The sequence below is a fragment of the Pseudoalteromonas sp. C8 genome, from assembly GCF_011378685.1.
Lineage (GTDB): Bacteria > Pseudomonadota > Gammaproteobacteria > Enterobacterales > Alteromonadaceae > Pseudoalteromonas > Pseudoalteromonas arctica.
In genome coordinates this window covers 1-57,671 of record NZ_WTKT01000001.1, presented here as the reverse complement: position 1 = coordinate 57,671, position 57,671 = coordinate 1, and the positions used below count along the sequence as shown (strand labels likewise).

Sequence of the window (57,671 nt, the reverse complement as noted above, 5' to 3'; positions counted from 1 at the left end):
CCATCTTTTAGTAGTTGCTCTTTTTCGCTTTGAAGGGCGTGTGCCGTTACAGCTATAATTGGTGTATCTTCATTAAGTGATGATTCTTGTATAAGCTTGCATGCGGTTATACCGTCCATAATTGGCATCTGAATATCCATAAAAATTATGTCGTATTTATGACTTTTACTTAAGCTGTATGCTTGTGAACCATTATGTGCCGTTTCTATTACTTCAATCTGTTCACTTAATAAAGTATGGAGAAGTTTTAAGTTGGCATCGTTATCATCAACAACTAATACTTTTAACGGCAGCAAAGCTTGATCGTTTTGTTCAATATTATGAGTAGGGTGGTCAAGCCTGTAAGGTGCAGCAAGTACTTCACATAACTTACGGTGATTAAGTGGTTTACTTAAACACGCATCAGCACCGCTGCCTATAAAGGCTTCTCGCATATTGTGCGATACAGTATTAAGCATTAAATATAAGTAATCAGTAGATTCACGCACGGCTTTCACATAGCTTTTTAGTTGCTGCATATCATCAACTGATGCCATATGGCCAATTAAGCAAACATCATATTTATGTTCAGTATTTTTTATAGCGTCTAAAAAGCTAGTCTCGTTAAAACATGCCGTTACGCTTGATTCCCATTGAGTCAATAACGAAAGTACAGCGTGATGTGTATGCTCGTGTGGCTCTAAATACAAAATACGCTTACCAATGAGCGATTTAGTCGGTAAGTCGTTAGTAAATACATGATTGGGCAAACTAAACACACTATTGAATGTAAAACAGGTACCGTTACCTGGTGCAGAGTTTAATGTTATGCGGCCATTCATCGCTTCAACAATATGCTTGGTAATAATGAGGCCAAGACCTGTACCACCAAACTTACGTGTAATGCTTGAGTCCGCTTGCCCAAATGGCGTAAATAAAGAGTCTTGCTTATCCACAGGTATACCCACGCCAGTATCTGTTACTGACACAAGTAAAGAAGTACGTTCGTCGTCGAGTAACCGATGGCTTATGTCGACCTTAATGGAGCCTTTTTCAGTAAACTTAATCGCATTACTTAATAGGTTTATCAGTACTTGTTTAAAGCGAGTGGGATCGCCCGTTAAGTCATCTGGTACTTGTTGGTTAATGTAAATGGATAGCTCTAATTGCTTATCGTGTGCGCTAGGAGCAAGTAGTGTCATTACTTCATTTACTGCATCACGAAGTTGAAACTGAATCGACTCAAGTTCCATTGCACCCGCTTCTAGTTTGGAGAAGTCTAGAATGTCGCTAATAATAGTCATTAAACTATTTGCTGATAGCATAATAGTATCGAGATAATCTTTTTGATGCTTGTTTAGTGGTGTTTTATAAAGCTGGCGTGTGAATCCAATAACACCATTTAACGGAGTACGAAGTTCGTGACTCATTTTAGCTAAAAAGTCTGATTTTACGCGGTTAGCATCTTGAGCTTCTTTTTTTGCAAATGAGAGCTCTATATTTGAAGTTTCGTATTGCTCTAGTGTTTCGCGGTAGTCGCTAGTTGCTTGGTCAATATTTTTTTGCATTTCATCTTTTTGCATCACCATAGTGTGAGCAATGGTATTTAAGCCTTCTCGCAATAGCTCAAATTCACCTATCATGTTGTCGTTAAGGCCAGTACTTCTTTTACCTTCCACTAACTTGTCGGTTGCAAGTACTAACTTATTAAGCGGCGTCATAAACATGCGGCTTAACCTTAAAGCTAAAATTGCTGCAAACACCAATGATAAAATAATTACAATACCGCTAATTAATAAAGCACGTTGCTGCCCTATAACCGCTTGGTCTTTGTTTAGCTGTATAATAACGGTGCCCAGAGATGACTGAAAAGCAGATGGATCCCATTTAGAGTCGTGACTTGTATGGTTAATAATGGGCGTGAAGAATGTAACAAGCTCATCTGACTTTTGCACGTGGGTCGTTTTTAAATTTATGAGCGTTTTTTGATTAATTAACTTTTCAAATGAGCGGTGATAATTACTCGTCATTAATAGCGCATTATTTTTATCAAAAATTGCAATTGACTTAATTGTAGGAGAGTGCTTGTTATGTGTGTAGCTTATAAGGCGATTCAATAGCTGTTTGTTTTTTTCGAGCATGGGTTGCTCAAGCGCAATAGCAAGTGGCTCAGAAATAGTAGTACCTTGCTGATATAAAATTTCATCAAGCTCAATGTAACGATTTATTGTAAAATAGCCACCAAGTAGTAATCCTATGATCACCGTTGGGATCAGGGTCAGTGTTAAAACAGAATCGCGTAAGCCTAATTTGGTCATAATGGGAGCGTTTTATCGTTATTAGTATGATTTGAGTATATACGGTTCAACACGCATTCTAAAGCATCTAAATATAGGTGCTTCATAAATAAACTGAAGGTAATGCCTAATGGCGCAAATTTTTAAAGCGAAAAAAAAACCGCTTAAGCAACAAACACTAGAATTAAATATAACGGGAATGGATCATCAAGGGCGTGGCATTGCGAAGCATAATAATAAAGTATGTTTTGTGAGCGGTGCATTACCAAATGAAACAGTTAAAGCAACGCTCGTCGAAGATAAAGCTAAATACAGCAGTGCAAAAGTAATTAAAATTATTAAAGCGAGTGAATCAAGAGTTGACGCTTTTTGTGAGCACTATAATCAGTGTGGTGGCTGCCAATTACAGCATTTAGAAGTAAGCCAACAAGTTGTAGAAAAACAAACTGCAGTTACTCAGTTATTTAGTAAGTTTGCTAAATTAAACAGCTTAAACTGGCAAGCTCCATTATTAAGAAAGTCTGTGCATTACAGGCGCAGCGCTCGCATAGCTGTTATGTTTGATAAAGCAGCTAAAAAAATGCGTGTGGGTTATAGAGCAAGCGGTTCAAAAAATATTGTGAGTATTAATAAATGTGCAGTACTTGATGAAGTATTTGCGGATGTTTTTACACTTTTTGATGGTTTAATTAATCAACACAAAGCGCTGCACAGTATAAGCCATTTACAGTTATGCCAAAGTGATGAGAAAAACTTTGTTGTTATTCGTCACACTAAAGCAATTAACGATGATACAAAGGCTTTGGTTGAGCACATAACAAAAAGCCAACAGTTTGAAGTTGTATGGCAAAGCGAGAGCGATGTAATTGATCATTCACACTTAGCCATGCCGTTTTATTATCTTAAAGAGTTTGATCTAAAATTTGAATTTGGTTTAGGTAATTTTATTCAGGTAAATGCGCAAGTTAACGAAGCTATGTTAAAGCAAGCCGCAAATTGGCTTGATTTAAAAGGTGATGAAAATTTATTGGATTTATTTTGTGGCATTGGTAATTTCTCATTAGTGTTGGCAAAACAAGCAAAATCTGTAATTGGCGTAGAAGGTGTGACTTCAGCGGTTGCAATGGCTGCTCAAAATGCGCAAACTAACTCTATTACCAATGCGCAGTTTCATTGCTTTGATTTAACGCAAAGCATACAGAGCGCCCCATGGTTTAGTAAAAACTTAGATGTGCTTGTACTCGATCCATCTAGGACTGGTGCAATGGCTGTATTAGAGCAATTATCTTTAAAGCAGTTTAAAACTATTTTATATGTCTCTTGTGACCCTGTTACTTTAGCCCGTGACAGCGCAATTATTTCACAAGCTGGCTTTGATCTTAATAAAATTGGGCTAATGAATATGTTCCCTCATACAGGGCATATTGAAACTATGGCGTTATTTCAACGGAGGTAGAACGCATTATGGTAGCTACACGACAATCACATCAACAAGATGAGACAACAGATTTTAGCACTCGGCTTTCATTTCTTGCCTTGTCTGAAGAAAAAACAGAGCTACTTACTAAAGCGCAAGCGCTCTGCGTAAAATGTGATAATGAAAGCAGGCAAACTACTGCAATCGAAATGGTTGAAATTTTAGCTGAGCTAAATCTCGACCCCGAATCGTTAGCTACTGCGTATTTAACCCCGTATTTTTTAAACGATTTAATATCACTAGAAACCATAGAAGAGCAGCTTGGTAGTAATATAGCCATGCTGTTAACTGGGGTTGCACAAATGGCCACTATTAGTACTTTATCGCATCAAGGTAAAGGAACTATGCAAGTTGATAATATTCGAAAAATGTTATTAACCATGGTTGAAGATGTGCGCGCCGTGGTCATTAAGCTTGCCGAGCAGGTATGTCATTTACGTAATGTAAAAAATGCGGATGAAGAAGACCGCGTCATTGCCGCTAAAGAAACGGCTGATATTTTTGCACCATTGGCAAACAGATTAGGAATAGGGCAATTAAAGTGGGAACTGGAAGATTTATCGTTTAGATATTTGCACCCAGGCACCTATAAAAGCATAGCCAAACAACTTGACGACAAACGTCTTACGCGCGAAGCCTATATGGAAGATATGGTTGAGCAAGTAAAAAACCGTTTAAGTGAAGCGGGCATAGAGGCCCAAGTTTATGGCCGCCCCAAGCACATTTACAGCATTTATAAAAAAATGCAGCAAAAAAACTACGAGTTTGATCAGCTTTTTGATATTCGTGCAATGCGTATCGTTGTTGAACGCCTACAAGATTGTTATGGAGCGCTGGGTATTGTGCACACCAATTGGCGTCATCTTAATAAAGAGTTTGACGACTATGTAGCAACCCCAAAACAAAACGGCTATCAGTCAATCCATACCGTAGTATTTGGGCCTGAAGGTAAAACAGTAGAAATACAAATTCGTACCAGCGATATGCATCAAGATGCTGAGTTGGGTGTGGCTGCACACTGGATGTACAAAGAAGGTGCATTACCGGGACGCGGCTCGGGTTATGAGCAAAAAATTAGCTGGTTGCGTAAGTTACTTCAATGGCAAGAAGAAGTGGTTGATGGTGGCGATTTAGCAGAAGAGCTTAAAAACCAAGTAGTAGAAGACCGCGTATACATATTTACCCCAAGCGGCGATATTATCGATTTACCACTTGGCGCTACACCACTTGATTTTGCTTACTACATTCACTCAAATGTAGGGCATCGTTGTATTGGCGCAAAAATTTTCGGCAAAATAGTGCCGTTCACGCATCAACTTACAACTGGGGATCAGGTAGAAATACTGACCCAAAAACAACCAAATCCAAGTCGTGATTGGTTAAACCCGTCATTAGGATACATTAAGTCATCGCGCGCTAGAGCCAAAATTCATCACTGGTTTAAACAGCTCGACCGCGACAAAAACTTAAGTGCGGGGAAAGAAATTCTCGACAGTGAATTACAAAAGCTTAATTTAACATACAAAGATTTAGAGCCAGCCATCAAGCGTTTTAATTTTAAAGAACTTGATGACTTAATGGTTGCAATTGGTGCGGGCGATGTACGCCTCAATCAAATGCTTAACTTTGTAAGTGATCGGACAGAAGATGAACCGGTTATTCGTATTAAAGCGCCTAGCAAAGTAACCGGTGACAAAAACGGCATAGTGGTTGATGGCGTTGGTAGCTTAATGAGCCATGTAGCAAAATGCTGTCGTCCTGTCCCTGGCGATGAAATAATAGGTTATATAACGCAAGGTCGAGGGATAGGTGTTCATAAGGAAGACTGTGATTCGTTTAATAACTTAAAAAATCAGCATCCAGAGCGTGTTATTTCGGTAAGTTGGTCTGATGATATCAACGGCTCGTACGCACTAAGTATTAAAATAGAAGCAACCGATCGTTCTGGGCTAATACGCGATATAAGCTCAGTACTTGCTAACGAAAAAGTAAATGTTTTAAATATGAACGTAAATACGGTTGAAGATAATCAGTTAGCTATATTTACGATGCAAATAGAAGTACATGACTTATCGGGTACTAACCGTGTTCTTTCTAAGTTACACCAAATTGAAGGTGTACACGATGCCAAGCGTGGTCATTAATCATGAATGATAATGCAGCGCTTACACAACTTCTTAGCATAATGAAAACACTGCGAGATCCCAAGGGCGGTTGCCCGTGGGATCTCAAACAAGATTTTAAATCTATTGTGCCGCATACACTAGAAGAAGCATACGAAGTTGCCGACTGTATTGAGTCAGGCAACTTAGATGAGCTTAAAGGTGAATTGGGTGATTTGTTATTTCAAATTATTTTTTATGCGCAGCTTGCACAAGAGCAAAATCTATTTGATTTTAATGATGTAGTAGAGCAATTAAACGATAAGCTTACCCGTCGTCACCCGCATGTTTTTGGTGAAAAAAAAGAGCTCACAGACGATCAATTATCGCAACAGTGGCAAGCAATCAAAGCACAAGAACGCAGTGCTAGAGCGCAAACAGAATCACCTTCTTTTTGGCAAGATATTCCTGCCAATATGCCAAGCTTAAGTAAAGCTAAAAAAATTCAACAACGCGTTGCCGCACTTGGTTTCGATTGGCCAACGTATCACGGTGCACTTGATAAAGTGAGCGAAGAAGTGCTTGAAGTAAAAGAAGCGATTGAGCAAGACCCGTTATCTGATCATACAGCGGAAGAGCTCGGCGACTTACTTTTTGCCACTGTTAATGTTGTACGCCATGTTAAACGAGATCCCGAACAACTGCTTCGTAGCGCTAATGATAAGTTTTCAGCGCGTTTTGAAAAGGTAAACGCCTATTTGCATGCGCAAGGTAAAAGCTTAGATACAGCAACCTTTGAAGAGATGGATAGTGCGTGGGATGCGATTAAAAAAGTAAAATAGGCTTAATGTTAAATAGTGCACATTTTTTGTGCGCGTATTAGCTAATTTTAGCTGGATTGATAAGCAGTGTTTTGGTACAATTTCGCCCCGTCTTGATGATATACCCTTAGGCTCTTCTTTGGGTGTTATATTCCTTTTAATTCCTGATATTCTAGGGTTCGCATGAGTACAAAATTTATCTTCGTTACTGGCGGAGTTGTTTCTTCGTTGGGTAAAGGTATTGCCGCAGCTTCACTGGCCGCTATTTTAGAAGCCCGTGGTTTAAATGTTACCATTTTAAAGCTGGATCCTTACATCAACGTTGACCCAGGCACAATGAGCCCAATTCAACACGGTGAAGTTTACGTTACAGAAGACGGCGCAGAAACTGACCTTGATTTAGGTCACTACGAGCGTTTTATTCGTACCAAAATGACTAGTCGTAATAACTTCACACAAGGCCGTGTATATGAAGACGTATTACGTCGTGAGCGCCGTGGTGAATACCTAGGCGCTACTATTCAGGTTATTCCACATATCACTAACGATATTAAGCAACGTGTATACGACGGTGCTGAAGGTTATGATATTGCTATTGTAGAAATTGGCGGCACTGTAGGTGATATAGAATCACAACCGTTTATTGAAGCAATTCGTCAGATGGGAACTGAAATTGGCCGCGAACGCGCGCTATTTATTCACTTAACGTTAGTGCCATTTTTAGGCCCTGCAGGTGAAGTTAAAACAAAACCAACTCAGCACTCTGTTAAAGAGTTACGCTCAGTAGGTATTCAGCCAGATATTCTTATTTGTCGTTCAGACCGTAAACTACCTAATAATGAGCGTGCAAAAATCTCATTATTCACAAACGTAGAAGAAAAAGCGGTTATTTCATTACCTGACGTAGACAGCATTTATAAAATTCCTGCGTTATTAAAAACGCAAGAATTAGATAACTTCGTATGTCGTCGTTTTCACTTAGATCCACCAGAAGCAGATTTAGCTGAGTGGGAACAAGTACTTTATCAAGAGTCTAACCCAACGGGTGAAGTGACAATTGGTATGGTTGGTAAATACACTGAATTACCAGATGCGTACAAATCGGTTAACGAAGCATTAAAGCATGCGGGCCTTAAAAACCGTTTAACAATTAATATTCAATACGTAGATTCACAAGATTTAGAAAACAAAGGTGTTGAATTACTTTCACACTTAGATGCTATTTTAGTACCGGGTGGATTTGGCGGACGTGGTGTTGAGGGTAAAATCTTAGCGGCTAAATACGCACGTGAAAATAAAGTACCATACCTAGGTATTTGTTTAGGTATGCAAGTAGCATTAATTGAATATGCACGTAATGTTGCAGGCTTAACGGATGCAAACTCTACAGAGTTTAATGCAAACTCAGAAGCGCCAGTAGTTGGCTTAATTACTGAATGGCTAGATGCTGAAGGTAATGTTGAAACACGTAGCGAAAAATCTGATTTAGGTGGCACTATGCGTTTAGGCGCACAAAAATGTCATTTAACACCAGGTTCTAAAGTACGCGAAGTATATGGCAGCGACGAAATTGTTGAACGTCATCGTCATCGCTACGAAGTAAATAATAACTTTGTAGAAATACTTGAAAAAGCAGGCTTAAGCTTTACTGGTTTATCAGAAGATAAAAAACTGGTAGAAATTATCGAAAATAAAGATCACCCATGGTTTATTGCCGCGCAGTTCCACCCGGAATTCACGTCAACTCCACGTGATGGTCATCCGTTGTTTGAAGGGTTTGTAGCAGCCGCGCATATCCACCAAAAAGCGAATTCGTAATTTTAAAAGCCGTGCATATTGCACGGCTTTTTTGTTTTAAGGGCTGACTAAGCTATATAAAACGTAGTAAAGTTAGCTGAACTCACCATTTTGGGAATATAGAGGAATCAAGATGTCAGAAATCGTAAAAGTAATCGGTCGCGAAATTATGGACTCGCGTGGTAACCCAACTGTTGAAGCAGACGTACATTTAGTAGATGGCTCTTGGGGTCGTGCAGCAGCACCTTCAGGCGCATCTACTGGTACTCGTGAAGCATTAGAGTTACGCGACGGTGATAAATCACGTTACTTAGGTAAAGGTGTATTAAAAGCAGTTGGTTATATCAATAACGAAATTGCTGATGCTTTAAAAGGCCAAAGTGCATTAGATCAAAGCGCTGTAGATAAAGTGATGCTAGATTTAGACGGTACCGAAAATAAAGAAAAATTAGGTGCAAACGCAATCTTAGCTGTATCACTAGCAACTGCAAAAGCAGCTGCACAGTCTAAAAAAGTTGAGCTTTATGAACATATCGCTGACTTAAACGGCACGCCAGGTGTTTACTCTATGCCACTTCCAATGATGAACATCATCAATGGTGGTGAACATGCAGATAACTCTGTAGATATTCAAGAATTCATGATCCAACCTGTTGGCGCTAAAAACTTCCGCGAAGGCCTACGTATGGGTGCTGAAGTATTCCATAGCCTTGCTAAAGTACTTAAAGCTGATGGTCATTCAACAGCGGTTGGCGATGAAGGTGGTTTTGCACCTAACCTTGCATCTAACGAAGCGGCTCTTGCTGCAATTAAAGTAGCTGTTGCAAACGCAGGTTACGAGCTAGGTAAAGATATTACTTTAGCGATGGATTGTGCTGCATCTGAGTTCTACGACAAAGAAGCAAATATCTACGACCTTAAGGGTGAAGGCAAAAAATTCACTTCTGAAGAATTTAACTTCTTCTTACAAGATCTTACTAATCAGTACCCAATCGTTTCTATTGAAGATGGTCTTGATGAGTCTGATTGGGATGGCTTTGCACATCAAACTAAACTAATGGGTGATAAAATCCAATTAGTAGGTGATGATTTATTTGTAACAAATACTAAGATTTTAAAACGTGGTATCGACAACGGTATTGCTAACTCAATCTTAATTAAGTTTAACCAAATCGGTTCTTTAACTGAAACTTTAGCTGCAATCAAAATGGCTAAAGACGCTGGTTTTACTGTTGTTATTTCTCACCGTTCTGGTGAAACTGAAGATTCAACAATTGCTGATTTAGCTGTTGGTACTGCTGCAGGTCAAATTAAAACAGGTTCATTGAGCCGTTCTGACCGTGTTGCAAAGTACAACCAATTGCTACGTATTGAAGAGCAATTAGGTGATAAAGCACCGTACAACGGTCTTAAAGAAGTTAAAGGTCAGTAATTCTATTTTATATAGAATCTAATTTTTAATTTTAGATGATAAAATCCTCGCATAAGCGGGGATTTTTTATGCCTGATACTTTTTCAAAGAGATGAGAATAAGTTGTAGGGTTAAGCTTGCTGGCGCGCGCACAGAGCGAAAGAGGGTGGCGGCAATAATATTAAAGGTTACTTAAGTTTTAATATTTTATAACACAGTTAAAGCTGAAACTGCTGCTTTAAAATATCACCTGTAAAACTGGTTTTTAAGTAAAAGCCACGGGGTAGGGTTTTAATTATTTGCCCATTTGGACCAATAGCATCAGTCACTATTTTGCTATGAGCTGCTTTAGGGCGTATTTGCATCGCATCGCCTAAATGGCCTGATATTTCGTCGACTCTACCTAGCGCAATTAGCTCCATTTGCTCTTCCCAGTCGCGCTGTAATAAAGCGTCCTGTTCAGGTGAGGGTTGCCACAAAAAGCCGCTGCCAATGGTTCTATCAAACGGGGCAATATCACGTTCGCTTAAAATTGGCAGCCATAAAACATGATTTAGTTTTTTACGTACAGAGCTGGTATGCCACGTCATTCCTGTAACGTTCATTAAAGGTGTAACCGATACAAACGTAGTTTCCAGTGGCCTACCTTTATAGGAAATAGGGAGTGTTTTTAGCTCAATTCCTAAATCTTCAAAATCCGGAAGTGGTTTTGAGCCCGCAGTAGCACCTAGTACGTATTCAATTAACTGACCAGTCCAACCTTTTTCGCGCAGTAAATCATCTGGCGTTTTAAAATTATACTTGTTAGCAAGCTGCCCTAGAGTTAATCCGGCAATATTATTAACGCGTTGCATTAAATCGTTAATTGAGTGTGGTTTTGTAGGTCGCATGTCATGCCAATTTTATTAAAATATGAATATTATAGAGGTTTAATAACTCACTAACTACGTTGAAATTACTTATGCGGAGAAACTGCATATGATAGTTTTTTGTTATTGAGCTACTTTTTATTGCGATTATAAGTATCAATTCAACGTAATCAGTATTCTTAATTTCGGTTGTATAAATATCATAGCCATGATAGCAAATAGGCTAAGCCGTGGATATCTCTAGAGTTGTGTGTTTTTTGCCCGCTTGTTGTTTGGGTTAATTTTGAGCATATTGAAATTAAGCTGCTTTACTTTAAGTTACTGACTCAGTTGGTTTTTTTAATGTTGTACATTCAGTTTTGATTAAGCAATTTAAAAGTTGTAAGGATAAATACAACTATATGAACATGTTTATCCACAGAATCTGTGGAGAAGCCAAGTTTTTGGATCTAATATTGTGGATTTGTTTGCAAAATGAGCGTGTTTTACAAAAGTTATGCACAAACTGTGAGTAACTAGAGGAAAACAAGAACCGCAATAGCCTTGTTAAGTTATTTTCCAAATATTTACCCACTCTCCATAATTTATCAATGTACTAAAAGCTCAAACTTAGCTTACTAATCGGGTTGGGTATAATAGTATTTGCCGTATTGCGGCTAATGTGGAACAATCATTAAAAATCGACTTACAAATGAGGCACTAAGGTGATTGATGCCGAAGGTTTTCGTGCCAATGTCGGAATTGTGATTTGCAATAATCAGGGACAGGTTTTTTGGGCCAGACGTTATGGTCAACACTCTTGGCAATTTCCCCAAGGTGGTGTTGATGATGGCGAAACTGCAGAACAAACCATGTACCGTGAATTACACGAAGAAGTAGGGTTGCGACCAGAAGATGTAGAAATAGTCGCAAGCTCAAAACATTGGTTACGCTATAAATTACCCAAACGATTAATCCGCCGAGACTCTAGTCCGGTGTGTATTGGGCAAAAACAAAAATGGTTTTTACTAAAATTACGCTGTAAAGACGAAGATGTAAATTTACTTAAAACCCATCATCCTGAATTTGATGATTGGCGCTGGGTAAGTTATTGGTATCCTGTAAGACAGGTTGTATCGTTTAAACGGGATGTTTATCGACGTGTAATGAAAGAGTTTGCTCCTTTCGCCATGCCTTTTAATAAGAGAGAACAACATAAAGATCATTGGCGAAGTAAAAGGTAGTTAATTCAGAATAAAATAAAGGAGCAGGACATGCTGGCTACACTGAGATCTATTGCGGAGTCTGTATCGCGACAAGCGAATTTAGACAGCGCATTAGTGTGCTTTGTGCAAATGGTTAAAGATGCCATGAAAACCCAGTGCTGCTCCATTTATTTTGCAGATTACAGCCAAGACAATTTTGTACTTATGGCAACCGAAGGGCTAAACCCCGATGCGGTAGGTAAGTTTAGAATTGGTTTTACCGAAGGTTTAGTTGGCCTAGTGGCGCAACGCGAAGAACCTATTAATATTGCATTTGCTAAATCGCATCCTCGTTTTAAGCTCTCCCCCGAAGTAAACGAAGAAGGCTACAACGCTTTTTTATCTGTACCCGTTGTTCATCAAAAAAAAGTACTGGGCGTTATTGTTGTCCAACAAAAAATGGCACGTGTATTTAGCCAAGACGAAGAGTCGTTTTTAATAACGCTTTCTGCTCAACTTGCGTCACAGTTAGCGCATGCTGAAATTAAAGAAATACTACGCCAAGATGAGTCATCTCATCAAACGTCTGTTTTAAAAGGTGTATCGAGTGCTCCAGGAATAGGTATAGGACAAGCATTTGTTGTATTACCAAAACTTGATTTTAAATCTATTGAGCTTTTAAAAGACAGTGACGTCACTGAGCAGCGCCGTTTATTTACTCAAGCTGTAGCTGCAACGCGCAAAGAATTTAATACCCTATCGATGACGCTAAGCGACTCGATTCCGCATGAAGCTCTTGCGGTATTTGATGTGTATCAACAACTGCTTGATGCTAAAAGTTTAGGGCATAATGTTGAAATGCAATTACAAGAAGGCTGGTGTGCTAAAAGCGCCCTAAAAATTGTAATAGAGCGTTTAATATCTCAATTTAATGCCATGCAAGACCCTTATATAAAAGAGCGTGCTGTTGACGTTAAAGACATTGGTCTTCGCGTATTACACCATCTTGTAAATACCGAGCACGCTGTTAAAAATTATCCGCCCAACACTATTTTAATTGCTAATACCTTAACACCCGCCATGCTTGCTGAAGTGCCAAAAGGTCACTTAACAGGCGTTGTAAGCGTAAATGGCTCTGCAAATAGCCATGCTTCTATATTAACGCGTGCGATGGGGATCCCTGCCATTTGGGGTATAGAAGATTTACCTCTACTACAGTTTAATGGCAAACCGATGATTTTAGATGCATTTGCTGGGCGTTTATATATATCGCCTTCACAAATGCTGATGGATGAATACACAGAGTTACAGCATCAAGATAACCTACTTAATAACCGCTTTTTAGCAGAGCAAGACTCAGAATCAATTACGCTTGACGGTGAACACGTTAGCTTATTATTAAATGCAGGCCTTGAGCTTAATACCGAGCAAAGTAGCGCGCATATTTGTGACGGTGTGGGGCTTTATCGGACCGAAGCGTGGTTTATGCAAAAGGGTCAGTTTCCTTCGCAATCAGAGCAAGAAAACTGGTACCGAGAAGTACTAACTAGCTATCATCCTAATCCTGTGGTTATGCGTACATTGGATATTGGGGGCGATAAGGTACTTGATTACTTTAATATTACCGAAGAAAACCCATTTTTAGGTTGGCGTGGTATTCGTATTAGCCTTGATCATCCCGAGTTATTTTTAGATCAACTAAAAGCGATGCTTAAAGCAAATATTGGTTTAGGTAATTTAAAAATAATGCTCCCTATGATCAGCGGCACTGAAGAAGTTGATGAGTCACTTGCGTTATTTGAACAGGCTTATTTTGAATTAAGTGAAAAATACCCAGAGCAAACCATAGAAAGACCCGACATAGGTATAATGCTGGAAGTACCTTCAAGTGTATTTATGCTTCCTGAGTGGTCAAAAAAAGTCGATTTTTGCTCAGTAGGCAGTAACGATTTAACACAGTATTTATTAGCAGTAGACAGAGCTAACGCACGTGTAGCCGAACTTTTTAACCCTTATCACCCAGGTGTACTAAGAGTACTAAATAAAGTGGCGCACGAATGTGAGCAATATGAACTGCCATTTAGTTTGTGTGGTGAACTAGGCGGCGATCCTGAAGGTGCTATTTTGCTTATTGCCATGGGTTACAGACGCCTTAGTATGAACTTATCATCGCTTAATAAAGTAAAGTGGGTACTTAGGCGTTTAAATGTCAGTGACATGGAACAACTATTAAGTGAATGTTTAGCGCAATCCACAGCCAAACAAGTACTACGTTTAACGCGAAGCTTTATGCTAGAGCATAAATTAGGTGATTTGTTTTACACCCCAAAATAAGCTCGTACGCCTAATTAATTGCAATACACAGATGCTATTAGTTTTATAATCCTTTAATATATAAACCTTAAAAAGGTATTTGAGATTACTATGTATGACTTAGGTTTGTTAGTCGCAAGCTGCGCACTACTAGGCTGTATTGTTGGGTTTTTAGCTGGATTACTAGGCATTGGCGGCGGTTTAATTATCGTTCCAGTACTAAGCACTCTGCTACTCTCATTTAATGTAACGTCGGCTGATCATGTATTAGTAATTGCTATTGCAACCTCACTCGCTTCTATTTTATTTACTTCAACGTCTTCAGCGCTGGCTCATCATAAAAATGATAACGTGCCTTGGGCAATTGCACCATGGGTTATGTCGGGTGTGGCTTTAGGCGCACTTGTTAGTGGCTTTGCAGCAAGTTTAATCCCTGAACAAATATTACGTACAGTGTTTGCTATAAGCGTTGTATTTATTGCAGCCAGAATGGTGCTCTCCGCGCGTAATAAATCGATGTCAGAAAAACCGTTGCCGGCAGGTCCTATTTTAGGGGGCGTTTCTGCAATAATGGGCGGGTTATCAGGGTTAATAGGAATTGGCGGTGGAGCTTTAATAGTACCGATGCTTAATTATTTTTCGGTTGATATAAAAAAAGCAATTGGCTGTGCGGCAGCGTGCGGAATTGTTATTGCATTATTTGGTTCTATTGGTTACATCAGCGCAGGCTGGCATGTTACCGATTTAGAGCATGGTTTTGCCGGGTTTGTTTACTTACCTGCATTATTTGGGATTGTTATTACCTCGTGGTTTGTTGCGCCCATTGGCGCTAAAGCAACTCACTATTTACCTGTTAATACAATTAAGAAAGTTTTCGCGGTGCTGCTTGTAGTTATCGCAATTAAAATGGTTTTTAGCTAAAGGTTTATTTTTTATGGCACTTGAGTTTCCTCAAATTGATCCAATTATTTTTTCTGTTGGACCACTAAGCGTACGTTGGTATGGCTTAATGTACTTAATAGGTTTTGCATTTGCGATGTGGTTTGCTAATCGTCAAGCGTCAAAGCCAAATTCGGGTTGGACTAAAGACCAAGTAAGCGATTTACTGTTTTACGGCATGTTAGGGGTAATACTAGGTGGGCGTATTGGCTACGTATTGTTTTACCAGTTTAGTTATTTTATAGAAAACCCACTGTATTTATTTAGAATAGATCAGGGCGGTATGTCGTTCCATGGTGGAACACTTGGTGTTATAACCGCCGTCGCAATTTTTTCGTGGACGCGTAAAAAGTCACTGCTTCAAGTAGGCGACTTTGTTGCACCACTTGTTCCTGTAGGGCTTTTAGCAGGGCGTATTGGTAACTTTATAAACGGTGAGTTATGGGGCCGAGTTACTGACGTGCCATGGGCAATGGTATTTCCAACGGGCGGTCCGCTTGCGCGTCACCCATCGCAATTATATGAAGCATTTTTTGAAGGCTTAGTACTGTTTTTAATCCTGCAATGGTTTATTAAAAAACCACGTCCAGCAGGCAGCGTAGCTGGTGTATTTTTATTAGGTTACGGCGTGTTTAGATTCTGTATTGAATATTTCCGCCAACCCGATGCACAACTAGGTTTATTTGCCGACTTTATTTCAATGGGACAAATATTGTCACTTCCTATGATAGTGGGTGGTTTAGGTTTATTAATTTGGGCATATAAGCAACCACAACACGTTAAAACAGCTAAGGCATAATAAGAAAAACATGAAACAATATTTAAAATTATGTCAGCGTATTGTTGACGAAGGTCAGTGGGTCGAAAACAAACGTACAGGTACGCGTTGTTTAACCGTTATTAATGCCGATTTAGAATACGATGTGGCTAATAATAAGTTTCCAATGATCACGACGCGCAAAAGTTACTACAAAGCAGCGATTGCTGAGTTACTAGGATATTTACGCGGTTACGACAGCGCTGAGCAGTTTCGTGAGATTGGCTGTAAAACATGGGATGCCAACGCTAACGATAACAACGCATGGCTCAATAACCCTAACCGTAAAGGTGAGGATGACATGGGGCGTGTTTATGGCGTACAAGGCCGTGGTTGGCAACGTCCAGATGGCTCAACGCTTGATCAGCTTTCCAAAGTTATTAATAACTTAAAAAATGGCATTGATGACCGTGGTGAAATAATCACGTTTTATAATCCAGGTGAGTTTGAGCTTGGTTGTTTGCGCCCGTGTATGCATACGCACACTTTCTCCTTACTTGGCGATACGCTATACTTAACGTCATACCAGCGAAGCTGTGATGTACCGCTCGGCCTTAATTTCAATCAAATTCAGTGTTTTGTGTTGCTTGCGTTAGTGGCTCAAATTACCGGCCACAAAGCGGGTAAGGCGTATCATAAAATTGCTAATGCACATATTTACGAAAACCAACTTGAACTGATGCGAGACGTGCAGTTAAGGCGTGAGCCATTTGAATCACCTCAGTTAAAAATTAATCCAAAAATTAAATCATTAGAAGACATAGAAACGTGGGTAACACGAGACGACTTTGAAGTAACAGGCTATCAATGCCATGAAGTGATTCAATATCCATTTTCAGTATAATAAAAGATTAAGGAAAACATAAAATGAAAGCAGTGATCCCAGTAGCGGGCCTTGGTACTCGTATGTTACCAGCCACTAAAGCAATTCCTAAAGAAATGCTTCCAGTGGTAGACCGTCCTTTAATTCAATATGTAGTAAACGAAGCCGTTGCTGCAGGAATTAAAGAAATAGTGTTAGTAACGCACTCAAGTAAAAATTCAATCGAAAATCACTTCGATACAAGTTTTGAACTAGAAGCTACTTTAGAAAAGCGTGTTAAGCGGCAACTACTTGCCGAAGTGCAAGCAATCTGCCCTAAAGACGTAACCATTATTCACGTACGCCAAGGTGAAGCAAAAGGCTTAGGCCATGCTATTAGTTGTGCAGCGCCTATTATTGGTAACGAACCGTTTGTAGTTATTTTGCCAGATGTAATTATTGATGATGTAGAGAGCGATCTTAAAAAAGATAACTTAGCAGAAATGATCGCTAATTTTGAGAAAACTAAGCACAGCCAAATTATGGTAGAACCAGTACCAATGGCACAAGTGAACCAGTTTGGTGTGGTTGATTTAGGTGATGTTGACTTAAAGCAAGGTGAAAGCTCGCCAATTCTTAATATGGTAGAAAAGCCGCCAGTAGATGAAGCTCCATCAAACTTAGCTGTAGTGGGTCGATACGTATTAAGCGAAAATATCTGGCCGTTACTTGCAAAAACTCCGCAAGGTGCAGGCGACGAAATTCAATTAACTGACGCAATTGCGATGTTAATGGAACACGAAAAAGTAGATGCATACGCTATAAAAGGCCGTAGCCACGATTGTGGAAGTAAAATTGGTTACTTAAAAGCAACGATTGAGTTTGCACTTCGTCGCGATGAATTTGCCGATGAATTAAAATCATTTATTAAAAAACTGATTTAACAGTTAACGTAAAACATGAAAGGCGCCTATATCGGCGCCTTTTTTATGAGTTTTATTAGGATCAAAATAAGAAAAGGAATAGCTCTAAAATAAAAGTTTTTAAGTCATTACAGACATATTGTTATTTATGTTGTAAAGTTTGTGTTAATTGGCATTGAATTTGTATTAAATAATGCTCTCAAGGAAGGGGTGGAGTATGCAGCGTTGTGTTTTACGAAATACTGACAAGCATGCGAAGAGCTAAGTTTTATAGCTCACAGCTTAAATAAAGTTAAACGCTTTCTTGTGAGAATGTTTAACTGAAATGTAGTGTAAAAACACTGCTTTCAGGACAACTAATACATGTTTATATATAAAAAAAATAACATTGGGCTTTTACTTAGCTTGCTAATGCTTTTATTTGGTACAGCATGCAGCGTCTCGCCTGAAATAAAAACCATTGATGAACAGCCTCAAAGCAACTCGCCTGACTACGTATCAATTACAGCCCTTGAACTTGCACAGCTAAAAGATGCCGCAATGCAGTGGCAACAAGCTCGTGAAGGTATAGAGCGAATTTTAAGATTAGAAAAAGAAATAACTTACCTCGTAAATCATATCGATATTATAAACAGCAAAGCTATTGCGCAGTCTAATCAAGGGTATAGCAGCAAGTCTGTACGCTCACCACGAAACACACGCAATGTTAAGTCACGCCAACAAGTTAAACAAAATTACAGTAATAAAAAACAAACTGTAAAATTAAATAAACCTAAACATGTATTTGCTTTACAGGTAGCTTCGGTTGACTCAGAGCAAGGTGTGGCTAAAGCATGGCAAGAGCTAAATACTAAAGCAGCACCGTTGTTTAGAGACAAAATATTGACTAACGTAGAAACCGCCAAAATAAACGACAAAATGTTTTACAGGCTAAAACTTGGCTCTTACCAAAACTTTAAAAATGCAAAAGCAGACTGTGACGTATTCAAGTTGTACAAACTCGATTGCATAGTAAGTAACTATACCGATAAGCCAGTAAGGCTGTAGTTAAAATAGAAACTTGCTTAAAATCTGTTTATCCATAAAATACACCCTTCATAATTAAATACGCTTAGGGAGTATATGACCCCATAAAACAACGTCATTTCAGGGAAGGAAAATGCTTTTAAAACGGAGCTTAGAATGCATGATGCTAATGGGTGTACTTGTTTTATCTGCATGTAACTCATCTCAACAAGTTAATATGGCTCAAGCAATACAGCAACCGATTCTTATTGAAAAGTCTGATTTGGAGCCGCTCAAAAGCTTTGCGGCACAATGGGAAAGCTCTCAACCAAAAGTAGAGCAGCTACTCAAGTTAGAAAATAAATTAACGCAGCTTGCTACTAATCTAAAACAACTAAATGATTCTGATGTTCTAAATACTCGTGTAAATGATGTAGTTAATAACCAAAGTATATTAAAAACTGACTCGGCATTGTTTGCTTTGCAAATTGCCGCTTTTAAAAATAAAGATGCATTGAAAAAGAAGCTCAGCGAATTCCAAGAAAAAACACCACAAAATATCATCTTATCTACTGAGATAAATGTAGAAACCGTAAGTGTTAATAACACAACTTTTTATCGATTGAAGTTAGGTGCTTATAGAAATTCAGCGGATGCGAAAAATGATTGTTTAGCTCTTATAAAGCAACAAGTAGCATGTTTTGTTAGCTCTTATGTTCAACAACCTTACAGAAGTACGATATAGGCATACAAATTGCTTCATCCTCAGTATGTTTTGAAGAGGATGGCAATTATGCGCCTTTTACTGCCTTTATTATTTTTAAATTTAGCTGCTTGTAACTTGGTGCCGCCGCCAGAACCAAGCGTGCCTACAGATGCACCTAAAGCAGCCATGGCTCCTTTTACGGTTAATGACTATGTAGTTAATTTAACGTCGCAACTTAACCACCTAAACGGAGCATTAAATGCTAATGCACGTGTTGGCGTTAGTAGCTTCTTTTATGCAGATGCACTAGATACAAAATTAGTGACAGGGCAGGCCTCAGGCTTAAGTCAGCAGATCCAAGAAAGTCTGCTTACACAATTTACTCAACTGGGTTATCACACCGTTGAGTACAGACTTGGGAATAACCTCTCTTTATCAGAAAACTCAGATAGTATTTTAAGTCGCGATTTAAGTAAATTACGTAATCGCCAAAATATTGACTTAGTTATCACAGGAACAGTGACTCGTCAGCAGCATGCATACATAGTTAATGCACGGCTTGTGAATATAGAAAATAAACAGGTGCTCTCTGCGGGAAGTACCGAGATCCCAATTAATGTAATGTGGGGCAATGAGAAAATTCAGCAGCGTGACGGACTTTTATACCGAAGCGAATACTAATTTGGAGCACAAAATGAAAAACCTATTAATTACATTATGCTTACCACTGGGCTTTGGTTGCTCTCAAATACTAGGCACAATGAATACAGACACCACAACACCACAAAGTGAGCAAAGCAACCAACTGGTGAGTAACCAACGCGACGTTGCAGCGCCTGTTTCTGACGATAACTTATTTCAGTCAGGAATGGCTCCACAAGATAACTACACAAAAGCAACACCGCCAATGCGCAAAAATATTAACCATTATGTGCGCGGCATAATGCAAGACATGGTTGAAAACTTACAGTATGTAAGTGAACAAACACCGTTAGCTGTTTCGAGTTTTATTTTTTTAGATGAAGACTACAACGATGGTAGCTTACTAGGAAACCAAATTGCAGAAAGCTTCATGCATGAATTACACAGCTTTGGTGTACCCGTTATTGATTTTAAAACAACTGATTATATGCGTGTTACCTCAACAGGCGACTTTGTATTTAGTCGCGACTATTTAGAGCTAAATCAAGATCAAAACTTTAAATATGTACTAGCCGGTACGCTTGTAAACCATCAAGGTGGTGTACTTGTTAATGCACGTATTGTTGGGCTAGAAAGTAAGGCCGTAGTAGGTTCTGCACAAGGGTTTATTCCACAGTCGGTTGTTGATGCGCTTAATAGTAGCTATCGCACTGATGGCATAATGTTAAAACAAGCAAGCAAGTGAGATAATTATGTATAGTAAATTATTTAACCGCTTTATCATTTTTTTTGCTTTAGTTAACTTAGCAGGTTGTGCCTTTACTCAAAATAGTGAAAGTGCTGAAATGAATGCATCTTCAACCACACAAGTAAATTATGACTTAGCAAGCATGCTTAAAACAGCCCAACAACAATCAACTCAAGATAATGTTAACGGCAATCAATTTACACCACTTAAGCACCATAAAACACTTGCTAACTATGTAGAGCAAATGGCGCTTGATTTGGTTGATACGCTTGAGTTTGAAAGTGATACCGACGCCAATATTAATATTGCTGTTACTACCTTGGTCGATCTTGATTCATCGCTTACTAAAAGTAATCAATTGGGTAATCAAATTTCTGAAACGTTAATTCATCAGTTACAAAAGTTTGGTTATGGCGTGGTTGATTTTAAAACAACCCAAACAATAGATGTAAATAGTCGTGGTGATTTTGCTTTTTCGCGTGATATTGAAAAGCTTAGCGAAGATCAAATGGCGAGTCATGTATTAGCGGGTACATTAATTTATCGCAGTGATGCTGTTGTTGTAAATACACGTGTAATTAACGCGCATACAAAAAAAATCGTCGCGAGTAGTCGAAAACTAATCCCAATTTATGTACTAAATAAAGAAGATATATACTTATCAAGCAATTAAGTTCAGTTGTTGCTTGATATAAAAAACCAGATGCCGTTATAATTCACATCTCTAAGCACACAGCTTATTTGTGGCCTCTTAGTTAAATGGATATAACGGCCCCCTCCTAAGGGGCAGTTGCAAGTTCGATTCTTGCAGGGGCTACCAAAAACACTATTCACGGTAATTCACCGCAATTCAAAAAAACCACTATGTACTATTTTTAAAGGCCTGTAGGCTTTCATGTTGTTTCATGGGGTATCGCCACAGCTCATTTTTTTAGTTACACTGGATGTTACACCGAACCAATTTTGAGTTCTTGATGTAACATAAATGTGTAACCAGATGAAAATTAAAGAAAGAAAAGAAATTTTAGGTTTTTCTTATTTTCTAAGAGCTGGTTGCCCGTTCGACAGTGGAGCGTTAAATGCCTAAATTAGTTACCCCATTAAATGACACGCAAATCAAAAAAGCTAAACCAAAAGATAAAGAATATCTTATGGCAGATGGCAAGGGCCTTGCTCTTCGAGTTAAGCCCAATGGATCAAAAATGTGGTTATTCACTTACTCTAAACCCTACACTAAAAAAAGAGCTCAAATTAGTTTTGGTATGTACCCAGATGTGACCTTATCTGATGCTCGCACAAGCAGAGCTGAGGGCAGAGCTTTATTAGCAAAGGACATTGATCCTAAAGAGCATAAAGAGGCATTTGCTAACGATAAAGCTGCTGAAGCTAAAAATACATTTGAAGCAGTTGTTAGAGAGTGGATAGCCTTAAAAGAGCCAAAAGTAAGCGCGCGATATGCTTTTAATTTGCGTCGCGGCTTTGAGCTTCATCTTTTCCCGTATTTAGGTAAGGTACCAGTAAGCAAGTTATCGGCACAGCTTACTATTGAAACCCTAAAGCCATTAGCGGCTGCTAACAAGTTAGATATTCTAGGCCGCATATGTCGTCGGATTAATGAGGTCATGGAGTTTGCTATCAACACTGGCCGAGTGCAATCTAATAACCTAAGCGGTATTAGTAAAGCGTTTGATACAGCTACTCATAAAAGTATGGCATGTGTTAAACCAGAGGAACTGCCAAAGCTCATTAGTATTGTAAATAATGCCAGTATCAAGTTAATGACCCGATGTTTATTTGAGTGGCAGCTACATACAATGGTTCGTCCTGGTGAAGCTGTCGGTACTGCGTGGCATGAAATAGACTTTGAAAATAAACAGTGGAATATACCTGCTAAGCGTATGAAAAAACGCAAAGCTCATTCAGTGCCACTAACACCCCAGGCTATAGTTTTACTTGAATATTTAAAACCAATAAGTGGCCATCGAGAATTTGTTTTTCCAGCAGATAAAGACCCTCGAAAGCACCTTAGCCGAGAAACACTAGGCGCGGCTCTAAGGCGTATGGGTTTAAAGGGCAAACAAACAGCTCACGGTTTAAGAGCATTAGCAAGTACAACATTAAATGAACTTGGCTTTGACGCAGATGTAATTGAAGCGGCACTGGCCCATGTAGATAAAAACAAAGTACGAGCTGCTTATAACCGAACCGACTACCTAAAACGCAGGCGAAAAATGATGTGCTGGTGGTCTGAACATATTGAAGAAGCGAGCAGGGGAAATTATTCTGTTACTGGTAATCAGCATTAAAAAGTAATTTAAGGAGATGGTTTTGAAACGAATAAAGTCAAGGAAAGATATACCTTGGTTCGATATCAACAATTATGATTACATTAGAAATATAGATGATATTGCTCTATTAGAAGAAGTAATTATGCGAACTTGCATATACGAACATGCGGGTGAAGAGCGAATCGATAAATCTGGTAATTCATTTATATGGAGTGAGATATTGAATGGCCAACCAGATACTGAGCAATCATTTAACAACGAACCTTTGGACCCCAAAGTATCTCAGCGCTCAGAGTTAAAACAGCAACAACTCAAAGTACTTAGCTCAAATGAAGCTGTTAACCCTGTTCCTTGTGCTATGTTGGATCACTACCACTCAAGACTTAAAGAAAAAGAAAATCAGCAAAAGTTATCAGCTAAGGATAATGAGCAAGAAATAATTAAATTTAGTTATTCAGATTTTATGGGTGACACTTCTATTATTTGTAATATTGGTTTAGATAATTATACCGATGATGAAATATTAATGGCGCTCAAACACCACCTGCCTTTGTGGAGGAAAGATTTAAATATTTCTGAACCTAAGAAACGCTTTATTAAGCCTGCTGAAATTGAAAAAATAAGAGATTACAGAATAATACCATTTTTAGATCTGATGATTTGGGAGAGGGATATGGATGTTACTATCACAAAGAGTGTTATGGCCACTTGTGTGTTTCCTGATGGTGAGATTGGTGAAGTAGACTTAGCAAACAGAAATGGCAAGGTTAATAACCTATTAGATATAATTTTGAGTGAAGACTTTTCAGTGCAAAAATCTACAAGAAATTTTGATTATTAATTTTATAGGGTATTTTAATAATTCCATTTTTTAGTTAAAAAAAATATTTTTATTTCACTCTCGTTCATTTTTTCTGAATCTCTAACATTCGCCTTGAACTAAAACGAAACAAGGCGAATCCCCATGAACAACAAAATATTACGTTTCCAAGAAGTAACAGAACTCACCGGTCTGAGTCGTTCTACTATTTGGCGCAAAGAGCGATTAGGTGTATTTCCAAAAAGAAAACAGCTAGGTTTAAACTCAGTTGGTTGGCTTGAAAGTGATATTCAACGCTGGGTCGAGAAACTACCATGTAGCAACATCTACAAAGGGGCAGCATAATGTGTGCTGTAAGCGGTAGTAACGCCGAAAGCCCTGCTCCTAAAAAGCCGCAGTCTAAAACAGAGCGAGCTAACTTATATATTCTTGCTCATCCTGAAGGTGCGACTGAATTAGATATTTTACGTAATGCCGGTTTATCCAGTGGCAGAAATTACTTTACAGATCTTGAACGTGAGTATGATTTTACATTTACACGCGAAAAAATACCAAACTCAGATGGTATCGGTGGTCATTTAAAATATAGTTTTAGCTCATTAGATATTGCTGAAACCATCATAAAAGTCATAAATAAAAGCCGTATTAAACGCAAATTAGCTGAGTTCACACCAGAGCAAACAGCTGAACTTTTAAAGCCAATAATGCACCTCCTGGGAAGCTAGGAGGTTATATGGTTAAGCTTAATGACTTAATTAACCGTGGTGATGTAATTAGTATCATAAACGGCAAATTAAATATTACCCCCAACAGTGGAAAGCCGGTTCCTAGTGACTGGCTCCACATCTATCAAAACACTTTACTAAGCCAGTTAAGCTGTGTGATCGCACAGCCTATATACCAATTTAGACAGTTTAAAGTTGGACGATATTTGAGTAAATACGATGGGCTAACAATGAGCTTTACTGATTTGAGTTCCCACGAAGATTACTACACAATTTTTAACGTATCATTGGATCGTAAAAAAAAGTCAGGGCGCTTAAATGGAAAACTTTTTAATCCACCAGCACAAGGAGCGTTACTCAAATTCTGGAGTTGCTCAAACTTACCAAAACCAAGAAGGCCAAGTGAACTTTATAAAAAAATAAATATTATGAAAAACTACCTTTGGCAAGCAGAGATAAGAAAAGGGAATAAACTCGACTCTAAAACACTTTGCTTAGCAAATATAACATATCAGCAAATTATAGAAGCGGTTAATCGTGGCGTTTTAGCGATAGGCGAAGGGCAAAACGGTGGCACTCTTGCGGCACTTAGCCGTGGCAATATAGCGGGGCATGTTTATGGGGCATTAAACAGTGGCAGCGAAAATGCTAATAGCCACATATACCAAGGCACAGAAAATGGTGAGACTACGAGTATGAGTAACTACGGATATTGTGAATCACGGACATTAAATAATACGGAGTTTCATAGCCACGGTATAAGTAAACAAGGTAGTGCGGTAAAAGGTAAAGCTATACCCCCTTCTATAGAGCAAGAAGAGGAAGTATATTTAAAACGAAAACCACAAGAGCAAACTGTAGCCGAGTGGCTAGATGATTACGATAATGCTTAGCAGTTGTTGTAAACTTTAATATTGCAAAAATATCACTCGTTTACCTGTTCTAAAAACGCTTTTTATAAACGGAACAACGCGGAACAAATAGCGGAACAATTATATTTATAAGTACATGATAGAATAATGATTTTTTATTTTATCGGAACATAAAAAGCGGTAAATAAACGATTTGTCCTCTTCTCTATTTTATATAGAAGTTACAATTTTATTTTTTAATATCTCATAATTTAGTTTACCTTTTATTTTTGCTTATTAACCGTATTTTATATAGCATCACTAAATAGCATGAAACGCGTTGAATCAACGAGTTGTGCGCACTCATAGCGTAGTATTTAGGGATGGTTTAAGTTATGGATAAAAGAAAGCTCAGCGAAACCGATATAATCAGTAAGTTTATTCTACCAGCAGTTAAAACCGCAGGATGGGACGACATAACTCAAATACGCCAAGAGGTTAAACTACGTGACGGTAAAGTAATCGTACGTGGGCAACTTGGTGTACGTAAAACGGTTAAATCGGCTGATATAGTGCTTTACCATAAACCTAGTATGCCGCTTGCTGTCATTGAAGCTAAAGCCAATAAGCACGAGGTAGGTAAAGGGCTACAACAAGGCTTAGATTACGCCAGGCTACTCGATGTGCCGTTTATATTCGCCTCTAATGGTGATGGCTTTATTTTCCACGATAAAACCAAGCTAGGCACGCCTGATGCGCATAACCTTGAAACCGAAATACGCTTAGAAGACTTCCCATCACCTCAAGAACTCTGGGCTAAGTATTGTGCCTATAAAGGCTATACCGAATCGCAACTCCCTATAATTAACCAAGCCTACTATGACGATGGTAGCGGTAAACACCCGCGTTACTATCAGCTCCAAGCGATTAATAAAACAGTAGAAGCTATATCGTCAGGTAAAGACCGCGTACTCCTTGTTATGGCAACAGGAACCGGTAAAACTTATACCGCGTTTCAAATCATTTGGCGCTTATGGAAGTCACGCGCTAAAAAACGCATATTATTTTTAGCCGACCGAAACATATTGGTCGATCAAACTCGTATAAATGACTTTCAGCCGTTTGGTACTTCAATGACCAAAATTACCGGCAGAACAATCGATCCTGCTTACGAAATACACCTAGCACTATACCAAGCGCTAACGGGGCCAGAAGAATCTCAAAAAGCGTTTAAGCAAGTAGACCCTGACTTTTTCGACCTCATTATTATTGACGAGTGCCACCGTGGTAGCGCAAGTGAAGATAGCGCTTGGCGCGAAATACTCACTTACTTTAAAGGTGCTGCCCAAGTTGGCTTAACCGCAACACCAAAAGAAACAGAGGAAGTATCAAACTCTGACTATTTTGGCGACCCCGCTTATACCTATTCCCTAAAAGAAGGTATTGAAGATGGCTTTTTAGCGCCATACAAAGTGGTACGTGTTGATCTTGATGTTGACCTACAAGGCTGGCGACCAACAAAAGGGCAGGTTGATAATAACGGTGAAGTAATACAAGACCGCATATACAACCAAAAAGACTTTGACCGCACAATGGTAATTGACGAGCGAACACAGCTGGTGGCAGAAACCATTACCAACTATTTAAAACGTACAGACCCTATGGCTAAAACCATAGTGTTTTGTAACGACATAGATCACGCAGAACGTATGCGCCGTGCCATTGCCAACTTAAACCCAGAGCAAATGGCAAAAAACGATAAATACGTGATGAAGATCACCGGCGACGACGAACTAGGTAAGGGCCAGCTCGACAACTTTATAAACCCTAAACGTCCATACCCAGTTATTGCTACCACCTCAGAGCTTATGACCACAGGGGTAGACGCTAAAACCTGTAAGCTAGTAGTGCTTGATCAAAACATACAATCAATGACCAAGTTTAAACAAATTATTGGACGTGGTACCCGTATTGACGATCGCTACGGCAAGCTTTGGTTTACCATACTCGACTTTAAAAAAGCCACCGAGTTATTTGCCGATGAACGCTTTGATGGCACGCCAGAAAAAATAATAAAAGTAACGCCCACTGATATTGAAGACGAAGACGTTGATCTTGAATCACAAGATGATACAACCAGCGCAGAAACACCAGACAACGTATTTGGCGACCAAACCACTGACGATACAACCGATGCCAATAACGACACAATTAACGACCCTAAAGGCGATGGCTCGCTTGATGGTGAGTGGGACGACGAAACTAACAAAATGGTTAAGTACCGAGTATCGGGTGTTACCGTTAATAAAGTGGCAGAGCGAGTCCAGTATTACGATACCGACGGTAAACTTGTTACCGAGTCATTTATAGATTACACCCGTAAAACCATGAACAAGCAGTTCAGTTCACTTGACGACTTTGTAAAGCGTTGGAACGAGTCAGATCGCAAACAAGCAATCATCGACGAGCTTTCCGAAGAAGGGATTATTTGGTCAGCGCTTGAGGAAGAAGTAGGCAAAGACATGGACCCATTTGATATGATCTGCCATGTAGTTTACGACCAACCTCCACTAACCCGTAAAGAGCGCGCAGATAACGTACAAAAGCGTAACTATTTCACTAAATATTCGGGTACCGCACACACTGTACTTGAGAACCTTCTGTTAAAATACGCAGATGTAGGCGTGCAAGAAATTGAATCTATACAAGCGTTAAAAGTTGCGCCATTTACAGATATAGGTAACACCAAAGAAATCATCAAGAATGGCTTTGGTGGCAAAGCACAATACGAGCAAGCGCTTAAAGAGCTCGAAGCCGAAATTTACCAAATGCCAACGCCTAAAACAGCCTAAATTTACCTTTGCTGTCGTTGTGTATTAACTACAGAAAATCATTAAACCAATCAAAATAAACAGCTTTCATATTTGCTTTTAGCCGCTGTTTATAAAAATAATCAAACAAGAGAATACTATGTCTATCAGTTCAGCTATTAAGTCTATTCAAGATATTATGCGTAAAGACGCCGGTGTCGATGGCGACGCACAACGCCTTGGTCAAATGTCGTGGTTACTATTTTTAAAAGTATTCGACGCGCAAGAAGAAGAATTAGAGCTTGAATTAGACGACTACCGCGAGCCAATCCCAGAGCAGTTTTTATGGCGCAATTGGGCAGCAGATAATGAAGGCATAACGGGCGATGAGCTTTTAGAGTTTGTAAATGACAAGCTATTCCCTGAGCTTAAAAACTTAACAGCACCCATAGATAAAAACCCACGCGGCTATGTAGTAACCCAAGCATTTAGCGATGCCTTTAATTACATGAAAAACGGCACGCTACTACGCCAGGTGATCAACAAACTAAACGAAATAGACTTTACTGACTCAAAAGAGCGTCACCTATTTGGCGACCTGTACGAGCAAATACTAAAAGACCTACAAAGCGCAGGCAACGCGGGCGAATTCTACACCCCCCGCGCCATTACTAAATTTATAGTGGCGGTAACCGACCCAAAACTAGGCGAGTCAATCATGGACCCCGCCTGTGGTACTGGTGGCTTTTTAGCGTGTGCGTTCGACCATGTAAAAGCAAACTATGTTAAATCGGGCGATGACCACCAAATACTTCAAAAGCAAATACACGGCGTAGAAAAAAAACAACTTCCGCACTTACTGTGTACTACCAACATGATGCTTCACGGCATTGAGGTACCGGTACAAGTTAAACACGGTAATACCCTAAATAAGCCACTTTCAAGCTGGGATGACCAAGTAGATGTAATCATCACCAACCCTCCGTTTGGCGGCACCGAAGAAGACGGCATAGAAAAAAACTTCCCAAGCGACATGCAAACTCGCGAAACTGCCGACTTGTTCTTACAACTCATTATAGAAGTGCTCAACACTAAAGGGCGCGCGGCGGTTGTATTGCCAGATGGCACCCTATTTGGTGAAGGCGTTAAAACCAAAATTAAAAAGCTGTTAGTTGAGGAATGTAACTTACACACCATAGTACGCTTACCTAATGGCGTATTTGCCCCGTACACAAGTATTAAAACTAACATATTGTTTTTTACTAAAGGCACGCCAACCAAAGACGTGTGGTTTTACGAGCACCCATACCCAGCAGGGGTTAAAAATTATAACAAAACCAAACCAATGAAGTTTGAAGAGTTTAAAACTGAACTCGAATGGTGGGGCAATGAGGCAGACGGCTTTGCTAGCCGTACAGAGACCGAGCAAGCGTGGAAAGTATCAATCGACGATATTATTGCTCGTAACTACAACCTCGATATTAAAAACCCGCATGTAGGCGAGGTAATCAGTCACGACCCAGAAGAGTTATTAGCCGACTACTCAAAGCAACAAGCTGACATACAAGCACTGCGTGACCAGCTTAAAGGCATATTGTCAGCGGCCCTATCAAAAGATACTGAGGGCAAGTAATGACTGAGACTAAAGCACCAAACACAAGCGCTGAGCAGTTAATTACCGAACACCTAGATATTTGGACGACTGCTATTGAGCAAAAGTCGTCAGCAGGGCGTGGATCATCTAAAAAGTTTTCACTTCATGGCATTAAAAAACTCCGTGAACTTATTTTAGAGCTCGCAGTGCGTGGCAAATTAGTGCCACAAGATCCAAACGACGAACCAGCTTCAGTATTGCTTGAGCGAATAGCCGATGAAAAAGCACAATTGGTTAAAGATAAAAAAATCAAAAAGCCTAAAGCACTGCCAGAGATTAGTGAAGATGAAAAGCCGTTTGAATTGCCAAAAGGGTGGGAGTTTAAAAGGCTAGGCCAGCTGACGTTGCTTGAGAATGGTGATAGAAGTAAAAATTATCCAAATAAATCACTATTAGTCGAATCAGGTATTCCATTTGTAAATGCTGGCCATTTAATTTCGGGCAGGATCGCTAAAGGAGAAATGACTTTTATTACAGATGAACGTTTTCAGTTATTAAGGGCTGGTAAATTTATCAACGACGATATTCTTTTTTGTTTAAGAGGTTCTTTAGGTAAATCAGCATTAGTCGAAGGCTTTGAGTCCGGCGCCATAGCTTCGTCTTTAGTTATTGTTCGCACTGAAAAAGCATTACTACCAAAATACCTATTAATGTATTTTGACTCACCACTGTCGGCACGAACAATAAAAAAGTATGATAATGGTACGGCACAGCCAAATTTATCTGCGGCTGATTTAGCTAAGTTCTTGGTGCCAACTCCTTCTTTAACTGAGCAGCAACGTATTGTTGCTAAAGTCGATGAGTTAATGGGCTTGTGTGATGCGCTTGAGGCTCAAACTGAAAACAGTATTACGGCACATCAAACATTAGTTGAAGTGCTGTTAGAGGCTTTGCTGAAAGTACCAGAGCAAACCGCAACACCCGAACAAGCCACAACACAGCTCCAACAAAACTGGCAACGTTTAAGCGAACACTTCGACACGCTATTCACCACCACCGCCAGCATCGACACGCTAAAACAGACTATTTTACAACTAGCCGTAATGGGCAAACTCGTCCCACAAAACCCTGTTGATGAACCCGCCGCCAAACTCCTAGAGCGCATAGCAGCAGAAAAAGCCCAACTGATTAAAGACAAAAAAATCAAAAAGCAAAAACCACTGCCAGAAATCACCGACGAAGAAAAACCGTTTGAATTACCCGAAGGGTGGGAGATTATTCGACTTGGTGAGGCTTTCGATGTTTCTTCCAGTAAAAGAATACATGTTAAAGATTATGTTGCACGTGGAGTTCCTTTCTTTAGATCAAAAGAAGTGGGTGAGTTGGGTAAAGGTAATGAAATTTCAACAGAGCTATTTATTTCAGAAGAGCAATATAATGAGCTTAAGGGAATGCTAGGTTTTCCATACCCGCAAGATTTAATGCTTGCGTCTATTGGTGGAAGCATAGGAAATAATTGGATAGCTGATGACCGACCTTTTTACTATAAAGACGGAAATATCACAAAAATTAGTCATCATAGACTTTCTAATACTTACTATCTTAAAATATTTATTGATTCCCCTTTTTTTTGGAGTCAAGTAACTGGGGGGGTGTCTGGAAGTGCTTATAACGCATTGACCATAATTAAAATACAATGCTTAAGCTTTCCATTACCACCTTTAGAAGAGCAAAACCGCATTGTAGCTAAAGTAGATGAATTAATAACGGTATGCGAACAACTAAAATCCCGTTTAATCGACGCACAGACCACTAAACTCCACCTAACCGACGCTATAGTCGAACAGGCGCTTTAAGTAGGAGATATTATGAATACAGATTTAACATCTTCAGTTGTTGCTCGTCAAAATATACTGAATAACCAATATGCTTTAGATAAATTAGAAGCACACTTACAGTTAGGTGGTTTGATTTTACAGGGAGAGATTATTTTTACTAAAGCGCAAGTTGCAAATATTTTAGATATTGATGAGCGCACGGTTGATCGGTACTTAACAAGAGAAAGTGGTGAATTAAAGTCAAATGGCTACCGAATACTAAAAGGTAAGTTATTGAAAGAACTTAAATTAAACTATGTCGACGACATCAGTGTCGTCGACATCATAGATCCAAAGTCACCTAGTCTAGGTGTGTTTAACTTTAGATCATTACTTAACCTTTCAATGTTAATAACTGAAAGTGAAAAAGCGAAAGCTATTCGCAGTCGGTTACTTGATATTGTGCTAGACGTCGTAGCTGAAAAGTCAGGGGGGCATACTCGTTTTATTAATCAAAGGGATGCCGATTATTTGCCTACCGCTTATATGGAAGAAAGTTATCGTAAGCAATTTACTGACGCGCTTCGCGATTACTTAGATATGGGAAATTATAAATACGGTGTTTATACCGATAAAATCTACCAAGCTATATTTAGGGAAAATTCAGCTGAGTATAAAAAAATACTAAATTTAGCTGATGTAGATAAAACACGGGAAACGATGTATGTGGAAGTATTAAAAGTAATTGCTAGTTTTGAAAGTGGCTTGGCAATGGAATTAAAAAATAAATCTGAGAGCCTAGGTCGAAAGTTGATGCCAGAGGAACTAGATCAGCTTATTTTATTGGCACAAGAGTCACCTTTTTTAAAGCCAAGTATTGAAGACGCGAGGGTACGTATGGCAAGCCGTGACTTAGGCTTTAGAGCTGCTTTACATCATAAACTTGAAGAATATATTCAAGCGGTCCCGCAAGGAGACTTCGACCGATTCTTGGGTGAAAAAAGCCGTTCGCTAGAAGAGCAGCTATCCGATACCCGCACGTTAGACGTACTAAAACGGTTAAAGGATAGATAATGCCTTTAACTACACTTTATTTTGATGCTGCGCATGCAATACATGTACATGATTGGATTATTGATAAATCAGGTGGATTATCGGGAACTAAAAATATTGGGCAATTAGAAAGTGTTCTTGAGCATATTCAAAATGACCTGTATTACCCAAGCTTTGAAGAGAAGCTCAACCATTTAGTTTTTGCTATCAATAAGTTTCATGCGTTTAATGATGGAAACAAGCGCTCGAGTATTGTACTAGGCGCTTACTTTTTAGAGCTCAACGGATTTGATTATTGTGTTTCTGATTTTGTAATCCGGATGGAAAATATAACGGTATGGGTAGCTGAAGGCAAAATATCTAAAGAGCTGCTACAAAAACTAATTTCATCTATTGTTATGGAAGATGAATATTCTGAAGATTTGAAGTTAGAATTAATCACAGCATTAGGTTAGTTTTAGGCTTAAAAAGCTTGTAAATCGGATAGCGACTTAATTAATAGAAACTATTTTAATGGGTTTCCATTAATGGTATTTAAAAAAGGTGAGAGTGAGTTTATGTTACACTCTATGTTACATTCTCTGCTTTTTGTTTTTATTATATTACTATTAATCAATTGATTAAGTCTTTGAATTGGTGGTTGCAGGGGCTACCAATTAAATCAATAAGTTAGACCTCTTACTCCTTTTTTAATTTCTGTATAGCGCATTTATAGCAGCGTAAATTGAAATTTAAAAAAGTTCATAGATGCCTTTTTATTAAAGTGGCTCAACTATATTCAAGACTATCTTTGCCATAACAGATAGTTACAACATTAATCGTTTGTTAGGTACATATTTCCACACGCCAAGGTGGATTAGGCCGGTTTTCACCTGCCCAATAAAGTTTAATTTTATTATCAGACGGATAATGTAAAACAGCTTCTTGCAATAAATAACTCTCACCTGTTGGCTCTTGGTCGAAATTAATACCTCTAGACTTTAATTGATTAACCCTGAATTACCGATTATAGATCGAAACCGAAATACGGATAAGTGCCATAATGCGACATACGTAACTTGTTTGCACATGACTTAAATCAATTTAAATAATTTAAGTTACTAAATTATATTTAGTGAAGAACCATAGTGTAATTTATCAAAAAAATGTCTCCGTAGCCCGCAGTACAAATTTTCTGAGTAAATATAATCATCATTACATATTTGCTTACAAAACCATATTAGTGGAAAACCTTCGACGTGATAGGGTGTAAGAATCGCAATACTGACTTTTTGCGCACTAGTAACTATCACAGATAAATCACAAGGATGCTTTAAAATGTATAAAACCAAAGACTCTCGTTCATTGCTAGTCATTATGGTTATTGCCTACGTAGTAGCCTACTTAGCATACCAGCACTTCAACAGCGGCGTTCCTTCGCATCATTTACTGAATGACTCTAGCTTACCTGCAATATCCAACTGGTGGGGAGTAATAATTTTACCCGTATTGAGCTGGGTACTAGGGACGCTTATAAATAAACAGTACGGTAAGCTCTACCCAAAACACGTTTGGTTTCAACTTGCTGGAGCCGGTCTTTATGCACTCGTTAACGGCGCACTGTTTTATGCTGGTTATGTAGAATTTGTTTCGATGCTAGCGCTACCCTCAATTCTGGTAGCAGCTGTTTTTTTTAGGATCTATAAACCCGCTTATTTTCTGGGGTATGCTGTTGCGGCAAGTATGGGCTTTGGCCCAATCATTCCAATTATTGGAGGGGGAGTTTTTGCAGTTATTGGCTACATTGTTTTTAATTTTATTCGACCTCTGCCTAATTATTTAATAATACTACTTAATAAAAATAAGTAATTTGTTGCGCTATTACGAAGCTTTATGGAAATACAATAAAATATCTCATCTCTATTGGGTCAAGTTCTTTGAATGCGCTCCTTAATCTAGAGAAGAGCATGCTCTAGCTTTTGGTTACATCCGTTTACCCTTTCGGAATAATGCCTGGTGCAAGTGCTTTAGCAGTAAACCCTCACCTGTACTATTTGGGTATGAGTTACCACTGCAATGGTTTTGTAGACATTAGTATTTGCCTGCTTAATTTTTAATTTGTTTATATTCTTGGTAGGTAATATAAAACAACTCTTTTAGCGTGCTTTGTGCTGCCTGGTTTAGCGGGTCTGATTGATTACTAGCTATGTTTAATAACAGTTCTTTGAGCTGATTTGAGCGAGGTACAATGCCAGTGTGAAGCCCACTTAAAATCTCATGGCGTGTTTCAATATCATAGTTAGAATCTATAAATTGGCTTGCCATATGCTCGCGTTCTTCGCTGTTGCTAAATTTTAATGCGTTATTAATAAGTTGGCTGCGGTTAGTAGTATTGCTAGTAGCTAATAGGTTATTTATTCGCGTTAATATTTGCTCTTTTTCGTAGTTATCCATATGAAAAGGTTTTAATAAAGTTAATGCATCTAAAACAATGTGCTCAGAGTCTTCAGCGTAAATTGCGATATCAGCAAGGGCAGTTTGAATACGTGGATTTTCAATATTATTATTTAGGTTTGCGGCAAGTAATAAGAACTGTTCTTGTGATTTAATATCATCATTTTGACTAAGCTCAAGCGCAACACTCGTTAAGGCAAGGCTACCTTGGTGTTCAGGTAGTTCTTGTAAAATAGATACAATATGATGAAATTCTTTTGATTCAAAACTGAGTGTCCTCATATGATCAATTAAGTTAGCTTGTTCATCGGCAGAGGTGACGAGTAAGTTTTTAAAGGAATCAAGTGCTTCTGCTATTTCACCTTGGTCAGCATAATTCCCCATTTCAGATAATATAATCACTTTGTTTAACATTGATATGGCATCGTAGGTGTCACTGCTTTGAAAGTGAGCCTCAACAGGGTTAACAAAACTTTCGTTGGTATGGTTTGGAATAACCTTTACTTTGCTTTCTGGCGGCTTGTTTAGGTTTTTATTAGCTAGGCGAGTATCTAATTTTTCGTGGTTAGTAAGTGTGAGTTGTTGAATGTTTTTTACTTCATACGATTCAACTTCTCCCGTAAATGAGTCAAATACACCTAATAAAGCAGTAGAATAACCACATAGAAACGCGAGGACCATCAACGTTAATGTAGTCGATTTACTTTGCCATTTTGTTGCTTTGTTTTTGCTTTTTGTCATGATTGTGCTTATTCATAATTTATTTATATTAGCGCTAAGTAAAGCTCGTCGTATATTTGACGAGCTATACATATAACTAACGCTTAATAAAACTTTAAGTTTTTAGTTGCTACTTTTGCGCTACCATCTGTGTTTATGTAAACACCTGTTTTGAGGTAGAGTTTTTTATCTTTCCAGTCAGCGTTATTTCTTAAATCGATAGAGCTTCCAGTTTTTACTTCTGATTTATTGCCATCACCGTCTTCATCGTAAATATCTTTACGTGGCAAGTTAATATATGAGTTGTTGACCTTTAATCTCAGCTTTCCGTTAAATAAACCAAGTCTATAAGTTTTAAATGTTTCGTCGTAATTACCTACGTAAATATGTGTGAAACAATCAGTTCCTGAGCAGTTCATGGTTCTGCGAAGTGAAAGGTAGATCCCTTCAGGTGAATTGTTGTATGCGTCTTTTTGTTCGCCTGCTGCAGCCCATTTAAGTGCGGCTAATGGCCCTTTTTGTCCGCTTTCATCTACGTGCACTTGCGCAAAAATGGCTTTTCCTAGGTTTGATGATTTAGATACAAACTTTGAATTAATTCGGATGTAGCGGCTTGATGATGTATTTTCGCTAATTTTAAACTCGCGTTCCTCACGAAGCTCTGATCTATTACTATCACCCGATTCATAAAAGTAAAGAACGGAGCCATCTGAAGTTGTATAAAAATGGTCGTTTTTCGAACTGCTGTTTTTTATTTGGCTTTGTGAGTAGCAAGTTGTTGAGCTTGGACCAACCTGTAACTTAGCTTTTCGTACTTCTGTACGTTGATTGCCAGAAACATATCCTGGTGCGTAAGAGCCGCTAGGGGCGTTACCACTGTAGTTACATGATGCCATTGCTTTGCCAGATGAAGCACCTAACAAAAGCACGGCGAGTACCGATATTGCAGATATAGTTGTTGTGTATTTGTGTTGCATTGTATTTTCCATAATTGGTAATAATTAATTTTTATTTTTGGCAAGGTTTCAAGTGAAAACCTTACTGTCCAATATGCTAGCTTTTCATTTACAAATTGGCAACAACAAGTTGTTCTTATCTTTGGTACTAAAAATTTTTTGTAAACACGAGTTCATTTATGGCAGGTAGGCAAGGTGCTTGGTCATATTGTACAAAAGTGAGTAAAGTAGGAAGTATACAAAAACAAAATGAAGGAGAAGTAATTGATATTAAATATTACAAAAAAAGCGAGTAAACGTTAATTTACTCGCTTTTACATAATGAAATATTAAATCCTAGCCATCACTTGTAATCGTATCGATTAACTCACTAAGCACGGCTTCAGATTTACTTGTTTCTACTTGGCAAGTACCTGCATTTAAATGACCACCACCGCCGTATTTAAGGCACAGTTCGCCAACATTCGTGTTTGAGCTGCGGTTAGTGATTGATTTGCCAACGGCATACACTACGTTTTGTTTTTTAAGGCCCCACATTTTATGAATCGAGATATTGCAGTCGGGGTACATTGCATAAATAACAAATCGGTTTGTGGCGTAAATAGTTTCTTCTTGAGTTAAATCAAGAACCACTAAGTTTTTATGAACGGTAGCGCATTGAGAAATTTGCTCTTTAGCTTTTTCGTTATGCTCGTTATATAAAGCAACACGCTCGGCTACGTCTTCCATTTGTAGGATTTCTTCGATGCTTTGATCTTTACACGCATCAATCAGTTTCATCATTAATTGGTAATTTGAAATTTTAAACTCGCGAAAACGACCAAGGCCAGTTCGTGCATCCATAATAAAGTTCATTAATACCCAATCGGTTGGGTTTAATATTTCGTCTTTTGAAAACTGAGCAGCATCGCCTTTATCTACCGCGTCCATCATTTCAACAGAAATATTTGAAAGTTTTTCAGCGCCGCCATAATAGTCATAAACTACGCGAGCTGCTGATGGGGCTTCTGGATCAATAATATGATTTTTTATGTCGCTAGAGTTACGAACGGTTTCGCTAAGGTGATGATCGAATGCGATGTGACAACCTGCAACGTAGGGGAGGTTGGTGGTAATGTCGTTTTCGGTAATGTCTATTTTGCCATCTTGCATGTCTTTTGGATGAACAAATAAAATATCGTCAATTAGGTCTAAGTCTTTAAGCAATACGGCACAAACTAAGCCATCAAAATCGCTGCGAGTGACTAGTCTAAATTTATTATTGGGCATAGCTATTCCATCTTTTTAATTGAATTATCAATTAAGTGTAACAGCTAAATTTTTTTTTGAGAGGTCAGCTTAAAAAAATTATAAAAAAAAGCCAAAACGTTAGTTTTGGCTTTTACTTAGCAAGTTTGTATGTGTAGTAAATAGGTTATGCGCCTGGACCACATTCCATACATGAATTTACAATGTCTGGACCAAATTTAAGTTTGGCATTTAAGTCGCGAAGGGCGGTACGTAACCCTTCTTCAATTACTGGGTGGTAAAATGGCATATCAAGCATTTCTGGTACGGTCATTTTGTTTTGTACAGCCCATGCTAGTAAGTGAGCGATGTGTTCGGCTTGTGGGCCAATAAATTCTGCACCTAAAAATAAGCCTGTGCCTTGCTCCGCATATACACGCATATGACCTTTGTTTTTAAGCATTACTCGGCTACGGCCTTGGTTTTCAAAGCTGACTTCGCCTACTTCAAAACAACCGCATGGGCCTAAACGGTCGGTAATTTGCTTGTAGCTTTCGCCTACCATTGCTATTTGTGGGTCGCTAAATACAGCTGCAATTTTAGCTCTGCGCAGACCTATACGTACATCTGGGAAGCGCCCGGCATTTTGACCTGCAATAGCACCTTGGTCTGATGCTTCGTGTAACAATGGGAGCATGTTACTCGCATCGCCTGCTATAAATATGTTCGATTCACCACACTGCATTGTGTGCGTGTCTGCGTGCGGTACGCCGCGTTCATCAAGTTCAATGCCGGTGTTTTCAAGGCCTAGTTTATCTACGTTAGGTACTCGGCCTGTGGCTGCAAGTACGTAGTCAAACTGTTCGGTGTGTTTTTCACCTTGTTTGTCGGTGTAAGTTAGCTGTGCTTTGTCGCCAACTTGCATCATGTCAGATACGTTTGAGTCGGTATCTACAAAAAATTCTTCAGCAAAAACAGTATTTGCATAGTCTTTTACGACTGGATCTGTAAGTGGGCCAATTGCGCCGCCTACACCAAATAGTTTTACATTTACGCCTAGTCGGCTAAGTGCTTGGCCAATTTCAAGACCTATTACACCAGGGCCAAATACAGCGACTGATTCTGGTAGGTCATCCCAATCAAATACGTCGTCGTTTATAATAAGTTTGTCGCCAAAGTTATTAAATACGCCAGGGTACGAAGGGCGTGAACCGGTGGCAATTACAAAGCGTTTTGCTGTAATAATTGTGTGGTCGTCTATTTGTATGCGGTTTGTGTCTAAAAATTTAGCGTAACCACGAATTTTATCACCATCTGGTAATTCATCTACGGCTTCTACTACGAATCCTGCAAAACGATCTCGTTCACTTTTAACGCGTGCCATAACTGCTTTGCCATCAATGACTGGCTTTGAGCTATGAACACCAAATGCAGGAGCCATTTCAATTGCGTGTGCAGCTTCAGCGGCTGCAATCAATAACTTACTTGGCATACAACCAACACGTGCACATGTGGTGCCGTATGGGCCTGATTCGATCATTAATACATTTTGTGTGAACTGTTTAGCATTACGATAAGCACTTAAACCAGCAGTGCCTGCGCCTATAACAACAACATCGGTTTGCAATTCTTTCATAGTATTTTTTCCTCTAATAAATAGGGGCATAAAAGCCCCTATTTTTTACCTACTAACGTTAGGTATTTAATTTACTTATTAATTAAGCAAAGTATTTTTCTAAGTCGTCTGAACCACCGATGTGTTTACCACCAATGAATATTTGTGGAACAGTGTCACGACCAGATACAGCTTTTAGACTTGTTAGTGATGCGCCTGCACCCATAACAATCTCTTCATATGCGAAGCCTTTTTCTGCAAGAAGCTCTTTTGCTTTTTTACAGAAAGGACAGCCAGGTTTAGTAAAGATGCTTACTGGTTCTGGTTTAGCTTGCTTAGGGTTGATGTAATCAAGCATTGTGTCTGCGTCTGATACTTCAAACGGGTCACCTGGTAAATCTGGTTCGATGAACATTTTGTCGATCACGCCATCTTTAACAAGCATAGAGTATCTCCAGCTGCGCTTACCAAAGCCTAGGTCGTTCTTGTCTACTAACATGCCCATGCCGTCAGTAAATTCGCCGTTGCCGTCTGGTAATAAAGTAATGTTTTGCGCTTCTTGATGTTCAGCCCATGCGTTCATTACAAAGGTATCGTTTACTGATAAACATACAATTTCGTCAACGCCGTTTTGCTTAAGTACGCCTGCTAATTCGTTGTAACGTGGTAAGTGAGTTGATGAACATGTTGGTGTGAATGCACCTGGTAGTGAAAACACTACAACAGTTTTACCTTTAAAAATGTCATCTGTTGTTACTGATTTCCAATCGTTATTTTGACGAGTTGCAAATGTAACACTTGGGATTGTTTGACCTTCGATATTGTTTAACATAATTTTTGTTCCTCTTGATTTGTTGATAGCCATTATGGTGAATAATTAAATATAGTTCCAATCGTTTGTTTGTATTAAACTGATAGTTATAAACTATCACGTAGAGCTGAATATGAACTTAAAAGATTTTGAATATGTAAAAGCAATAGCGCAATATAAACATTTTCGCAAAGCTGCCGATGCATGTTTTGTAAGCCAGCCTACATTAAGTGGTCAAGTAAAAAAACTCGAAAATGAGCTTGGCGTTACTTTGTTTGATCGCTCAACCAAGCAAGTTACCTTAACAGCAAAAGGTGAACGTTTGTTGACGCAAATAGAGATTATTTTAGAGCAAACGCAAATACTCAAAGAACTTGCTGCTACTTCTAACGAGCCTCTACAAGGTAAATTAACTATTGGTATTATTCCTACCATTGCGCCTTACTTGTTGCCTGCGTTACTAACATCGATGAAAGCGGCATTTATTGATAGCCAGTTTTCGTTTATTGAGATGCAAACAGCAACAATTTTAGAAGCTTTAAACAAGGGTGAACTCGACTTTGCTATTTTAGCCGATGTGCCAGAGCTTATTAATTACCATACGGTTGCTTTATACAAAGAAGATTTTTTAGTGGCGGTATCACACGATAACGCGCTTTCTAAGCATAAAAAAGTAGCGTTGAGCGATCTTCAAGGATGCAGCCTATTAATGTTAAGTGATGGCCATTGCTTTAAAGATCAAGCCCAAAAGTTTTGTTTTTCTGCAGGAGTCGATGTATCTAACCAGTATAAAGGTAATAGTTTAGAAACATTATTAGCGTTAGTGGCTATGGATGACGGTATTACATTTGTACCAAAGTTGGCATGTACCGACCGTGTAGGGATTGATTACTTGCCTATATTCCCTAATCAGCAGCGTAATGTGGTGTTTGCATGCAGAAAGCATTATCCGCATTTATCTGGTGTAGAACAATTGGGCGAGTGGTTATCGGCTCACCCTAATTTAAAAGCTAAATTAACTAAAAAAGTTAATTAAATATTTAAAGATCTTGGCTGATTATTTCTACAACATCGTTAATTTGCACACCAGGTAGTGGTTTGTCATCAATACTGACAGCTACTGCAGTTTGCTGATAAAGCTGCTCTACGCGAATTTTATTAAGCGTGGTGATGGTGTGTGGCATAACATTACCTGCCGCGTCGGTTAAATAGTTATGGTGCGCAATGCTTAGCATTTGGCCTTTTTTTAACCCATGAGCTTTACCTAAGTTAATAACGATTTTGCTATTTTCCATATGCATTATTTTACCTTGAGTAGGTAAACACGCCATGGCTGCTTGAATGTCATAACTTACTGCTTGGTTGATATCGGTTATGCTTTGCCCATAAGGCGATTGCCAAAATCTATCACTATTAACATCAACTATGGTTGTTTTTTCAAATGGCCAAATTGCTTGAGTATGGTAACTATTTTGCCAAAGTTGCTCATAGGTAGTGCCATCAAATAATACAAATTCAATGTTGTAACTGCGCTCATACGCCTCGTCTTGCCAAAATGCATAATCGTTATTGAGTTTGTCGCTAGTCGAAAGGCTGGTTATTTGGCTAAGCAGAACATATTGAGCGTTACTGCGCGAAGATATTTCTTCTAATTGAGCGTTTGAATAGTCGTGCTGCTGCGAAAAGTATTTATCAACGCTTATTGCATTATTATAGTAAGCAATAGGTACTGCGCTCATTTTTGATTTTTGTAGAGAGGTAAAAATATTTTTGCTAATCGCTTTGCTTACGTCAAATATTTGACCCATTTTGGCGTGTTCACGATGAACAAGTTGGCTTTGTGTAACGGCCACAAACTTATTAAAACTATTTTGTGGGCATTGCTCTGTTTGAGAAAAAATATCGAGTCGTAATGTAACGGCAAATTTATTGTCGTATTTATTTTCGCTGACCAGTTCAATTTTTTGAATTTCGCCGTGGCTGCTAATTTTTAGCTGATCTTGCATTAACACGCCATCTACCAGGGTTTGTACAGAGCTAACCCGTGCGCCAGAGAACACTAACGCTTGTGTAATCGCATCTTTTATAGCGGCAGATTTAGCCGCGCTTGTATCACCATTTTGAACGTTCGCATGGCCCGTTGATTCATACCACTGCGCTTTAGTAAAAGGGGAGAACGTTAATAATACCGTTGCACTTAACCCTGCAAATGCCAATGATAAAAACGACTTCATACTTTTACTCCAATTAAACGTTAGCTATTAACTAGGTAGAGCAAGGACTGTACCAATGTTATTTGGTAATTATTAGTAATGCTATAAATGGCATTAAACGTGCATATGTACTGCTAATTACTATACAAGGGCTAAATGCTATGCGAGCAATTTCATTACTTATTACACTTGGGTGTTTAACCTTAGGCGGTTGTAGCAGCGTTTTTGATAAGCATGTTGAATATAAATATGTAGAGCCAAATAATTACCCCGTTTTAAAAGCGATAGGGTATGCACCTATTAGCCTGCAAAAAGGCGCTAACCTGTCACAAAAGCAACTTATGGCAATTAAAGCTTCTAAGCTTGAGGCTTACCGCGAGCTTACTGAACAAGTATATGGGCAAAAAATTACCGCAGGAACAACGGTGGAAGGTTCAATTGCTCAAGACGATTACCTAGAAAGTAAAGTGCAGGGGCTTATTAAAGGTGCACAAATAATTAAAACTTACGCAGTAGATGACACTTACGTGACCGAGCTTGAGCTTAATATGAAGCGTGTGCACGATTTATACATAGGTGAAGTAAAACCACGCGAAGTTAAAAAAGTAACTTATTACTAAATAGCCCAGTTAATTAAAAAAGTTATTCAAAATATCTCATCCTCTTATATTGAGTGCTATGCTGTTGTTAGGATTAATTTTTAAGCAGATTGCGTAGTGCTCAACAGATGTATTTTATTGCCACTTATATTAACAGTGGCTCTGTAAATGGCGTTTAAGCCAACTCATTTAAATCCTAAATTATTTATATGGTGCAAAGCCAATTTGCGCTACCTATTGTTGTTTTTTGTACTCTCTAGTGGTGTGCTTGCAAGCCGACTAACTATTCAATTTAATACCTTTATTGAGCTGATGGGTCAAAAATATGGACCTGCGCGAGCGGCTGTTGCACGTAACTGGCAAAGTATGTTGGTACAAACTCAAAACAAACCAGAGCAACAACAAATTCTTATTGTTAATGATTTTTTTGCGCGTAATTTACGCTACCAAACTGATATTTTGCTATGGAAACAAAACGATTATTGGGCAACCCCTTTAGAAACGTTAGGCAGAGGCCTAGGTGATTGTGAAGATTACGCAATAGCAAAGTATATAAGCTTGAGAGCCCTAGGGGTGAGTGACGACAAGTTACGCCTTATTTATGTAAAAGCAAAAATTGCGGGCACTAACAAAACGCAAGCACATATGGTGTTAGGTTATTTTGCTACACCAAACGCTCAGCCACTTATTTTAGACAGTTTAATAACAAAGGTTTTACCTGCTGCAAAACGTGTAGATTTAAGCCCTGTTTTTAGCTTTAACAGCCAAGGTTTATGGGCTAATAATTCAACCAAAAGTGTAGCCAGCCCAACAGCAAGACTTTCACGCTGGCGTAAAATTTTGGAGCAGACAACCAAAGAAGGAGTTATGTGGTAATGGCATCATTTTCCTTATCTAAGTATCTTAAAAAACGAAAAATAACACTCAGGCAAGAGCTGTGGATTGCATTATTAATTGTTATTTTTGTAGGCTTTATAAGTAGTGTTTTAATTAGCACTAATTCGGCTAAAAGTTATTTTTCGACCCAGCTGTACTTAAAAAATGTAGATAACGCCAGTTCACTCGCGTTAATGATCAGCCAATTAGACAAGGACCCCGTTGAGCTTGAGTTATTAGTATCGGCCACATTTGATACCGGTCACTATAAGCGAATAGAATTACAAAACCCTAATGGTGAGGTGATTGTTAAACGCACGTTTACCGATGAGCTTAAAGCGACGGCTCCGCAGTGGTTTAGAGCAATGTATGGATTAAATGTACAGCCAGGGGTTGGGCAAGTAAATAATGGTTGGCAGCAATTTGGTACTTTGTTTATAGAAAGCCACAGTCAATATGCTGAGCAAGCCTTATGGGAAAGTGCGCTTAAACTATTTTTTAGTTTTTTAATTGTCGCTTTTTTTGCTTGTATAGTTAGTGCTTACTTTTTAAGTAGGATATTAAAACCACTAGATGATGTTGTGTATCAGGCTAATGCATTTGGTGAAAAACGTTTTATTAAATCGAGCGTTCCGCGCACTTTTGAGTTTGCGCGTTTAGTGCAATCAATGAACCAATTATCTACCCGTTTTAGCCGTATTATTAAAGAAGATAATAAACGTTTAGAAGAGCTTAGATTTAAATCGCAACACGATGAGCTAACTGGTTTAGCAAATAGAGAATACTTTGGTGCAACGCTTGAGGCTCACTTACAAAAATCGAAAGATCATGCCCATGGTGCTTTGTTTTTATTTAGGGTTGTAAACCTCGATCGCGTAAGTGAGGAAGTGGGACGAGTAGAAATGGTTAACTTTCTACGTCGATTTTCACAGATGTTGGTTAGCTTCTTAGAGAGCAACCAAGAACACTTTTCTGAAAATTACATTGCACGTATTTCTCACAGCGATTTTACCGTTTTATTTAGTGATATTGATGATATTCAAGCAATCAGTGAACGTATTTTATTGATGCATCAATCGTTTGTTGAAGAGTATAAAAACGTTAAGCTAGCGATACCTCACAGCTGTACTTATATTCAAAAAGACGACACGCGATTTGATGTATTAAAGCGTGCGGATGAACTTTTAAAATCATCGGGTAAACAATCTGATGTACAAGCAAAAGTAGCTCAGATCAAGCAAGAAAGTGAGCTGTTTGATAATGCAACTAGCTGGAAAAATGCCATAGAAGAGGCACTCAACAATAATAATTTAGAAATAAATACTTACCCAGTAACTAGCTTTACAGGGCAGGTAATGCAAAATCAATTAGGGTTGAGCCTAAAGCTTGGTGGGCAAGTATACCGTGCTAGTTACTACTACCAGTGGGCTAACCGATTAAAGTTATTAGCGCGTTTAGATTGGGGTTTAATTAAGGCGTTGGTGGCTCATTATAGTATTGAGCCACCAAGTGAACTGATTTCGGTTGAATTATCTGCTCAAACGTTACTTGATGATGCTGCACTTGCTTCGATTCTTACGTACCTTTCGGCGTTTCCTGATTTAGCCTCTAAAATTTGTTTTGATATTCGTGAAAGTATTGCCGTTAGCGAAATTGAGATATTTAAAGATTTTTGTGAGCAGGCTCGATGTATGGGCGCTAAGGTAGCATTAAAACGTGTGGGCCCTGAATTTACTAAAATTAATAAAATTCAGGAATTTGGTCTTGAAATGATTAAGGTTGATAGCGTTTACGGACACAATATTAGTTACAGCCAAGATAACCAAACATTTCTGCGAGGAGTATGTACGTTAGCGCATTCTATTGGCATTAAAGTGGTGGCTCAAGGTGTAACAAGCCAAGATGATATAGATACGCTTATTAACTTAGGTTTTGATGGGGTTATTAAAGAGTAAGTAATAGGCATTAACGGTGCGGTTAATGCCCTTTTACAACTAACATTAATTGAATACGGTCGCGAACTTTTAGCTTATTAAATATAGAGCTCATATGCTCTTTAATTGTACGCTCCGTAATACTTAAAGATTCTGCAGCTTGCTTATTAGTTGCACCTGTTACAACAATATCAACTACTTGACGTTCTCGCTTTGTGAGTACATCAAGCTCGCATGTGCTCGCATATTTAAACGGTGTATTTGATAAAGCTCCTACTAAGTTAGAGAGCAATTGCCCAGGTAACCATATTCCGCCAGCACAAATTGTCTCCAGTACTTGTTCAATAATTACTTTAGTAGCGAGTGCTTCTACGTACCCCCTAGCTCCTGCTTCAAGCGCACTTCTTAGTTGATTTATTTCTAGTTCGTTGGTCATAACTATAACCAGTAAACGTTGCTGAGAATACTTTTTAACAAGCTCAAGCCAATTAGGTGTGCCGGCCAAAACCCAAATAATACTTGATGCCATGACTCTGTTTGGTTCTTTTGTGCATATTAAACAACCAGGAAACGCTGTATGCCAGTGTTTCGATTCAAATTCAGGCTGTGTAATAAAAATACTTTGGCGCATTACTTCTCCATTTATAAAATGTTTTAACGCTCTGTCATTGCTTGCGATGTAGCTCTAAGAACCGGTTTTAAAATATACTCAAGTACGGTTTTTTTACCGGTAATAATATCCACTTGAGTGGTCATTCCTGGAATAATAGTCAGCTCTTTTGAAAAATTATTTTTGGTGGTTTTTAGTTGCACCAAATAAAAGGTATTCTCGCGGTCATCTGTAATTGTATCGGCGCTAATATGTAATACTTCGGCTTCAAGGCCACCATATACGGCAAAGTCGTAGGCACTAAATTTTATCATTGCAGATTGACCAGGGCGTAAAAATGCAATGTCTTTAGGCGGGATTTTTGCCTCTACTACAAGTTGATCGTCAAGCGGGACAATTTCCATAACATCACTACCTGGCTGTAAAATACCGCCAACTGTATTAACTAATAATCGTTGTACAGTGCCTTTAACAGGAGAGCGTATTTCAGTTTGAGTTACTTTATCGGCTAAGCCAGATTCAGTTTCTTTAATTGAATCCAATCGAAGTAGCGCTTCGGAGAGTTCATTGTTCCAGCGGTTAATCATAACGAGCTCAACTTCGGTTACCTTATTTTTAGCTTCGTTAATGGCCGAAAGACTCCTATTTATAACTGCCTTGGTTCTGTTTATCTCGCCGTTTAAATCAACTATTTGACGCTCTAAACGAATAATATCTATATCCGAAATGGCACCGGTGCGTAACAATGGACGGGTCACTTTAAGCTCCCTGTTTGTTAAGCGTAGCGCACTGGTATGCTGCTGAAGTGCCGCTTTTGCTTCAATATAATCTTGGTGTCGCTGTTCTAGTTGGCGTTTGTGAATACTTACCTGTTGCTCCAACTCTTGGCTGTTACTCAAATAAAGAGAGCGTTCGTGTTGAACCACCTGAGGTGCATTTTTTATAACATCTTCGTTAAATACGAGCTCCTTTTTTTGAGTGAGCGCTCTGAGCCTCGCAACTTTTGCACTTAACGATTCAACCTTGGATTGATTTTCCCTAAAGCTAGAAATAAAGCGGGTAGGGTCTATTTTAATGAGTACATCACCCTCGTTTACTATTTGACCTTCTCGGACATTTATTTTTTCGACCATACCGCCGTCATAAGATTGAATAAGCTGTAATTTATTAGAGGGAATAACCCGTCCCTCGCCACGAGCAACTTCATCCAAGTTAGCAAAGCCAGACCACACAATAAGGCATATAAACGTTAAGCAAATTAAATAAAGTAGTAGCCTAGCGCTTGCTGGTTCCTGCTGCATTTTTTCCCACTGTGCATCTACTACCCAGTCTTGAGTATTTGGCGGTGAAATCCATCCTTTAAATAGTTTATTAAATACGGATGGCTTACCTTGTTTTCTTGCTTCTATTGCTTTGCTAACAGATTCAAAAGAGCGTTGTTCAAGTGGTTTTTTGTTATCACTCATGAGGCTTGCTCCACGGTTTTATTATTTAACGCCGCAATTACTTTTTGTTTTGGTCCATCAGCAACTACTTTTCCGTTATCTAAAACTATAATACGGTCAACAAGCTCGAGTAATGATGAGCGGTGAGTCACTACAATTAGGGTTTTATCTTTAGAATAATCTTTTAAATTGTTAATAATTTTACTTTCACTATTGTGATCTAGCGATGAGGTTGGCTCATCTAGTAATAGTATTGGTGGGTCGTTAATTATGGCTCTTGCCATCCCTACAGCTTGGCGTTGCCCTCCTGATAATTGGCGGCCTTGCTCGCCTACTTGTAAATCAAATCCGTCTGGGTGCGAATTAATTAAATCAAATAATTGGCTTCGCTCACAGGCTTCAATAATTTGCTCGTCTTTAGCATGCCAAGCGCTTATCGTAAGGTTGTCTTTTAAGGTCCCATAAAACAGGGCAACGGTTTGCGGTACATAACCAATATTATGGCGAAGCTCTGCAGGGTCAATTTGATGTATATCGTTATTGTCCATCAAAATTGCTCCTGAACAGGGTTCATATAGCCCTAAAATAAGCTTTTCTAATGTACTTTTACCTGAGCCATTACGTCCTAAAATTGCGATTTTTTCACCAGCTTTAATTTTAAAACTAACGCCGTTGAGTGCATTATGAGATTCGTCAGAGTATTTAAAGCATACATCTTTAAATTCTATATCGCCCTTTAAAATAGGGTGGCTTAACCAATGCTTACCAGGTGGGCGCTCGACCTCTTTTTCCATAATCTCATTTAGTGACTGCATTGCTATTGCGGCATGATGATATTGCGCTAAAACAGCGGCTGACTGCCCAATAGGGCCCATAGCACGAGATGATAATAAGTAGGCTGCAATTAATCCGCCTTGAGTTAGCTCACCTTCAATAACGAGGTGTACGCCTATTATCATTATTATTACGCCTACGCATTGCTGTATCCACGATGCTGTATTTGATATAGAGCTAGAAACGAGTCGGCTTTGTGCGTTTACTTGCGCAATGTAAATGGTCGACTTTTCCCATACAGATTGTGTTTTACACTCTGAGTGAAAACTTTTTACATCTTCAATGTTGGTTAAACTTTCTACTAATACTGCATTTCGCATTGAGCTTGCTTTCATTGTTTGCTCTGAAAGGGCTTCAAGTTTGCGGTGTGCGGCTATAGCGTAAGCTAATAATATAAGTGCGCCCGCTATAATGGGTAAACTTAGAGGTACGCCAATAATGGCGATAACAATTAAATATAAAACTACGAATGGTAAGTCGACTAATGCGACAAGCGTTATGGAGCTAAAAAAGTTACGTACAGCTTCAAATGATTGAATATTGCTAGCAAAGGAGCCAGCTGATGATGGACGGTTTTTTAGTTTCATACCTAATACCCGCTCCATAATTACAGCCGATACTTTTACATCTATTCTGCTTGCAGCAAGCTCTACAAAATAACCTCTTACTAAGCGTAAAACAAAGTCAGCAGTGAGTGCTATTAAAATACCAATGGCAAGTACCCAAAGGGTTTCTGTTGCGTGGTTGGGCACTACGCGGTCATATACGTTCATTACAAATAAAGGCATGGCAACCGACAAAAAACCCAACGCAATAGCTGAAATAATTACGTCTTTATAAAGTGAGCGGCACTCTTTAATTACTCCCCAAAACCATCCGTCTTTTGATAGTTTTTCAAGTACAGGTGTTCGCTCATCAAATGCAAATTCTGGTTGTGCATAAATAATTAAACCAACACTGTTGCCCGCTAATTCATCAATGCTTTGTTCGATAACTGATTCGGTAAGTTCTGGGTAAATTACACTCACCAACTGCTTATCGTAATCAATAGAATTAATAACACAGGCTTGGTTATCTTTTAAAATTAAGATGGCAGGTAGTAGTGCTGTATTAATTTTTTGTAGTGGCTTATTAACTACTTTTGATTTAAAGCCAATACGCTTAGCTGCGCGCGAAAAAACTGATGGAGTAAGATTTCCATCAGTTAGAGGAAGTCCATTTAATAGTGCTTCTCTTGAAAACTCTTTATCATGATGGCGACATAAAACTGCTAGGCAGTCAACGAGTATGCCACCATGCTCAAGTACATCGTTTAATTCCATAAACCATCCAATGTTATGTAGAACTGCATGCGGTTGTTACTACTAAACCTAAACTCGAGAAATAAATTTAGCTTAAATATTTCAAGCCGAGTTTAGGTTATTTACATAACGTTAATTGACTTAGCTATCAGTAATTACAGCTTCGATACGTCGATTCACAGCATTTGCTCTTACTGATATTTCGTCTACTCGAGGTTGATCAATACCGTACCCGAACGATTTAACACGTTTTGGTTTTATATCGAATTGTTTAATTAAAATTTCAGCAACGGCAAACGCACGTTTTTCAGATAGTTTGCGGTTATATGTTCGATCTCCATCTAGAGATGCATGACCTTGTATTTCAACCTGCTTATTTGGGTTTTCTTTTAAAAAATCTGCAAGCCGACTAATTTCTTGAATATATTGAGGCCTTACATCGCTTGAGTCAGCAGAAAAAGGGATACCAATCTCTATATTCGAGGTTGATGCGCTATAAATTGTACAGCCAGATAAATCAACATTAGTTGACAGCGGCGTACTCGGACAAGTGTCTTGCTCGTTTGGTACGCCGTCACCATCATCATCTAAAAAGCTACTTTGTGTAGTGTCGGTTTCCAACGGTATATCTAAGTACCTTGGCATAGCGGTTACACTCATGTAGGCATTATCTTGCTTCGCTTTTTTTTGTAGAAATGCCTTGCGGCTAAAGGTGGTTGCTACATCGTAACTCGGACAAATATTTTGTGCGTTATGCACAATAGGATCGTCAGTTAGCTCTTTTAATGTAGGGTATTTACCTGACATTACGTCAAGTGCTGGCAATAATTTCCCCATTTCTTTTAGCATAGTTAAAATAGCCGATTGGCGGTCGTATAGCGCAACTATGTATGAACGTGTTGATTGGAACGATTCGTTTTCGGCATCAAGTACGTCTAGTAGAGTTCGTTGGCCTATATCAAATTGATCTTTATATGCAATTTTAACTTTAGTTGATGATTCGCGGTGTTGATTAAGCGCTGGCAACTTTTGCTCTAGTATAGTGACGTTGTAGTAGGCAATTTGCAGACTTTGACGAATATCAATACAGGCTTGATCTCGTTGATATTTTGCAATGTTTATATCTTGATAAGCTTGTTCTAAATTAGCGCTATCAAGACCACCGTTATACAAGTTATAACTAATATCTATGCCGACTCGCGCTTCTGTTCTGGTTTCATTTTGACCAAGCTCATCTCTATCTTGGCTACCGTAGCGGGCAGATAAATCTACGTTAGGATGAAAGGCCGCTTTTTGTGCTTTGGCGTTCGCTTTTTGCGCTTCAATATTATACAAAGAGGCATAAAATGAAGGGCTGTTTTTGTAGGCGACGTCTAGCGCTTGGTTAACCGAAATTGGTATATTGTTTTCATCAAGGTCAGCTTGCTTTATATCGTTCATAGGTAGCTCACCTACAACTCTTAGGTAGCGAGCGCTTACATCATGTAAATTAGAGTACTCCGTTAACACATTAGATTGCGCTAGAGATAAACGGCCACTAATTTGTTCTAGGTCTGCTGCGCGCGCTACACCGGCGCCTACGCTTTGCTCTATTTGTTGGTATACAGACTCGTGCTCTTGTAAATTAGCTTCTGCAAGTTGTACTAACTCCTTGAATTTTTGTACGTCAAGTAGTGCAATCGAGGCTTCAAGTGCTGTTTGTTCTGTTTGAGAAATAAGCTCAAAGTACCTAATAAGTTGAATACGTTTAAAACGGTCAACTGTATTAGATGTTCTAAAACCGTCATAAAGCATTTGAGTAACGCTTAATTCGGCTGTATTACGGTTATATTCTTCTTCAATACCGTAATTTCTTCTTTCATATCCTGCACTTGCTGATACATCAACACTTGGTAAATAACCTGAACGGGCAGCATCCACTCCATAAATAGAAGATTTAAAAGCATGCCATGCTTCTTGTACTTCAGGATTGTTTTCAATCGCTTTACTTGAGACGTATGTAAGTGGCATTGCTGATTGTTCGTTTGCATGCACGTAGTTTGATAAAGTTACGGCTGTAATCGCTAATCCGATTAACATAGTCCCTTGATGCTTTTTAAAAGTGTTTTTTATAATCATTGCTTCCTCTTAGATCCTGTTAAGACCGAAAATACTCTTTTAAATATTTAGTAAAGGAGTGCTAATTTTGCAAGTAATCTTTTCGGGTAGCATGAAAAAAAATTTCTACCACTTTTTTGTTGATTTTTTATTTTTGAATTTTTCTTCTAAACCTGTACTTGAGTCCAGTATCTATGTGCTTTTTTTGTTCTACCTTTAACTTATTAGATTGTTATTTTAAAAAGTTTGAGGGTATCTAAATGGAAGCAAATCAACTTGTAGTTATTGATATTCAGGGTTCGGCGGGTGTTGTGTTGGATGATGGATCAATAAGAGCGTTAAACGTGGGTGACATTATTACCGTAGGTGATTTAGTTGTTACTGCTATTAAGTCGTCGTTACAAATAGATGTGCAAGGTGAAACCTTATCTATACCCGCAAATCAAAAGGTAAAAATAACACCAGACCTATTAGCGAAAGAAGCAAGAGACTCTAGCGAAACAACTGTTTTTGATGAAAGTTTAGATGAAGCAATCGCAAGCTTAGACTTAGGTACAGAGCAAGACTCATCAACGGCGGCTAATTCAGATGTAACAGATTTTTTAGATGCATTAGAGGGTGATGGGGACATTTTAGATAATTTAGAGGCAACAGCCGCTGGTGGCGGTAATGCAGCTGGTGCAGATGGAGGTAGTTCGTTTGTACAGTTAACCCGAATTTCTGAAAGTGTTGATCCTAGTAGTGTTACTTTTGATTCTTCTTTTGATCAAAGCGCTACTGAAGCTTTTAATTTAAGAGATACCTCTGATGGTATTGTGCCTGACGCAACTTCGGCTTCTATTTCACTTAATGAGCTGGGCGTTACTAATTCATCACAACCAACAATTACCGGTACGAGTGAAAACTTAATTGGCGAAACGGTAAATGTGACGGTAACTGATGTTGATGGAAATTCTCAAGTAGTTAGTGTTGTGATTGGCCCTGATGGTACCTTTGAAATAACCCTACCAACTCCAGTTGCGGATGGCCCTGTGACCGTTGTTGTTGAAGCAACAGATCCTGTTGGCAACCCTATAAACGACACTATTTCTATAGAAATTGATACAACACCTCCGCTTATTGCTATTGATCCTGTTGCCGATTCTGCTTCTCAAACAGTGACAGTAACAGGGACTGTATCTGGGTTGAACACTGGTGATAATGTGTCGGTCACGTTAACGGATAGTGCAGGTACGGTACAAACAATTGTTACTCAGGTTGATGCGCTAGGAAATTGGGTTATTACTACTACCTCACCTTTATCTGAAGGAGAGTTTAACGTAAGCGCAGTGGCGATTGATGCCGCTGGAAATCAAGCTGTAGACCAAGCTTTAGCTAATGTAGATTTAACTGCTCCGGTAATCACAGTAAATGTAACTGATGAAACAAATAACGCAACACCACCACTTGTTGGAACAACAAATGGGGTTCCTGAAGGCACGCAAGTAACAATTACTGTTACAGATAGTGCAGGACAAATACAAACATTAACTGCGGTTACTCAAGCCGATGGAAGCTGGAGTGTAGAAGTTGGGACTCCTTTACCTGAAGGTGATTTTACTGTTGATGCACAAGTAAGCGACAGTGTAGGAAACTTAGCATCAGCAAGTGATTCAGGAGTAGTTGATTTAACGGCGCCTACGGTACAAATTAATAATATTAACGACACTCAAGACACCACGCCAACTATTACAGGTAACGCGCAAGATGTACCTGCTGGCTCTATTATTAGTGTGGTTATTACCGATTTTAATGGTCAAACTCAAACATTATTAACCCAAACTAACGCTGATGGTGATTGGTCTATTGATGTAACTACGCCATTAGCTGAAGGGCTGTTTGAGGTTGATGCAAGTGTAAGCGATGCTGCAGGTAATCAAGCCCAAGCAAATAACCAAGGTGTTGTTGATTTAACAAATCCAGATATTACCGTTACTGCAATTGCTGATACTAACGATACTACACCAACATTTGTAGGTAGGGTAGAAGACGCTCCAGCGGGCTCTGTAATTACAGTATTAGTAACCGATATAAACGGTAGCGTACAAACTTTAACTACTTTATTAAATGGAGATGGTACATGGAGTGTTGATGCTAATGAAATCTTGCCAGGTGGTGAGTTTACAGCAACTGCGTCAGTAACCGATGCAGCAGGTAATGAGGCTACTGCGCAAACAAACGGCGAAATAACGTTTGCTCCTATTTCAATTCAAATCGATGCAATTGCTAATACTAACGATACCACTCCATTTTTAAGTGGTAACACCGGTAATGTGCCTGCAGGTACAACCATTACTTTAACTATTACGGCAAGCGATGGGAGTACATTTACATTACTTGCAGTGACGCAAGCAGATGGTTTATGGTCTGCACAAGTAACAACTCCTCTACCGGAGGGCGACTTTACTGTAGTTGCTGCTGTTATAGATGACTCGGGTAATGAAGCGCAAGCAAGTGCAGTAGGTAATGTTGATTTAACTGTAAGTATTAATTTTATTATTGATACTAACGATACAACACCTACAATTAGCGGCTCTACACAAGACGTAGAACCTGGTGCGTTAGTAACCGTTACATTTACAGGAAGCGATGGCGTAGCAGAAACCGTGCAAGTAGTTACTGGTGCTGATGGAAGTTGGTCAGTTGAGGCAAGTAATGAATTGGTTGAAGGCCAGTTTAATGTGGTTGCAACTGTAACTGATGCTGCGGGTAATACAGCTTCTGCAAGTGAAACTGGAGAGATTGATTTAACCGATCCGGCAATCACGATAAATCCTATTGAGGATACGAATGATGTAACCCCATCTGTAAGCGGTAATGTAATTGATGTACCAGCAGGAACAGAAGTTACATTAGTAATAACTGACAGTGAAGGTAATGAACAAACACTTACAACAATTACAAATACAGATGGTACATATACAGCGGATATTATTGCAGATCTCAGTGAAGGAGATTTCACAGTAACAGCGAGTGTTAGTGATACTGCTGGTAATAGCAGTACGGCAACTGTTACAGGTACGGTTGATTTAACTGCACCAAGTGTCACTATCAACAATATTGCAGATACAAACGATACAACACCTACTCTTACCGGTTCTACCCAAGGATTAGCATCGGGCAGTGAAGTAACTTTAACTGTTACTGATAGTCTAGGGGCTGAGCAACAGTTAGTTACTACTATAAGTGCTGATGGTACTTGGAGTATTGAGATTCCAACTGCTTTGAGCGAGGGGGATTTTACCGTAACTGCTAATGTATCTGATAATGCGGGTAACGCAGCTCAAGATTCACAATTAGGCTCAGTTGATACCACCCCTCCTTTAGTTGCAATAAATGACTTTGCTGATTCAAACGATACAACACCTACATTTAGCGGAACAACGAGTGATGTAGCACCGGGTAGCCTTGTTAGTGTTTTAGTTACTGATGCAAATGGTGAGTCTCAAACATTGACGGCGGTTGTGTCAGAAGATGGAACTTGGCAAGTTGGTGCAACTCAAGCTGTTGCTGAAGGCGACTTTACAATTACAGCAACAGTAACAGACGCTGCAGGTAATGAAGCAAGCGATACCGGTACTGGAACAATTGATTTATCAGCTCCAATTATAGCAATTAATACAATCCCAGATAGCGGCGATACTACTCCAACAATTTCAGGTTCCGTACAAAATGTGCCAGCTGGAACAACGGTTACGTTAACATTGACGGACGCTGGTGGTAATACACAAACAATTACAACACAAACGCTAGCTGATGGTACTTGGACAGCTGATGCTATTAATGAGTTAGTTGAAGGTGACTTTAGCGTTAATGCCATCGTTAGCGATGAAGCAGGTAACCAAAGTGAAACTTCAGCACAAGGAACTATCGATAATACCGCACCAACTATTACGATAGATGCACTGGCTGATAGTAACGACACCACCCCAACTATTTCAGGCACCGCAACGGGGGAGCCAGAGGGCACGGTTGTTACTATTATCGTGACTGATGAAGCAGGTAACCCACAAACCATCACCACAGAAGTACTCGCTGACGGCACTTACACTGTTGATGTATCAGATGAATTAAGTGAAGGCGAATACAGCGTAGACGTATCAATCACTGATACTGCTGGTAACTTAAGTACAGAAGTAACAACGGGTACTATTGATACCTCAGCTCCTGCTATTACGATTGATCCACTGGCAAATAGCAACGACACCACACCGACAATTTCTGGCACAGCAACGGGCGAGCCAGAGGGCACCGTTGTTACTATTACGGTAACTGATGACGCTGGTAACCCACAAATAATTACCACTGAAGTGCAAGCCGATGGCACCTTTAGTGTGGATGTACCAAATGAATTAAGCGAAGGCGAATTTACTGTTGAGGTATCGGTTACAGATACTGCGGGCAATGAAACCACAGCAACTACGACTGGCGAGGTTGATACTTTAGCACCGGTGATCACGATAGATGCACTGGCTGATAGTAACGACACCACCCCAACTATTTCAGGCACCGCAACGGGGGAGCCAGAAGGCACGATTGTTACTATTACAGTAACTGATGAAGCTGGTAACCCACAAACCATCACTACAGAAGTACTCGCTGACGGCACTTTCACTGTTGATGTACCAGATGAATTAAGCGAAGGCGAATACAGCGTAGACGTATCAATCACTGATACTGCTGGTAACGTAAGTACAGAAGTAACAACGGGTACTATTGATACCTCAGCTCCTGCTATTACGATTGATCCACTGGCAGATAGCAACGATACAACACCAACTATTTCAGGCACCGCGACGGGTGAGCCAGAAGGCACGGTTGTTACTATTACCGTGATTGATGAAGCAGGTAACCCACAAATAATTACTACTGAAGTACAAGCTGATGGCACCTTTAGTGTGGACGTACCAAATGAACTAAGTGAAGGTGAATTTACTGTTGAGGTATCGGTTACAGATACTGCGGGCAATGAAACCACAGCAACTACGACTGGCGAGGTTGATACTTTAGCACCGGTGATCACGATAGATGCACTGGCTGATAGTAACGACACCACCCCAACTATTTCAGGCACCGCAACGGGGGAGCCAGAAGGCACGATTGTTACTATTACAGTAACTGATGAAGCTGGTAACCCACAAACCATCACTACAGAAGTACTCGCTGACGGC

The 57,671-nt window shown here is 39.1% G+C and carries 44 protein-coding genes, 1 tRNA gene and 1 pseudogene (1 of these 46 running past the window's edge); 33 read left to right on the top strand and 13 right to left on the bottom strand.

Annotation, left to right across the window (positions count from 1 at the left end; genetic code table 11):
* Positions 1 to 2,297, bottom strand: the 5' portion of a protein-coding gene (barA, locus tag GQR39_RS00230; protein ID WP_165734534.1) for a two-component sensor histidine kinase BarA. Its footprint begins 478 nt before the window's first position; only the first 2,297 of its 2,775 coding nucleotides appear in the window; its start codon is at positions 2,295 to 2,297; the stop codon falls past the left edge of the window.
* Positions 2,298 to 2,406: 109 nt separating this feature from the next.
* Here barA and rlmD point away from each other — a divergent pair, with 109 nt between their 5' ends.
* The 5 genes from rlmD (at position 2,407) to eno (ending at position 9,905) form a co-directional block, all read left to right on the top strand.
* Positions 2,407 to 3,732 (top strand): 23S rRNA (uracil(1939)-C(5))-methyltransferase RlmD, encoded by a 1,326-nt coding sequence (rlmD, locus tag GQR39_RS00225; RefSeq protein ID WP_165734533.1) that lies wholly within the window; start codon positions 2,407 to 2,409, stop codon positions 3,730 to 3,732.
* 8 nt (positions 3,733 to 3,740) lie between these two features.
* On the top strand, positions 3,741 to 5,897 hold the full coding sequence (gene relA, locus GQR39_RS00220; RefSeq protein WP_010553214.1) for a GTP diphosphokinase: 2,157 nt from the start codon (positions 3,741 to 3,743) through the stop codon (positions 5,895 to 5,897).
* Positions 5,898 to 5,899: 2 nt separating this feature from the next.
* Complete coding sequence (gene mazG, locus GQR39_RS00215) at positions 5,900 to 6,697, top strand: nucleoside triphosphate pyrophosphohydrolase (RefSeq protein ID WP_165734532.1); 798 nt, start codon at positions 5,900 to 5,902, stop codon at positions 6,695 to 6,697.
* 162 nt (positions 6,698 to 6,859) lie between these two features.
* A complete protein-coding gene (locus GQR39_RS00210) occupies positions 6,860 to 8,494 on the top strand; it encodes a CTP synthase (protein WP_010553216.1) in 1,635 nt (544 codons plus the stop codon).
* 112 nt (positions 8,495 to 8,606) lie between these two features.
* Positions 8,607 to 9,905: a phosphopyruvate hydratase gene (eno, locus tag GQR39_RS00205; protein ID WP_165734531.1), complete on the top strand. Its 1,299-nt coding sequence runs from the start codon at positions 8,607 to 8,609 to the stop codon at positions 9,903 to 9,905.
* Positions 9,906 to 10,102: 197 nt separating this feature from the next.
* Here the strand turns inward: eno and mutH are convergent, their stop codons facing one another.
* Positions 10,103 to 10,774, bottom strand: coding sequence for a DNA mismatch repair endonuclease MutH (mutH, locus tag GQR39_RS00200; protein WP_024589993.1), 672 nt, complete (start codon positions 10,772 to 10,774; stop codon positions 10,103 to 10,105).
* A gap of 683 nt (positions 10,775 to 11,457) precedes the next feature.
* On the opposite strand from mutH, the gene rppH reads away from it, so the two are divergent.
* The 22 genes from rppH (at position 11,458) to GQR39_RS00090 (ending at position 33,245) form a co-directional block, all read left to right on the top strand.
* Positions 11,458 to 11,976 (top strand): RNA pyrophosphohydrolase, encoded by a 519-nt coding sequence (gene rppH / locus GQR39_RS00195; protein ID WP_002958704.1) that lies wholly within the window; start codon positions 11,458 to 11,460, stop codon positions 11,974 to 11,976.
* Between the two features lie 30 nt (positions 11,977 to 12,006).
* Positions 12,007 to 14,271 carry a phosphoenolpyruvate--protein phosphotransferase gene (ptsP, locus tag GQR39_RS00190; protein WP_076923556.1) on the top strand — a complete coding sequence of 755 codons (2,265 nt, stop codon included), beginning with the start codon at positions 12,007 to 12,009 and terminating at the stop codon, positions 14,269 to 14,271.
* A gap of 90 nt (positions 14,272 to 14,361) precedes the next feature.
* Positions 14,362 to 15,171: a sulfite exporter TauE/SafE family protein gene (locus GQR39_RS00185; protein ID WP_165734530.1), complete on the top strand. Its 810-nt coding sequence runs from the start codon at positions 14,362 to 14,364 to the stop codon at positions 15,169 to 15,171.
* A 13-nt stretch (positions 15,172 to 15,184) separates the two neighbouring features.
* Positions 15,185 to 15,988 (top strand): prolipoprotein diacylglyceryl transferase, encoded by an 804-nt coding sequence (lgt, locus tag GQR39_RS00180; RefSeq protein WP_007583122.1) that lies wholly within the window; start codon positions 15,185 to 15,187, stop codon positions 15,986 to 15,988.
* A 10-nt stretch (positions 15,989 to 15,998) separates the two neighbouring features.
* Positions 15,999 to 16,850, top strand: coding sequence for a thymidylate synthase (locus GQR39_RS00175; protein WP_165734529.1), 852 nt, complete (start codon positions 15,999 to 16,001; stop codon positions 16,848 to 16,850).
* A 23-nt stretch (positions 16,851 to 16,873) separates the two neighbouring features.
* On the top strand, positions 16,874 to 17,752 hold the full coding sequence (gene galU, locus GQR39_RS00170; protein WP_007583126.1) for a UTP--glucose-1-phosphate uridylyltransferase GalU: 879 nt from the start codon (positions 16,874 to 16,876) through the stop codon (positions 17,750 to 17,752).
* Positions 17,753 to 18,094: 342 nt separating this feature from the next.
* Entirely contained in the window at positions 18,095 to 18,778 is a 684-nt protein-coding gene (locus tag GQR39_RS00165; RefSeq protein ID WP_165734528.1) for an SPOR domain-containing protein, read from the top strand.
* Positions 18,779 to 18,917: 139 nt separating this feature from the next.
* Positions 18,918 to 19,481, top strand: coding sequence for an SPOR domain-containing protein (locus tag GQR39_RS00160; protein WP_165734527.1), 564 nt, complete (start codon positions 18,918 to 18,920; stop codon positions 19,479 to 19,481).
* A 48-nt stretch (positions 19,482 to 19,529) separates the two neighbouring features.
* On the top strand, positions 19,530 to 20,123 hold the full coding sequence (locus GQR39_RS00155) for a FlgO family outer membrane protein (protein WP_007583140.1): 594 nt from the start codon (positions 19,530 to 19,532) through the stop codon (positions 20,121 to 20,123).
* Between the two features lie 13 nt (positions 20,124 to 20,136).
* Positions 20,137 to 20,829: a FlgO family outer membrane protein gene (locus tag GQR39_RS00150; RefSeq protein ID WP_007583141.1), complete on the top strand. Its 693-nt coding sequence runs from the start codon at positions 20,137 to 20,139 to the stop codon at positions 20,827 to 20,829.
* Positions 20,830 to 20,836: 7 nt separating this feature from the next.
* Positions 20,837 to 21,505: a FlgO family outer membrane protein gene (locus tag GQR39_RS00145; protein WP_165734526.1), complete on the top strand. Its 669-nt coding sequence runs from the start codon at positions 20,837 to 20,839 to the stop codon at positions 21,503 to 21,505.
* Positions 21,506 to 21,577: 72 nt separating this feature from the next.
* Positions 21,578 to 21,652, top strand: a tRNA-Arg gene (locus GQR39_RS00140).
* Between the two features lie 259 nt (positions 21,653 to 21,911).
* The gene (locus tag GQR39_RS00135) at positions 21,912 to 23,138 is read left to right on the top strand and encodes an integrase domain-containing protein (RefSeq protein WP_165734525.1); all 1,227 of its coding nucleotides are present in this window, start codon (positions 21,912 to 21,914) and stop codon (positions 23,136 to 23,138) included.
* 22 nt (positions 23,139 to 23,160) lie between these two features.
* Positions 23,161 to 23,961: a DUF6387 family protein gene (locus GQR39_RS00130; RefSeq protein WP_165734524.1), complete on the top strand. Its 801-nt coding sequence runs from the start codon at positions 23,161 to 23,163 to the stop codon at positions 23,959 to 23,961.
* 123 nt (positions 23,962 to 24,084) lie between these two features.
* A complete protein-coding gene (locus tag GQR39_RS00125) occupies positions 24,085 to 24,285 on the top strand; it encodes an AlpA family transcriptional regulator (protein WP_039484739.1) in 201 nt (66 codons plus the stop codon).
* Positions 24,285 to 24,665, top strand: coding sequence for a hypothetical protein (locus GQR39_RS00120; protein WP_165734523.1), 381 nt, complete (start codon positions 24,285 to 24,287; stop codon positions 24,663 to 24,665). The genes GQR39_RS00125 and GQR39_RS00120 overlap by 1 nt, the downstream gene beginning before the upstream one ends.
* 8 nt (positions 24,666 to 24,673) lie before the next feature.
* On the top strand, positions 24,674 to 25,558 hold the full coding sequence (locus tag GQR39_RS00115; protein ID WP_165734522.1) for a hypothetical protein: 885 nt from the start codon (positions 24,674 to 24,676) through the stop codon (positions 25,556 to 25,558).
* A gap of 353 nt (positions 25,559 to 25,911) precedes the next feature.
* Positions 25,912 to 28,368: a DEAD/DEAH box helicase family protein gene (locus GQR39_RS00110; protein WP_165734521.1), complete on the top strand. Its 2,457-nt coding sequence runs from the start codon at positions 25,912 to 25,914 to the stop codon at positions 28,366 to 28,368.
* Between the two features lie 118 nt (positions 28,369 to 28,486).
* Positions 28,487 to 29,959 (top strand): N-6 DNA methylase, encoded by a 1,473-nt coding sequence (locus tag GQR39_RS00105; protein ID WP_165734520.1) that lies wholly within the window; start codon positions 28,487 to 28,489, stop codon positions 29,957 to 29,959.
* Positions 29,959 to 31,776, top strand: a complete 1,818-nt coding sequence (locus tag GQR39_RS00100) for a restriction endonuclease subunit S (protein WP_165734519.1) — start codon at positions 29,959 to 29,961, stop codon at positions 31,774 to 31,776. The genes GQR39_RS00105 and GQR39_RS00100 overlap by 1 nt, the downstream gene beginning before the upstream one ends.
* A 12-nt stretch (positions 31,777 to 31,788) precedes the next feature.
* Positions 31,789 to 32,811: a DNA-binding protein gene (locus tag GQR39_RS00095; protein ID WP_165734518.1), complete on the top strand. Its 1,023-nt coding sequence runs from the start codon at positions 31,789 to 31,791 to the stop codon at positions 32,809 to 32,811.
* Positions 32,811 to 33,245, top strand: coding sequence for a type II toxin-antitoxin system death-on-curing family toxin (locus tag GQR39_RS00090; RefSeq protein WP_165734517.1), 435 nt, complete (start codon positions 32,811 to 32,813; stop codon positions 33,243 to 33,245). Before GQR39_RS00095 ends, GQR39_RS00090 begins: the two co-directional genes overlap by 1 nt.
* 370 nt (positions 33,246 to 33,615) lie before the next feature.
* On the opposite strand, the pseudogene GQR39_RS20180 reads toward GQR39_RS00090, so the two are convergent.
* Positions 33,616 to 33,783 (bottom strand): annotated as a pseudogene (locus tag GQR39_RS20180) (VOC family protein); the annotation flags it as partial.
* 324 nt (positions 33,784 to 34,107) lie between these two features.
* On the opposite strand from GQR39_RS20180, the gene GQR39_RS00080 reads away from it, so the two are divergent.
* A complete protein-coding gene (locus tag GQR39_RS00080; RefSeq protein WP_165734516.1) occupies positions 34,108 to 34,638 on the top strand; it encodes a hypothetical protein in 531 nt (176 codons plus the stop codon).
* Between the two features lie 237 nt (positions 34,639 to 34,875).
* On the opposite strand, the gene GQR39_RS00075 is transcribed toward GQR39_RS00080, so the two are convergent.
* From GQR39_RS00075 to GQR39_RS00055, 5 genes are all read right to left on the bottom strand, one after another.
* The gene (locus GQR39_RS00075) at positions 34,876 to 35,964 is read right to left on the bottom strand and encodes a hypothetical protein (protein WP_165734515.1); all 1,089 of its coding nucleotides are present in this window, start codon (positions 35,962 to 35,964) and stop codon (positions 34,876 to 34,878) included.
* Between the two features lie 83 nt (positions 35,965 to 36,047).
* Positions 36,048 to 36,920 (bottom strand): polysaccharide lyase family 7 protein, encoded by an 873-nt coding sequence (locus GQR39_RS00070; protein ID WP_165734514.1) that lies wholly within the window; start codon positions 36,918 to 36,920, stop codon positions 36,048 to 36,050.
* Positions 36,921 to 37,235: 315 nt separating this feature from the next.
* Complete coding sequence (locus GQR39_RS00065; protein ID WP_165726472.1) at positions 37,236 to 38,168, bottom strand: exopolyphosphatase; 933 nt, start codon at positions 38,166 to 38,168, stop codon at positions 37,236 to 37,238.
* 145 nt (positions 38,169 to 38,313) lie between these two features.
* Positions 38,314 to 39,762, bottom strand: a complete 1,449-nt coding sequence (locus tag GQR39_RS00060; protein WP_007583146.1) for a dihydrolipoyl dehydrogenase — start codon at positions 39,760 to 39,762, stop codon at positions 38,314 to 38,316.
* Positions 39,763 to 39,844: 82 nt separating this feature from the next.
* Positions 39,845 to 40,573, bottom strand: a complete 729-nt coding sequence (locus GQR39_RS00055) for a glutathione peroxidase (protein ID WP_010553231.1) — start codon at positions 40,571 to 40,573, stop codon at positions 39,845 to 39,847.
* A 112-nt stretch (positions 40,574 to 40,685) separates the two neighbouring features.
* On the opposite strand from GQR39_RS00055, the gene GQR39_RS00050 reads away from it, so the two are divergent.
* A complete protein-coding gene (locus GQR39_RS00050; RefSeq protein WP_024589976.1) occupies positions 40,686 to 41,588 on the top strand; it encodes a LysR substrate-binding domain-containing protein in 903 nt (300 codons plus the stop codon).
* Positions 41,589 to 41,592: 4 nt separating this feature from the next.
* On the opposite strand, the gene GQR39_RS00045 is transcribed toward GQR39_RS00050, so the two are convergent.
* Positions 41,593 to 42,786: a flagellar assembly protein FlgT gene (locus GQR39_RS00045; RefSeq protein WP_165734513.1), complete on the bottom strand. Its 1,194-nt coding sequence runs from the start codon at positions 42,784 to 42,786 to the stop codon at positions 41,593 to 41,595.
* Positions 42,787 to 42,926: 140 nt separating this feature from the next.
* Here GQR39_RS00045 and GQR39_RS00040 point away from each other — a divergent pair, with 140 nt between their 5' ends.
* From GQR39_RS00040 to GQR39_RS00030, 3 genes are all read left to right on the top strand, one after another.
* Positions 42,927 to 43,385, top strand: a complete 459-nt coding sequence (locus GQR39_RS00040; RefSeq protein ID WP_024593173.1) for an LPP20 family lipoprotein — start codon at positions 42,927 to 42,929, stop codon at positions 43,383 to 43,385.
* 147 nt (positions 43,386 to 43,532) lie between these two features.
* Positions 43,533 to 44,240 (top strand): transglutaminase-like cysteine peptidase, encoded by a 708-nt coding sequence (locus GQR39_RS00035; RefSeq protein WP_024589974.1) that lies wholly within the window; start codon positions 43,533 to 43,535, stop codon positions 44,238 to 44,240.
* On the top strand, positions 44,240 to 46,195 hold the full coding sequence (locus GQR39_RS00030) for a LapD/MoxY N-terminal periplasmic domain-containing protein (RefSeq protein ID WP_165734512.1): 1,956 nt from the start codon (positions 44,240 to 44,242) through the stop codon (positions 46,193 to 46,195). The genes GQR39_RS00035 and GQR39_RS00030 overlap by 1 nt, the downstream gene beginning before the upstream one ends.
* A gap of 22 nt (positions 46,196 to 46,217) precedes the next feature.
* Here the strand turns inward: GQR39_RS00030 and GQR39_RS00025 are convergent, their stop codons facing one another.
* The 4 genes from GQR39_RS00025 to GQR39_RS00010 form a co-directional block, all read right to left on the bottom strand.
* Positions 46,218 to 46,805, bottom strand: a complete 588-nt coding sequence (locus tag GQR39_RS00025; protein WP_165734511.1) for a response regulator transcription factor — start codon at positions 46,803 to 46,805, stop codon at positions 46,218 to 46,220.
* Positions 46,806 to 46,828: 23 nt separating this feature from the next.
* Positions 46,829 to 48,250 (bottom strand): HlyD family type I secretion periplasmic adaptor subunit, encoded by a 1,422-nt coding sequence (locus GQR39_RS00020; RefSeq protein ID WP_024608819.1) that lies wholly within the window; start codon positions 48,248 to 48,250, stop codon positions 46,829 to 46,831.
* Entirely contained in the window at positions 48,247 to 50,385 is a 2,139-nt protein-coding gene (locus GQR39_RS00015) for a type I secretion system permease/ATPase (RefSeq protein WP_165734510.1), read from the bottom strand. The genes GQR39_RS00020 and GQR39_RS00015 overlap by 4 nt, the downstream gene beginning before the upstream one ends.
* Before the next feature lie 120 nt (positions 50,386 to 50,505).
* The gene (locus GQR39_RS00010) at positions 50,506 to 52,482 is read right to left on the bottom strand and encodes a TolC family outer membrane protein (RefSeq protein WP_165734509.1); all 1,977 of its coding nucleotides are present in this window, start codon (positions 52,480 to 52,482) and stop codon (positions 50,506 to 50,508) included.
* A 239-nt stretch (positions 52,483 to 52,721) separates the two neighbouring features.
* Between GQR39_RS00010 and GQR39_RS00005 the strand changes: the two genes are divergently transcribed.
* Positions 52,722 to 57,671: retention module-containing protein (locus tag GQR39_RS00005; RefSeq protein ID WP_165734508.1), on the top strand; the 4,950-nt coding region annotated here is incomplete at its 3' end.

Excerpts from the sequence above, each read along its gene's own strand:
- rlmD (WP_165734533.1), top strand. The coding sequence starts at position 2,407 with ATGGCGCAAATTTTTAAAGCGAAAAAAAAACCGCTTAAGCAACAAACA.
- relA (WP_010553214.1), top strand. The coding sequence starts at position 3,741 with ATGGTAGCTACACGACAATCACATCAACAAGATGAGACAACAGATTTT.
- mazG (WP_165734532.1), top strand. The coding sequence starts at position 5,900 with ATGAATGATAATGCAGCGCTTACACAACTTCTTAGCATAATGAAAACA.
- GQR39_RS00210 (WP_010553216.1), top strand. The coding sequence starts at position 6,860 with ATGAGTACAAAATTTATCTTCGTTACTGGCGGAGTTGTTTCTTCGTTG.
- eno (WP_165734531.1), top strand. The coding sequence starts at position 8,607 with ATGTCAGAAATCGTAAAAGTAATCGGTCGCGAAATTATGGACTCGCGT.
- mutH (WP_024589993.1), bottom strand. The coding sequence starts at position 10,774 with ATGCGACCTACAAAACCACACTCAATTAACGATTTAATGCAACGCGTT.
- ptsP (WP_076923556.1), top strand. The coding sequence starts at position 12,007 with ATGCTGGCTACACTGAGATCTATTGCGGAGTCTGTATCGCGACAAGCG.
- GQR39_RS00185 (WP_165734530.1), top strand. The coding sequence starts at position 14,362 with ATGTATGACTTAGGTTTGTTAGTCGCAAGCTGCGCACTACTAGGCTGT.
- lgt (WP_007583122.1), top strand. The coding sequence starts at position 15,185 with ATGGCACTTGAGTTTCCTCAAATTGATCCAATTATTTTTTCTGTTGGA.
- GQR39_RS00175 (WP_165734529.1), top strand. The coding sequence starts at position 15,999 with ATGAAACAATATTTAAAATTATGTCAGCGTATTGTTGACGAAGGTCAG.
- galU (WP_007583126.1), top strand. The coding sequence starts at position 16,874 with ATGAAAGCAGTGATCCCAGTAGCGGGCCTTGGTACTCGTATGTTACCA.
- GQR39_RS00165 (WP_165734528.1), top strand. The coding sequence starts at position 18,095 with ATGTTTATATATAAAAAAAATAACATTGGGCTTTTACTTAGCTTGCTA.
- GQR39_RS00160 (WP_165734527.1), top strand. The coding sequence starts at position 18,918 with ATGATGCTAATGGGTGTACTTGTTTTATCTGCATGTAACTCATCTCAA.
- GQR39_RS00155 (WP_007583140.1), top strand. The coding sequence starts at position 19,530 with ATGCGCCTTTTACTGCCTTTATTATTTTTAAATTTAGCTGCTTGTAAC.
- GQR39_RS00150 (WP_007583141.1), top strand. The coding sequence starts at position 20,137 with ATGAAAAACCTATTAATTACATTATGCTTACCACTGGGCTTTGGTTGC.
- GQR39_RS00145 (WP_165734526.1), top strand. The coding sequence starts at position 20,837 with ATGTATAGTAAATTATTTAACCGCTTTATCATTTTTTTTGCTTTAGTT.
- GQR39_RS00135 (WP_165734525.1), top strand. The coding sequence starts at position 21,912 with ATGCCTAAATTAGTTACCCCATTAAATGACACGCAAATCAAAAAAGCT.
- GQR39_RS00125 (WP_039484739.1), top strand. The coding sequence starts at position 24,085 with ATGAACAACAAAATATTACGTTTCCAAGAAGTAACAGAACTCACCGGT.
- GQR39_RS00120 (WP_165734523.1), top strand. The coding sequence starts at position 24,285 with ATGTGTGCTGTAAGCGGTAGTAACGCCGAAAGCCCTGCTCCTAAAAAG.
- GQR39_RS00115 (WP_165734522.1), top strand. The coding sequence starts at position 24,674 with ATGGTTAAGCTTAATGACTTAATTAACCGTGGTGATGTAATTAGTATC.
- GQR39_RS00110 (WP_165734521.1), top strand. The coding sequence starts at position 25,912 with ATGGATAAAAGAAAGCTCAGCGAAACCGATATAATCAGTAAGTTTATT.
- GQR39_RS00105 (WP_165734520.1), top strand. The coding sequence starts at position 28,487 with ATGTCTATCAGTTCAGCTATTAAGTCTATTCAAGATATTATGCGTAAA.
- GQR39_RS00100 (WP_165734519.1), top strand. The coding sequence starts at position 29,959 with ATGACTGAGACTAAAGCACCAAACACAAGCGCTGAGCAGTTAATTACC.
- GQR39_RS00095 (WP_165734518.1), top strand. The coding sequence starts at position 31,789 with ATGAATACAGATTTAACATCTTCAGTTGTTGCTCGTCAAAATATACTG.
- GQR39_RS00090 (WP_165734517.1), top strand. The coding sequence starts at position 32,811 with ATGCCTTTAACTACACTTTATTTTGATGCTGCGCATGCAATACATGTA.
- GQR39_RS00080 (WP_165734516.1), top strand. The coding sequence starts at position 34,108 with ATGTATAAAACCAAAGACTCTCGTTCATTGCTAGTCATTATGGTTATT.
- GQR39_RS00075 (WP_165734515.1), bottom strand. The coding sequence starts at position 35,964 with ATGACAAAAAGCAAAAACAAAGCAACAAAATGGCAAAGTAAATCGACT.
- GQR39_RS00070 (WP_165734514.1), bottom strand. The coding sequence starts at position 36,920 with ATGCAACACAAATACACAACAACTATATCTGCAATATCGGTACTCGCC.
- GQR39_RS00065 (WP_165726472.1), bottom strand. The coding sequence starts at position 38,168 with ATGCCCAATAATAAATTTAGACTAGTCACTCGCAGCGATTTTGATGGC.
- GQR39_RS00060 (WP_007583146.1), bottom strand. The coding sequence starts at position 39,762 with ATGAAAGAATTGCAAACCGATGTTGTTGTTATAGGCGCAGGCACTGCT.
- GQR39_RS00055 (WP_010553231.1), bottom strand. The coding sequence starts at position 40,573 with ATGTTAAACAATATCGAAGGTCAAACAATCCCAAGTGTTACATTTGCA.
- GQR39_RS00050 (WP_024589976.1), top strand. The coding sequence starts at position 40,686 with ATGAACTTAAAAGATTTTGAATATGTAAAAGCAATAGCGCAATATAAA.
- GQR39_RS00045 (WP_165734513.1), bottom strand. The coding sequence starts at position 42,786 with ATGAAGTCGTTTTTATCATTGGCATTTGCAGGGTTAAGTGCAACGGTA.
- GQR39_RS00040 (WP_024593173.1), top strand. The coding sequence starts at position 42,927 with ATGCGAGCAATTTCATTACTTATTACACTTGGGTGTTTAACCTTAGGC.
- GQR39_RS00035 (WP_024589974.1), top strand. The coding sequence starts at position 43,533 with ATGGCGTTTAAGCCAACTCATTTAAATCCTAAATTATTTATATGGTGC.
- GQR39_RS00030 (WP_165734512.1), top strand. The coding sequence starts at position 44,240 with ATGGCATCATTTTCCTTATCTAAGTATCTTAAAAAACGAAAAATAACA.
- GQR39_RS00025 (WP_165734511.1), bottom strand. The coding sequence starts at position 46,805 with ATGCGCCAAAGTATTTTTATTACACAGCCTGAATTTGAATCGAAACAC.
- GQR39_RS00020 (WP_024608819.1), bottom strand. The coding sequence starts at position 48,250 with ATGAGTGATAACAAAAAACCACTTGAACAACGCTCTTTTGAATCTGTT.
- GQR39_RS00015 (WP_165734510.1), bottom strand. The coding sequence starts at position 50,385 with ATGGAATTAAACGATGTACTTGAGCATGGTGGCATACTCGTTGACTGC.
- GQR39_RS00010 (WP_165734509.1), bottom strand. The coding sequence starts at position 52,482 with ATGATTATAAAAAACACTTTTAAAAAGCATCAAGGGACTATGTTAATC.